Source organism: Peteryoungia ipomoeae (assembly GCF_004912165.1).
Taxonomy (GTDB): Bacteria; Pseudomonadota; Alphaproteobacteria; order Rhizobiales; family Rhizobiaceae; genus Allorhizobium; species Allorhizobium ipomoeae.
Map to the genome: position 1 here is coordinate 281,367 of NZ_STGV01000005.1, position 57,671 is coordinate 339,037.

A 57,671-nucleotide genomic window follows, 5' to 3' on the forward strand; every position below is an offset into this window, starting at 1 on the left:
CATCAATTTCACCAGTGCCGGAAAGCGCAAGCTCGGCTTCTACGCCGAAAAATCGATCCGCCGCCTGCTCGGCGATACGACAGCGACGGAGCTTGTAAAACTGGACGAAAAGAGCTTGCCAAACCTGCAAAGCCTGTCGCCTGCAGAGACCCGCGGACCGCTGACGACGCCGCCGATTGATCTCTTCGATCCGGAACTCGATGGCGCGACCGAACTGCTCGGATCCGATGTGGCCTCTGCCCCCTCGGCCTTCAGCTCCCCGCGCCGGCAACTGATTGAGACCGGCACTCTCCCGCCGGCGCCGCCGGGACGCGTTGATTATGTTGGGATCCGGGCCAACAGCCCGGAAACGCCGGCCACCAAGCCTTGAACAACAAAAGGGCCCCTTCCGGAGCCCTTTTATTTTGGTAGGCGACATCCGTCAGCTTAGCGCGGCAGGATGCTTTCGCCCATCAGCGCCTCGTCGATCGCCCGCGCCGCCTGACGCCCCTCGCGGATCGCCCAGACCACCAGCGACTGGCCACGGCGCGCGTCACCGGCAGCCCAGACCTTGTCGACGGAGGTCTTGTAGTCCTTGTCATTGGCGACGACATTGGTCGAGCCGCGACGGTCGGTATTCAGATCCAGCTTGCCGTCCAGTTCCTTCAGCACGCTGTCGGTGAACGGACCGGAGAAGCCGATGGCGATGAAGGCGAGATCGGCCTTGATGATGAACTCGGTGCCGGCGATCGGCTTGCGGCGCTCATCCACCTGGCAGCACTTTACACCCGTCAGCACGCCGTCTTCGCCGACGAATTCGAGCGTTGCGACCTGGAATTCGCGAACCGCGCCTTCGGCCTGGGAAGACGAGGTGCGCATCTTGGTGGCCCAGAACGGCCAGACGGCGAGCTTGTCTTCCGTCTGCGGCGGGCGCGGGCGGATATCGAGCTGGGTCACCTTGACGGCTCCCTGACGGAAAGCGGTGCCGACGCAGTCAGATGCCGTATCACCGCCGCCGACCACGACGATGTGTTTGCCACCGGCGAGGATCGGATCGGCCGGCCAGCCGTTGCTGTCGATGTTTTCGCGACCGACCCGTCGGTTCTGCTGCACGAGATAGGGCATGGCATCGTGGACGCCGTGGAATTCGACACCCGGAATGCCCGCTTCGCGCGGCGTTTCCGAACCGCCGCAATAAAGCACGGCATCGTAATCGGCGCGCAGTTGCTCGACGGTGATATCGACACCGACATTGACGCCGCAATGGAAGGTGACGTTTTCACCCTTCATCTGCTCGACGCGGCGATCGATGAAGTTCTTCTCCATCTTGAAGTCCGGAATGCCGTAGCGCAGCAGGCCACCAGCCTTGGTCTCGCGCTCGTAGACATGCACTTCATGGCCAGCGCGACCGAGCTGCTGGGCAGCGGCCAGACCCGACGGGCCGGAACCGATGATCGCAACCTTCTTGCCGGTATGGATCGTTGCCGGCTGCGGCACGATGAAGCCCAGCTCATAGGCCTTGTCGGCAATCGCCTGCTCGACCGTCTTGATCGCGACCGGGGCATCCTCGAGGTTCAGCGTGCAGGCTTCCTCGCAAGGTGCGGGACAGACGCGACCGGTGAATTCCGGGAAGTTGTTGGTGGAATGGAGGTTGCGGATCGCCTCTTCCCACTTGTTGTTATAGACCAGATCGTTCCAGTCCGGGATCTGGTTATGCACCGGGCAACCGGTCGGACCATGGCAATAGGGAATACCGCAATCCATGCAGCGCGCCGCCTGCTTGGTGATCTCGGGATCCGACATCGGGATGGTGAATTCGCGGAAATGGCGAATGCGATCGGAGGCCGGCTGATACTTCGCCACCTGCCGGTCGATTTCCATGAAACCTGTAACCTTGCCCATGTCTACTTCCCTCAATCTCCGCCGCTATCGCAGCCAGTTCTCGATCTGTAATCCCGGAACCCGGGAAAACTCACTCTCATTGTTCGTCACCAGCACGGCGTCCAGCGCCAGAGCATGTGCCGCGATCCAAAGGTCGTTCGGACCGATATTCTTGCCTTGCCTCAACGCCAGCCGCACCTCGGCGTAACGCTGGTCGCTCGGCAATTGCAGAGGCGCCACATAGAGGCGCCGCGTCACCGCTGACACCTTTTGCGACAGCTCCTCGGAGCCATTCTTTCTGACGCCGTACCAGATCTCACCATGGGTGATGATGCTGATGAAGGCGTTCTCCTCTCCAACCTCCTGGAGCCGGGAGAATGTCTTGCCGCGCGGATCCCTGACGATCGCCGAAACGATGTTGGTATCGAGCATGTACCGCATCAGATCTCGACCTCACGCAGCGGTCCGAGGTCATCGTCATTTTCGACGAAATCCTCCCCACTCCAGGCTTCCGCCTGCTTGAGATATTCGATCAGTCCGGCAGTCACTGCCGTCCGCATCAGGATCGAACCATCCGGTTGTCGCACCATGACGGCGCGATCACCTTCAAGATCGAACTCCTTCGGGATGCGAACAGCCCGGCTTCGACCATTTTTGAAGATGGCAACTGCGACCTCGCCACCTTCACCCGTGTCTTTAACATGCTCGTTCATTCCAAGCTCCACCACTGCGATATGCCGGCAGCATATCACAACATTGGAACCCGTAGAACTTATTCCGCAGCCACACCCATGCGCATGCGTTCCATCTCCTCAAGCGCACGGCGGTACTCGACCGGCATGACCTTGCGGAACTTCGGACGATACTCGGCCCAGCTGTCGAGGATCTGCTTGGCACGGTTCGAGCCCGTATAGTGCAGATGGTTCGAGATCAGCTGGTAAAGGCGTTCCTCGTCGTGGCGGGTCATGTCGCCGGATACGTCGACGAGACCCTTGTGCATGATGTCGCCGCCGTGATGATGCAGCTTCTCCAGCATGTCGTCCTCTTCCGGAACCGGCTCGAGTTCGACCATGGCCATGTTGCAGCGCTTGGCAAAATCGCCGCTCTCGTCGAGCACGTAAGCCACACCGCCGGACATGCCGGCCGCGAAGTTGCGGCCCGTCTCGCCGAGCACCACGACGACACCGCCCGTCATGTATTCGCAGCCATGGTCGCCCACGCCCTCGACCACAGCGATCGCGCCGGAGTTGCGGACAGCAAACCGTTCGCCGGCCACGCCGCGGAAGTAGCACTCGCCGGAGATCGCACCGTAAAGAACGGTGTTGCCGACAATGATCGAGTTTTCCGCAACGATGCGGGCGTTTTCCGGCGGGCGTACGAGAATACGGCCACCCGACAGGCCCTTGCCGACATAGTCATTGCCGTCGCCGACGAGATCGAAGGTGATGCCACGCGCGAGGAACGCGCCGAAAGACTGGCCGGCGGTGCCGTTCAGCGTGACATGAACAGTATCATCCTTCAGCCCCTTGTGGCCGTAGCGCTTGGCAACTTCGCCAGACAGCATCGCACCCGCCGAGCGGTCGACGTTCTTGATGTCGACCTCGAAAACCACGGGTTGCTTGCTCTCAAGCGCCGGCATTGCCTTCTCGATCATCTTCCGATCAAGAATGTCATCGATCGGATGCTTCTGCCGCTCGGTCCAGTAGGTCGCTTCCTTGGGCGCCTCCACCTTGTGGAAGATCTTCGAGAAATCCAGCCCCTTGGCCTTCCAGTGCGCGAGCATCTCGTCCTTTTCCAGCAGTTCGGAAGCACCGATGATCTCGTCGAGCTTGGCGACGCCGAGCGAGGCGAGAATTTCACGCACTTCTTCGGCGACGAAGAAGAAGTAGTTGATGACGTGCTCCGGCGTACCCTTGAAGCGCTTGCGGAGCACCGGATCCTGCGTCGCGACACCAACCGGACACGTATTCAGGTGGCACTTGCGCATCATGATGCAGCCGGCCGCAATCAGCGGCGCCGTCGCAAAGCCGAACTCGTCGGCGCCGAGAAGCGCACCGATGATGACATCGCGGCCGGTCTTCAACCCGCCATCGACCTGCAGCGCAATGCGCGAACGCAGACCGTTCAGCACCAGCGTCTGTTGCGTCTCGGCAAGACCGATTTCCCATGGGCTACCGGCATGCTTGAGCGAGGTGAGCGGCGACGCACCCGTGCCGCCGTCGAAGCCGGAGACAGTGATATGGTCGGCGCGCGCCTTGGCCACACCGGCCGCAACCGTGCCGACGCCGACTTCCGAGACGAGCTTGACCGAGACATCGGCCTCAGGGTTGACGTTCTTCAGGTCGTAGATCAGCTGTGCCAGATCTTCGATCGAATAGATGTCGTGATGCGGCGGCGGCGAGATGAGACCGACACCCGGGGTCGAGTGACGGGTCTTGGCAACGGTCGCATCGACCTTGTGGCCGGGCAGCTGGCCACCTTCGCCGGGCTTTGCCCCCTGCGCCACCTTGATCTGCAGCATATCGGCATTGACCAGATATTCGGTCGTCACGCCGAAGCGGCCGGAGGCGATCTGCTTGATCGCCGAACGCTCAGGGTTGGCAGAGCCATCGGGCAGCGGGTTGTAGCGATCGCTTTCCTCGCCGCCCTCGCCGGTGTTGGACTTGCCGCCGATCTTGTTCATCGCAATCGCAAGCGTCGTATGCGCCTCGCGGGAGATCGAGCCGAAGGACATGGCGCCCGTCGAGAAGCGCTTGACGATATCGACCGCCGGCTCGACCTCGGCCAAGGAGATCGCCTTGCGTCCGAGCGCCTCTGCCGACTTGATCTTGAACAGACCGCGGATGGTGTTCATCCGGAGATTGCTGTCATTCACCATCTCGGCGAATTCGCGGTAACGATCCTGGCTGTTGCCACGAACCGCATGCTGCAGCGAGGCGATCGAGTCCGGGCTCCAGGCGTGGTTTTCACCCCGCATGCGGTAGGCGTATTCGCCGCCGATTTCGAGCGTGTTGGCGAGAACCGGATCCTTGCCGAAGGCCGAGGTGTGGCGGGCGACGGTCTCCTCGGCGATTTCCGACAGGCCGATGCCTTCGATGGTGGTGGCCGTTCCGAAGAAATACTTGTCCACAAGTCCGGACGAGAGGCCGACGGCATCGAAGATCTGCGCGCCGCAATAGGACTGATAGGTCGAAATGCCCATCTTGGACATGACCTTGAGGATGCCCTTGCCGACCGCCTTGATGTAGCGATAGACGACCTCATCCTCGGAAACCTCCGGCGGGAATTCGCCATGCTTGTGCATGTCCGTCAGTGTATCGAAGGCGAGGTACGGGTTGATCGCCTCGGCGCCGAAGCCGGCGAGACAGCAGAAGTGGTGCACTTCGCGCGGTTCGCCCGATTCCACGACCAGGCCGACCGAGGTGCGAAGACCCTTGCGGATCAGATGGTGGTGCACGGCAGCGGTCGCGAGCAGTGCCGGGATCGCGATGCGATCGGGGCCGATCTGGCGGTCGGAGAGCACGATAATGTTGTACCCGCCACGAACCGCAGCCTCCGCCCGCTCGCAGAGACGGTCGAGCATTTCCGGCATGCCTTCGGCACCGCGGCTGACATCATAGGTAAAGTCGAGCGTCTTGGTGTCGAAGTGATCCTCGACATGACCGATCGAACGGATCTTTTCGAGATCGCCATTGGTCAGGATCGGCTGGCGCACTTCCATGCGCTTGGCCTTCGCCATGCCTTCATGATCGAGAATGTTCGGGCGCGGACCGATGAACGAGACGAGGCTCATGACGAGCTCTTCGCGGATCGGGTCGATCGGCGGATTGGTGACCTGGGCGAAGTTCTGCTTGAAATAGGTGTAGAGCAGCTTCGACTTCTCAGACATCGCCGAGATCGGCGTGTCCGTGCCCATGGAACCGATCGCTTCCTGGCCGGTGGTTGCCATCGGCGACATCAGAAGCTTGGTGTCTTCCCGGGTGTAGCCGAAGGCCTGCTGGCGATCGAGCAGCGACACATCGCGACGCAGCGCCCGCGGTTCGACCGGCTTCAGGTCTTCGAGAATGAGCTGCGTACGGTCCAGCCATTCGCGATAGGGATGGCTGCCTGCGAGCTTCGACTTCACTTCCTCGTCGGAAATGATGCGGCCCTCTTCCATGTCGATGAGCAGCATCTTGCCCGGCTGCAGGCGCCACTTCTTAACGATCTTCTCTTCCGGTACCGGCAGCGTCCCGGCTTCGGAGGCCAGGATGACGCGATCGTCGTCGGTGACCAGGTAACGCGCCGGACGCAGACCGTTGCGGTCGAGCGTGGCGCCGATCTGACGGCCGTCGGTGAAGCAAACGGCGGCCGGGCCATCCCAAGGCTCCATCATCGCGGCATGATATTCGTAAAACGCCTTGCGCTCTGCCGCCATCAGCTGGTTGCCAGCCCAGGCTTCAGGGATCAGCATCATGACGGCGTGCGCAAGCGGATAGCCGCCGCGCTGCAGGAATTCGAGTGCGTTGTCGAAGCAGGCGGTATCCGACTGCCCCTCGTAGGAAATCGGCCAGAGCTTGGAAATGTCATCACCGAAGAGCGGCGAGGAAACGGACGCCTGACGCGCAGCCATCCAGTTGACGTTGCCGCGCAGCGTGTTGATTTCGCCGTTATGGGCGACCATGCGATACGGGTGCGCGAGCTTCCAGGATGGGAAAGTATTGGTCGAGAAGCGCTGGTGCACGAGGGCGACAGCCGACTCGAAGCGCGGATCGGCGAGATCCTTGTAATAGGCGCCCACCTGATAGGCGAGGAACATGCCCTTGTAGACGATGGTCGAGGAGGACAGCGACACCGGATAGAAGCCGGTTTCCTGGCCACCATACTGGTCGTAAATGCGGTTGGAGATGACCTTGCGCAGCAGGAACAGGCGACGCTCGAAAGCATCCTGCGTCGCGGCATCGCGGCCGGCGCCGATGAAGACCTGGATCTGGCGCGGCTCGGTGGCGGCGATCTCCGGTGCCTTCGACAGCGAGGAATTGTCGACCGGCACATCGCGGTAGCCGATCAGATGCTGGCCTTCGGCGGAACAGACTTCCGCAATGACCTTCTTGAAATGGGTGATCTGCTCTTCATCCTGCGGGAAGAAGAAGTGGCCGACGGCATATTCGCCAGCCTTCGGCAGGGTGATACCCTGGGCTGCCATTTCCTCGCGGAAGAAGCGGTCCGGGATCTGCACCAGAATGCCGGCACCATCGCCCATCAGGGGATCGGCGCCGACGGCGCCGCGATGGGTCAGGTTTTCCAGAATGAACAAGCCGTCCTTGACGATCTGATGCGACTTCTGACCCTTCATATGGGCGATGAAGCCGACGCCGCACGCATCGTGCTCGTTCTTCGGATCATAGAGACCCTGCTTCGGAGGCAGGCCCGCGCGCGCAATCGCCGGTGTGGCGATCGCTTCCGCCTGTGCGGACCGCATGACCTTCTCGGATGACGTCATCTTCGTCATTGCCTTTTCCTCCGTCGAAACCGGGCTTGACCGGTGCGTTGAACAGATCCGACGCGAAGGCGCGCCGAAACCAGAGACTGATCCTTTCTGCGGATCATGCCACTGTCTGATGGCGCGCGAAACTCACCTCGCTCGAAAAATTAAGTCAGTTATTCTGACCTAATTTCGAGAAATCCTATGACAGAAAGTAAATCCTCATGCAAGGGTGAGCCTCGAAAATTAACGGGCCGAGCGACGCTTCCTTGCGGCCCGCACTCCGCGCAGGAAATTTCCTGTCTCAAACCCGGTCATTTCGAGCGCCTTATTGCGGACTGGGCTCTCAAGCGATCAGACCAAACCGAAACCATTGAAGCGGGCGCGGAAATGCCTAAGCTCCCGGCATCCTCCCCTATTAGGAATAGCAACCCATGTTTTTCGCATCCGACAACTGGTCCGGCGCCCATCCCAAGATCGCCGAAAGCCTGACCCGTTTTGCTTCCGGCTTCGCCGCCGCCTATGGCACCAGCGACCACGACAAGCTGATCGAGGCCAAGTTCAACGACATGTTCGAGCGCGAGGTGGCAGTCTTCTTCGTGGCGACCGGCACGGCAGCCAATTCGCTGGCGCTGGCGAGCGTGGCAAAGGCCGGCGGCGTGACCTTCTGCCATTCCGATGCGCATGTGAATTCCGACGAGGGCGGCGCGCCAGAATTCCTCACCGGCTCCACGCGACTCTTCCCGGTCGAGGGCGATAACGGCAAGATCAACCCGGAGGCGCTCGATATCGCGGTATCCCGCTTTGATGTGCCTTCGGTTCACCATGGCCGCCCCATGGCCATCACAGTGACGCAGGCAACGGAAGCCGGCACCATCTACTCCCTGGACGAGCTGGACGCGATCGCGGCGATCGCCAAGAACAAGAACCTGCCGCTGCATATGGATGGCGCACGCTTCGCCAACGCGCTTGTTGGGCTTGGCGCAAGCCCGGCGGAGATGACCTGGAAGCGCGGCGTCGACATCCTGTCCTTCGGCGGTACGAAAAATGGATGCTGGTGCGCCGAAGCGATCATCTTCTTCAAGCCTGAGATGGCCGAGGAAATGCCCTATATCCGCAAACGTTCTGCCCAGCTCTTCTCCAAAACCCGCTTCATTTCCGCCCAGCTGGAAGCCTATCTGGAGGGGGATCTCTGGCTGGACCTCGCAGCCCACTCAAACGACATGGCAAGCCGCCTGCGGGCGGGGCTGACGGAAAAGAACAGCACGCGCCTTGCCTGGGACACCCAGGCCAACGAAGTCTTCGCCGTCATCGACCGCCAGGCGGCGGAGCGCGCGCGGGAACAAGGCGCCACCTTTTACGACTGGCTGCCGCCCCGTGAAATGCCGCACCTCCTCAACGAAAACGAAACCTTGATCCGCCTGGTTACCAGCTTTGCGACCACCAGCGACGAAGTCGATCAGTTCCTGAAAGTCGTCTGAGAGAGCATACCGCGTCCGCTGGGCCGGAAACGAAAAAGGCGGAGGTTGGACCCCTCCGCCTTGCAGCTTGAAGCTTTGCGCAGCCGTCAGACGACATGCGCCTCAATCGCCTTCGGGGCCGTGCCCGCAGGCTCGGCGGCAATGGCGATGCGACGGGGCTTCATGGCTTCGGGAATGTTGCGCAGAAGGTCGATGTGCAACAGGCCGTTCTTCAGCGAGGCGGCAGTGACTTCGACATGGTCGGCAAGCTGGAAGCGGCGCTCGAAAGCGCGCTTGGCAATGCCGCGATAGAGAAACTCGGTCTGCTCGACCTTGTCATCCTCGACCTTTTCGCCTTTCACGGTCAATACATGGGCATGGGCTTCGATGGAAAGCTCACTTTCATCGAAGCCGGCAACCGCCATGGTGATGCGGTACAGGTTCTCGCCCGTGCGCTCGATGTTGTAAGGGGGATAGCTCTGGGCCTGTTCGGGCTGACCAAGACTGTCCAGCATGGTGAACAGGCGGTCGAAGCCGACGGTGGAACGGTAGAGCGGGGAAAAATCGACGTGGCGCATGGATGTCCTCCTGAGAAGCGACGTTGGCATATCCGACCGCCCGGCATCCCTTTCTGGCAATGCACAGTGCGGCTCTGACGGACCCTTCCGGCATCCGTGAACCCGATGTGGGAAAGCGCATCGAAGAATTCAAGAACAGGGATGAGCCGCAGACAAAACGGCGATGAACTCCACGTGAACGAGAGCTTCAGTTGCCGTTCAAGTCGCGGATGGGAAAACACGCCATCGGTTTTCTTCAACCGGACTGCCGGGGTCGGTCCCCTCCCCTCCGGCCTATCATTCGCCGGGACCGCATCCGAGGATGGGTTCCGGCGCTTTTTCTTTGACCTTTCCGGGCCTGCGCCCTATCCCGTCTGCGAGACAGGCAATGTCAGGCACAGGCACGATCCAGATGGCAGACGAGACCCAAGACGGCGTTCTTCATTCCACCGCAGACAACCCGGCACCCGGAAATTCGTTCACCGGTTTTTTTGAAGGTGTCGGTGGCGTAAGGCTTCGCTACGCCGTCTTTCGCTCCGATGTATCGCTCGCCAAAGGCACCGTGGTGCTCTTGCACGGCCGCAACGAATTCATCGAAAAATACTATGAGACGATCAACGAGCTGACGGCTCAGGGCCTGTGGGTCGCAACTTTTGACTATCGCGGCCAGGGCGGCTCCGAACGCCTTCTCACCAAGCATCCGCGCAAGGGGCATGTCGGTCGTTTCGATCATTATGTCCGGGATCTCGAACTCTTTCTGGAGCGGGTGGTTCTGCCGGACACACGGCTGCCATTCTACATGCTGGCGCATTCAACCGGCGGCCTGATTGCGCTGAAAGCTGCCCCACGCCTTGCCAACCGGATTGAACGCATGGTGCTGACGGCCCCCTTTGTCGGCCTGGGTCCGCAGCGGATTTCCATCGACAACCTGAAGCGGCTTACGCGCCTGATGAGCTGGACGGGCTTCGGCGCGCGCTGCCTCACCGAAGACGAAGGCGAGCGGCCATTTGAGGGCAACGCCTTGACGACAGACCCCAAGCGGTATCAGCGCAATCAGAAACTGATGCGCGATTACCGGCAACTGACCGTCGGACCGCCGACCGCCCGATGGCTGCATGAAGCCTTCAAGACGATGGAAGAGGTACGCGATCCCCGTCACCTGGCCTCGATTGCCGTTCCGACCGTCATCGTCGCACCCGGCAACGACCCGATCGTGCCCTACGGCTTCCAGGAAAGCCTTGCGCAATATTTCCGGGCGGCACAGCTCGTGCCCGTGCCGGGCGCCCGCCACGAGATCCTGCAGGAAGCGGATCGCTACCGAAACCAGGCCATTGCCGCGTTCAAGGCCTTCATTCCAGGCGGCGATCCGGAAGGTGACGCATAGTCACCTCCCTGCCTTAACGCTGACGCAGCATGTCCATCGCCTCGGCATGCACCTCGCGTGAGCCAGCGGCGATGATCGATCCGCCGGCTTCCGGCCTCCCGCCGTCCCAGGTGGTGATGATCCCGCCTGCCTGTTCGATGATCGGGATCAGCGCACCCACATCATAGGGCTTGAGCACCGTTTCGATGACCATATCGACATGGCCCGCCGCCAGCAGGCAGTAGGCATAACAATCCACACCGTAGCGGAAGAGCTTCACCCTCTCCTGCACGGCAGCGAAACGCTCGACTTCCCAGCCCTGGAAGAGATGCGGCGAGGTGGTGAAGAGGATCGCATTCTCCAGCCCGCAGCAATCGCGCACCTTGATCTCTCGCTCGCCGTCGGGACCGAAATACCAGCTGCGCTCACCATCAGCAAAATAGCGTTCGCCGGTAAACGGCTGTTCCATCAAGCCCATGACCGAGCGACCGCGCTCCTGAAAGCCGATCAGCGTGCCCCAGACCGGCACGCCGGAGATGAAGGCACGCGTGCCGTCGATCGGATCGATCACCCAGACCTCATCGCTGTCGATGCGGATATTCTCGTGCTCCTCGCCGAAAATGCCGTGCTCGGGAAAGCGCGCTTCGATCAGCGTTCGGATCGCGGCCTCCGCCGCCTGATCGCCTTCGGTCACCGGATCGAAACCGCCCGCATCCTTGTTGACGACAGACAGACCCGAGCGAAAGCGCGGCAGCGTTTCGGCCTTCGCAGCATCGGCAAGGGAGAAGAAGAAGTCGCGGTCTGGGCGCATGGATCGATCCAATCTTGTAAAGACAATTCCTCTTAGCTTCCTGACGCCGGAAAGCAAACGGGACAATCGAATTCCCGGCAGGAGCGGCTGCAAAACGAGCTGATTGCACATTTTTTCATCGCGCTTAATTTATGAACAAATGGCTTGACAATGGTGCGCTGCAACATGTAGGTTTCATCTACAGTCTCTGACTGTAAATACCCTCCTTGGGTGTTTCCTCCCTAGACTTGACCCCGCCACCCGCGGGGTTTTTTTTGGCCAAACGGCAGCGACGCGCCGGCCACGAGGGACGGCGCCAAAGATGCGCGGGTGATCGTTTGAATTTATTCGGCGGCTAGCGGACGCTCACCGGCATAATCGGCGACAAAGTCGGCCATCTGTTGCATGAAAACACCGATCGAGCCGGCCAATTGATCGAAATCCGACCGCTTTTCCAGCGTCACCTCGTCGATGTAGAGTGACCTGTTGATCTCGATCTGCAGGGCGTGCAGACCCCGGGCAGGACGACCGTAATGCTCGGTGATGAAGCCGCCCGCATAAGGCTTGTTGCGGACCGCCGTAAACCCGAGTTCCTCGAGAAACTGCAAGGCTGCCTGCGAAAGCTCGCCGGAAGCGCTGGTTCCATAGCGGTCTCCGATAATAAAATCGGGCCGCACACCGCTGCCGCTGACCCGGATATTGCCAGGCATGGAATGGCAATCGATCAGCACGCTGAAACCGAAGCGCGTATGCGTGCGAGCGACCAGACGACGCAAGCAGGCATGATAGGGCTTGTAGCAACTGTCGATGCGCGCCATGGCGACAGACAGCGGGATACGCCCCTGATAAATCTCCATGTTTTCCGCAACGATGCGCGGCACGGTGCCAAGCCCGCCCGCCACGCGGGCCGAATTGCTGTTGGCGTAAGGCGGCAAGGGATCGGAGAACATTCGCGGATCGAGCTCATAGGGCTCGCGATTCACATCGACATAGGCGCGTGGAAAATGCGCCAGAAGCATCGGCGCGCCCATGGCCGGAGCCGCCGAAAACAACTCGTCGACGAAATGATCTTCTGACCGGCGGATCGACAGGCCATCGAGACGGGACTGGTTGAGAAACGACACGGGGTATCGACGCCCGCTATGAGGCGAATTATACACGAAGGGTATGGATTGGACCGCCGGCTCGATAACCTCGAACAGTTCGGTATCGATGCTCATCAGCCCCCCGCGGTTCTTCTTTACCAAGTCACAATCTTGTCGTCTGCTCATGTTGCCAGTTGGCCGGTCGGAAGTCCATACTGGCAAAAACGGGTAATAAGGTACAGTGTCCTTGTTCACCGGTTCTTTACTGAGGTGGCCCTAATTTAAGCGGCTGCCAGTCCCAGATGCATTAAAATCGAACAGCGGTTCCTCCATGACACAGAAAATTCTCCTCGCCGAAGACGACAACGATATGCGCCGCTTCCTCGTCAAGGCCCTGGAAAAGGCCGGCTACAAGGTCTCGTCCTTCGACAATGGTGCAAGCGCCTATGACCGTCTGCGCGAAGAGCCCTTCTCGCTTCTCCTGACCGATATCGTCATGCCCGAAATGGACGGCATCGAGCTTGCCCGCCGCGCCACCGAACTCGATCCGGATCTCAAGGTGATGTTCATCACAGGCTTTGCGGCTGTCGCCCTGAACGCCGATTCGCAGGCGCCGAAGGATGCCAAGGTCCTGTCCAAGCCGTTCCACCTTCGCGACCTGGTCGACGAAGTGAACAAACTCCTTGCCGCATAAGGCCTTCCACAGGGGCTTGGAAATTCTCTTCACAAAACTGCAAAATGCCTATTGACGGGCGATCAGGTTTTGTGGTCTTAAGCCGCCATCGGATGGGCGTGTAGCTCAGCGGGAGAGCACTACGTTGACATCGTAGGGGTCACAGGTTCAATCCCTGTCACGCCCACCATCTGAATTCTTTCAAGGGCTTGCCGGAAACGGCGAGCCCTTTTCCATTGGTTCTCCAAAAGCTCGCCTGTGATGGATGCCCCTGCGAATCAACGTGAGGCGGAACGAAGCATTCACACCTGCGTTTTGGCGTGCATCAGCAAAGGAGAGCACCCCATGGAAACACTCGCAGATTTGTTCGAACACACCCTGAAGGACGTCTATTACGCTGAAAACGCCATCGCCAAGGCGCTGCCGAAGGTGTCGAAGGCGGTCAAGAACGCCGAACTGAAAAAGGCGGTCGACAGCCACCTCGAAGAGACCAAGGACCAGATCAAGACGCTGGAAAAGGTCTTCAAGACCATCAAGGTCAAGCCGGAAGGCGAAAAGTGCGATGCCACAGACGGCCTCCTCAAGGAAGCAGAAGGCCTGATGGAAGAAGGTAAGGGCGTGGCACTGGACGCCGGCCTGCTCGCCGCCTGCCAGGCCGTCGAACATTATGAAATTGCCCGCTACGGCTCGCTGCGCGAATGGGCGAAGGTTCTCGGCAACGAGGAAGCCCACGTGCTTCTCAGCGAGATCCTCGACCAGGAAAAGGCGGCAAACGGCAAGCTGACCAATCTCGCCGTGACCGCCATCAACAAATAAGACATTCGACAGTTGATGCAGGGGGACAGGCCGCAACGCGTGCCTGCCCCCTTTTGCATTGCCAGGTCGGACACCAGCCCTGGATTCAGATCACCCCTTGAAAACCGACACCTCATCGCCCCGATAGATCACCAGGTAGCCGCCACGAGACGTCAGCATCTCGGCACGCCTTGAAAGCTCCGCCCGATACCGATCCTCCCGCCAGGGCTCGCCAACATCGGGACTGACCAGCAAGGTCAGCTGCGCGCCCTGCGCGTAGAGCATCATTCCGGACTGCGAGGGGTCCCACGCGTCCGGCAGGCTCTCGTCGGTCCGCCAGAGACAGTAAAAGTCGCGACAGGTCGCCGGACGATCCGCATAGGCCGTACAGCCGCCGCCACTCGCGCAATGACGGCATGGCTCATTGGCAGGCTTGTCGAAAACCTCGATCTCCGGGAGGACACAGCACAGGGAGCAACTGCCGCAGCTGCGCCCGGGCACCAGCGCTTTCGGCACAGACTGCATCATGGCCGATTACGCCGCTGGTCCGATCGTAACCTCGATAGACCCAAGCCCCTCGACCATGCCCTTGAGCCGATCACCCGGCTGCAAGGCGCCGACGCCGGCCGGCGTGCCGGTGTAGATCAGATCGCCTGGCGTCAGATGGTAATAGCGGGAGAGATCGCTGATCAGTTCGGCGATCGACCAGACCATCTCATCAAGGCGTCCCGTCTGGCGCTGCTCGTCGTTGACGCTGAGCGCGATGGTCTGGGCTGCGGGCGCAAAGTTGGCCGCCGGCGTGATTTCGCCAATCACAGCGGATTGCTCGAAGGCCTTGCCAAGATCCCAGGGGCGCTGCTTGTCTTTTGCGATCTGCTGCAGGTCGCGACGGGTCATGTCTAGGCCGACGGCGTAACCATAGACGCAGTCCATGGCCTGCTCTGCCGGGATGCGGAAGGCGGGCGCACCGAGTGCGACCACAAGTTCGATTTCGTGATGATAATCCTTGGTACCCGGCGGATAGGCAATCGTATCGCCTGCCAGCACCAGCCCGGTCGGCGGCTTGGTGAAATAAAACGGTGCGGCGCGATCGATGGTATTGCCCATCTCAGCGGCATGCGCCGCGTAATTGCGGCCAACACAAAAAATGCGGTGCACGGGAAAGCCCGATGCAAGACCAACAATCGGGATCAGCGGGGCGGAAGGAACAGCAAAAACGGGGGATAGGGCGGCCACGGGAAAAACCTTTGGTGCGATAGGAAAGGGCGAAGAATTGCGCCGGAACGCGAATGGATCACAGCGTATCGTCGATCGCAACCGACACCGCCTGGAATAAGAGCAGGAAATGACCACCTGCCATTGGAACAATTTGAGGCTGACTGTAACAAATTTCACTTCTTGGCGTTAGGGCTATAGGGTGAGCGCCCCGAACCCGGAGGCACAGCCTGAACTCTTGAAAACCCTTTGCCGCGGCACCGCGGCGAAAACACACGAATGAGAGGCCGAACGAATGAGCGTCAAGATCGTACCCGTCATCATGGCAGGCGGAAAGGGAACCCGACTGTGGCCACTGTCGCGGGCAGCGGCTGCCAAACAATTCATCCGGTTCCTCGGCGATGAGACGCTTTTGCAGAAAACCCTGTCACGCGTGTCGGATGCTTCGCTTTACGATGCGCCGATGGTCGTGACCAACGAAGAGTTTCGCTTCCTCGTCGCCGAACAGGCGCGCGAAATGGACGTGAAGCTTGATGGCATCATCCTTGAACCGGTGGCGCGCAACACGGCGGCCGCCGTCGCCGCCGCAGCCCTGATGGTGCGCGAGAGCCATGGCAGCGACGCCCTCGTGCAGATCCTGCCCTCCGACCACGAGATCGAGGTGGACGAAACCTATCGCGATTGCGTCAAGCGCGCTGCCAAGGCCGCGCGCGGTGGCAAGATCGTCACCTTCGGCATCACGCCGACTGAGCCGTCCACCGGTTACGGCTATATCGAAACCGGCATGGACCTCGGCGATGGCGTTTATACGGTGGCCCGCTTTGTCGAGAAGCCGAATGCCGACGTCGCCCAGGAGATGCTGGACAGCGGCCGCTATTCTTGGAACTCCGGCATGTTCGTCTTTTCCGCCGGACAGATGATCTCGGAGCTGGAGGCGCTGGCCCCTGACGTGCTTACCGCCGTCCAGAAGTCGATTGAAACCGCAAAGGGCGATCTCGACTTCACCCGCCTCGATGCGGAAAGCTTTGCCAGGGCTCCGAGCATCTCCATCGACTACGCCGTGATGGAAAAAACCCCGAACGCCGCCGTCGTCCCCTCCCCGATCACCTGGTCGGACCTCGGCAGCTGGGATGCCATCTGGAAACTCGCGGGCGGCGACGAAGACGGCAACGTGGTCGACGGCAATGCGACGCTGAACGATACGAAGAACTCGCTGGTCATGTCGCGCCACGCGCATCTGGCCGTTCAGGGCATGGAGGGCGTCGCCGTCATCGCGTCTGAAGACGCCGTCTATGTCGGACGGCTCGACCGCAGCCAGGATGTCGGCAATCTCGTGAAAATGCTGGCCGCCGACGAAAAGACCGAGGCGCTGACGGAAAACCATCCGACGGCGCTCCGCCCCTGGGGTGGCTATACGTCCATCCTCAACGGCGACCGCTTCCAGGTGAAGCGCCTCTTCGTGCATCCGGAAAAGAAGCTGTCGCTGCAGAAACACCACCACCGCGCCGAGCACTGGGTCTGCGTCAAGGGAACAGCCGAGGTGACCATCGACGACAAGGTCACCGTGCTGCACGAAAACCAGTCGATCTACATTCCGCAAGGGTCGGTGCATCGCCTGGCCAATCCGGGCAAGATCCGCCTTGAGGTGATCGAAGTGCAGACGGGCTCCTATCTCGGTGAAGACGACATCATTCGCCTGGTGGACGAATTCGGTCGCAGCTGACCGCATCAAGCCCTGGAAGACTTCGGCAGGTCCGGCGATCCTTATCGCCGGACCTGCTTGCTTTATGACGCTGCATTGCACAAGATCGTCTTAAGCCGGGAAAACGGCACGGGCGAACAGCGAAACGGTCAGGCATGGCGATCAAAGCGAGCATCTACCACCGCACCCACTACATCTACGACAAACCGGTCCGCCTTGGACCCCAGATCATCCGCCTGAAGCCGGCCGCCCATTCCCGCACCAAGGTGCTGAGCCACGCCCTCAAGGTCACGCCGGACAGGCACTTCGTCAACCTGCAGCAGGACCCCTACGGCAACTACCTCGCCCGCTTCGTCTTCCCCGATCCGGTGAGCGAACTGAAGATCGAGGTCGACCTCGTTGCCGACATGACGGTCTACAATCCCTTCGATTTCTTCACCGAGGAAGAGGCCGCCGAATGGCCCTTCGACTATCCGCCCGAGATCCGCGAGGATCTGGCCATCTACCTGAAGCCGGAGCCGTCGATGCCACGTCTGGCGGCCTTCATGGACAGTCTCGACCAGACTCCAGGCCAGGGCACGGTCGACATGGTGGTGGGCATCAATGCCCGGCTGCAGCAGGAGATCGGCTACGTCATCCGCATGGAACCGGGCGTGCAGACGCCCGAGGAAACGCTGACGAGCCGGCGCGGCTCCTGCCGCGACACGAGCTGGCTTCTCGTCCAGATCCTGCGGCGGCTCGGTCTCGCCGCGCGTTTCGTCTCCGGCTACCTCATCCAGCTCGCTCCCGACCTCAAGGCGCTCGATGGTCCTTCCGGCACGGATGTCGATTTCACCGATCTGCATGCCTGGGCCGAGGTCTATATTCCCGGCGCTGGCTGGATCGGGCTTGACCCGACCTCGGGCCTGTTGACAGGCGAAAGCCATATCCCGCTCGCGGCAACCCCGCACTACCGCAATGCCGCGCCAATTTCCGGCGGCTATTTCGGCGAGGCCAATACCGAGTTCGACTTCGACATGCAGGTGAAGCGTGTGGCTGAGCACCCGCGCATCACCAAACCCTTCTCGGAGGAGAGCTGGGATGCGCTGAACCGCCTGGGACGCCGGGTGGATGCGGATTTGAAGGCGCGCGATATCAGGCTCACCATGGGCGGCGAACCGACCTTCGTGTCGATCGACGACTTCCAGTCCGAGGAATGGAACACGGCTGCCGTCGGCCCCACCAAGCGCGACAAGGCCGACCGCCTGATCCGCCGGCTGCGCGAGCGCTTCGCGCCCGGCGGCTTCCTGCATTACGGTCAGGGCAAGTGGTATCCGGGCGAAAGCCTGCCGCGCTGGACTTTCTCGCTCTACTGGCGCCGCGACGGCAAGCCGGTCTGGAACGATCCGAACCTGATCGCGGTGGAAAGCCGCGATCACAAGGTAGGCCATGACGACGCTGCACGTCTCCTGCAGGCGATTGCAGCGGAACTCGACATTCCCACGGAAAACGTCGCCCCCGCTTTCGAAGACCCTGCCGAATGGATCGTCAAGGAAGCAAACCTGCCCGAAAATGTCGATCCGGCCAATTCGAAGCTGAAAGATCCCGAGGAACGCAACCGGATCGCCAAGGTCTTCGGCAACGGCCTCACCAATCCCGCCGGCTACGTGTTGCCCGTGCAGGCCTGGCAGGGCCTGGCCTCGGGTCGGAAATGGGTCAGCGAAAAGTGGCGCACGCGCCGGGGAAGGCTGTATCTCGTTCCCGGCGACAGCCCTGTCGGGTTCCGCCTGCCGCTGAATTCCCTGCCCTATATCCAGCCTTCGATGTATCCCTACATCAACCCCGTCGATCCGACCGTGGAAAAGCCTGATCTGCCGGACTTTGCCGCCGCCGACAAAGGCCGCGCGATGCCCGAACACTCGGTGAAGACGGATCTCGGCCAGCAAATGCAGATGGGCCAGTCCTACGAGGAAATCGGCGGCCGCGTGCGCACCGCGATCTCCGTCGAGGTGCGCGATGGCCGCGTTTGCGTCTTCATGCCACCGACGGAAGCGCTTGAAGACTATCTCGATCTGATCGCCTCGGCCGAACGCGCTGCCGCGGCCTTGAGCCTGCCTGTCCATATCGAGGGGTACACGCCCCCGCACGACGAGCGGCTGAACGTGATCCGCGTCGCGCCCGATCCCGGCGTCATCGAGGTCAACATCCACCCGGCCTATAACTGGGAGGATTGCGTCGCGACCACCACGGCGATCTACGAGGAGGCGCGCCTCTGCCGGCTTGGTGCCGACAAGTTCATGATCGATGGCCGCCATTGCGGCACCGGTGGCGGCAACCATGTCGTGGTCGGCGGCGCAACGCCGAACGACAGCCCCTTCCTGCGCCGTCCCGATCTTCTGAAGAGCCTGGTCCTGCATTGGCAGCGCCACCCTTCCCTCTCCTACCTCTTCTCAGGCCTCTTCATCGGCCCGACAAGCCAGGCACCGCGCATCGACGAAGCGCGCCATGACCAACTCTATGAACTCGAAATCGCCCTGGCGCAGATCCCCATGCCCAACGAGGGCCTCGACGCTCCACTGCCCTGGCTCGTCGACCGGCTGTTCCGCAACCTCCTGGTCGATGTCACCGGCAACACGCACCGTTCGGAAATCTGCATCGACAAACTGTTCTCGCCGGATGGACCGACGGGCCGCCTCGGTCTCGTCGAATTCCGCGGCTTCGAGATGCCGCCCAATGCCCGCATGTCGCTCGCCCAGCAGCTTCTGATCCGCGCCCTGATCGCCCGCTTCTGGAAGGATCCGCTCGGCGGAAGTTTTGTCCGCTGGGGCACGAGCCTGCACGACCGCTTCATGCTGCCGCATTACATCTGGCAGGATTTCCTCGAAGTCCTCGCCGATCTGCGTGAGCATGGCTTCGATTTCAGGCCGGAATGGTTCGCAGCCCAGCTCGAATTCCGTTTCCCCTTCTTCGGTGAGGTGGAATACGAAGGCGCAAGGCTTGAGCTGCGCAGTGCACTCGAACCCTGGCATGTCATGGGTGAGCAGGGTGCGATCGGCGGCACGGTCCGTTATGTCGACAGCTCCGTGGAACGGCTGCAGGTGCGCCTGGAGACGGCGAGTGCTGATCGCTACACCGTCGCCTGCAACGGGCGGCAGGTGCCGCTTCGGGCAACCGGCATCAATGGCGTCGCCGTTGCCGGTGTCCGATACAAGGCCTGGCAGCCGGCGTCAGGTTTGCACCCGGTTCTGCCTGTAAACACACCGCTAATATTCGATGTCTATGATCGATGGTCCAACCGATCCATTGGTGGGTGCGTCTATCACGTCGCCCATCCTGGCGGTCGAAACTATGACACTTTCCCTGTGAATGGGAATGAAGCGGAAGCGCGCCGACTTGCACGGTTCGAGCCTTGGGGCCATACAGCCGGTTCCTATAACCTATGGCCCGAAACCGTATCGCCGGAGTTCCCGCACACCCTGGACTTAAGGCGACCGCAAGGTATCTGAGCAGATGACACCAAATCCGGCAGCGGGCATGGCCCCGCCCATCGACCGAGAAAGCGAAGCCCGCTCGGCTCGCTATCGGGCCCTGCCGGGTATCGCCGATGAAATGCTGGATAACAAGGGCAATGTCCGCCCTGTCTGGCAACCGCTGCTGTCAGCCATCGAGACCATGTCGGACGAGGAACTGCACGAGCGTTTTGCCCGCGCCGACCGCTATCTGCGCGATGCCGGCGTGTTTTATCGGGCCTATGGATCGAGCGGATCGAGCGAGCGCGCCTGGCCCTTTTCCCATGTGCCGGTTCTGATTTCCGAAGCCGAATGGAAAACGGTGACCGAAGGGCTGATCCAGCGCGCCAACCTTCTCGAAGCTGTCGTTTCCGACATCTACTCCGAAAACCGGCTGGTGCAGGAAGGCTTTCTGCCGCCGCAACTGATCGCCGCCAACCCGGAATTCCTGCGGCCGCTGGTCGGCATCAAGCCGGCAGGTGGGCATTATCTGCATTTCTGTTCCTTCGAGATCGGCCGCGGCCCGGATGGCAACTGGTGGGTGCTCGCCGACCGCACCCAGGCCCCCTCGGGTGCCGGTTTTGCGCTGGAAAACCGCGTGGCGACGACACGCGCCTTTTCCGATCTCTACGCGGAAACGCATGTCCATCGTCTGGCCTCCTTCTTTGGCAATTTCCGCAAGGCCCTGCAGAGCCGCACGCGCAGCAACGACGAGCGCATCGCCGTTCTCTCCCCCGGCCCCGCCAACGAGACCTATTTCGAACACGCCTATATCGCCCGCTATCTTGGCATCATGCTTCTGGAAGGCGAGGATCTGACGGTTGTCGACGGCAAGGTCATGGTGCGCACGGTCGCCGGCCTCAAACCCGTCAGCGTGCTGTGGCGCCGTCTCGATGCTGCCTTCGCCGATCCGCTCGAACTGGACCAGACCTCTTATATCGGCACGCCCGGCATGGTCGAGGCGCTGCGCAACGGCTCCGTCACCTTCGTCAACGCACTCGGCTCCGGCATTCTCGAGACGCGCGCCATGCTCGCGTTCATGCCAACACTCTCGCGTCATCTTTTGAATGAGGAGCTGAAGCTTCCCTCCATTGCCACCTGGTGGTGCGGCCAGAAAGCCGAACGCGAGCATGTTGCGCGCAATCTCGACAAGATGGTGATCGGCTCGGCCTTCTCGCGGCTGCCCTTCTTCGATGATAACGGCTATTCCGTTCTGGGGTCACGATACGAGGACCCTCACCACCGCAGCGCCAGCGAATGGCTGGATATCGAGGCAGGCAATCTCGTCGGCCAGGAAGTCGTGACCTTGTCGACCACACCCGCGATGGTCAATGGTCGGCTGACCCCGCGGCCGATGAGCCTTCGGGTATACGCTGCCCGCACGCGCGACGGCTGGGAAATCATGCCGGGCGGCTTTGCCCGCATCGGCAGCGGAGACGATGCCTCGGCAATCGCCATGCAGGCGGGCGGCAATGCAGCAGACGTCTGGATCGTCTCCGACCGCCCGGTCGAGCGCACGTCGCTGCTGCCGGCGGAAGAGACCTTCACCCGCAACATGCCCGGCAACCTGCCGAGCCGCGCCGCCGACAACCTCTTCTGGCTCGGACGCTACATCGAGCGGGCCGAAGGCGTCTTGCGCATTCTGCGCGCCTGGCACGCCCGCTTCGCCGAGACCGCAGACAAGAACCAGCCGCTGCTCGCCTTCGTCGCGGCCTATCTCGAATCTATCGACGTCGACCCGATCGAGGGCACGCCGGACAGCCTGCTGCGCAGCTTCGACAGCGCCGTCTATTCCGCCAGCAACATCCGCGACCGCTTTTCGCCTGATGGGTGGCTGGCGCTGAACGATCTGTCGAAAACCGCCAAACGCTTCCACGAGCATGTCAAACCGGGCGACGATGTCGCCCATGCCATGACGGTGCTACTGCGCAAGCTCGCGGGCTTTGCCGGCCTCGTGCACGAGAACATGTATCGCTTCACCGGCTGGCGCTTCCTGACGCTTGGCCGCATGATCGAACGCGGCCTGCACATGACGCGGCTTCTGGGCCACATGAGCGGACCCGACGCGCCCGATGGTGCGCTCGACATGCTGCTCGAAATCGGCGACAACGTCATGACCCACCGCCGCCGCTACAATGTCTCGACGGCCCGTCTCACAGTCACCGACCTTCTCGCGCTCGACCAGCTCAATCCGCGCTCCATCCTGTTCCAGCTGAACGAAATCAGGGTCGAGATCGAGCAATTGCCCAATGCCATGGTGAATGGACAGATGTCGAACCTGATGCGTGAGGCCGTCAAGCTGCATTCGGGTCTCGCCGTTCGGACACCCGAGGCGATGTCCAGCGACGTCTATGTCGATCTGGAGCGCGAACTGGAAAAGCTGTCCGACATTCTTGCACGCACCTATCTGAGCTGATCCATGCTCTACGACATATCCCTCTCGATCGGTTATGAATACGAGGTTCCGGCGACAGGCGCGCATCACATGCTTCGCCTCTTGCCACTCTCCCTGCCCGAGCGGCAGAGACTGGTGGCGGGCTCGATCTCGATATCACCCAATCCGGACGAGCTCATGGCCTTTGACGATTTCTTCGGCCACCAGACCAGCCATGCCATTTTGCGCGCGCCGCATGAGCGGCTGGATGTGAAGATGCAGGCTCGCGTGGCCGTGCAACACCAGACGACGGGTGCCGACTTTTCCCCGCTTCTCGACCGGTTGGCGATGGATATCGCGGAGACCTGGTCGCTTGAACCGCACTCGCCACATCACTTCATCGGTCCAAGCCCGCGGCTCGCTCGCGATGCTCGGATCGAGGCCTATGCGAGGGAAAGCGCCAAACCAAGCCTTACGGTGCGCCAGATCGCCGAAGAACTCTGCACTCGCATTCACCGCGACTTCACCTATGATAGCGAGGCAACGACGGTCGACACCACGCCGGGCGAAGCCTTTTCTTCAAAGCGTGGCGTTTGTCAGGATTTCGCCCATGTCATGATCGTGGCGCTGCGCAGCCTCGGCATTCCCGCCGGCTATGTCAGCGGCTTCCTGCGCACCATACCGCCGCCGGGCAAGGAGCGGCTGGAGGGTGCGGATGCCATGCATGCCTGGGTCAGGGTCTGGTGTGGCACGCTCACAGGCTGGTTGGAATATGATCCGACCAATGATATACCGGCCGGCACAGACCATATTGTCGTCGGTTATGGCCGGGATTATGCCGATGTCGCGCCTGTCATCGGCGTCCTGAAAAGCTACGGCTCACACACGACCGTCCAGGCCGTAGACGTAATACCAATAGCTTTATAAGGCTTTCCTTCGCGTTTGCTCAAATTTTAAGCTTTTGCTTAAGCGCGATGAAATCTCTGTCTGTCATAAAGCCTCCAAACCCTGCCTTTGGATGGACAAAATGACTGGACGCAAGACTGACAAGCGGTTTTCGTTTCGCCGACTGATCGAAGATCGGGGCGGCAACTTCGCCATGATGACGGCGATCTTGCTACCCGTCACTTTGGGCACCGTTGGCGTTGCCATGGATTACAACAACCTGATCCAGGTGAAGAGCGCGCTTCAGGACGCAGCCGACTCGGCAGCCCTCGCAGCCGCCTCGGCAATGGCCCACAAGGGCATGTCGGACACTGAGGCCATGGAGCTTGCCAAGAACTTCTATGCCGCCCAGTACAAAAACCTGCGCGGCACCGCCGATGCCGTCCCCGGCCAGGAAGACGAGTTCGCGATGGACCTTGGCAAAAATGCCGTGGCATCGGTGAACAAGGTCAGCGGGAAGAACCTCGACGAATATGATGTCACCGTGAAGGGCACTGTGGACGTCCCCACAAACGCCTTCACGTCGCTACTCGGCTTCAAGTCTGTCAAGGTTTCGGTCGTATCGACCGCAAAATCTCAGAAAGAAGAAAAGAGCGCATTGTCGATGTACCTGGTGCTCGATGAGTCCGGATCGATGGCCTTCGCCACGAATACTATCCTATCCGCCACCAAGGCGTGCAAAAACTATTACTCTACCAATTGGGGCAACAAAGATAAGGTCAAAGCCTCAACGCCTTGCTTCGTGACAAAGATGTCGGCACTGAAAACAGCAGCTGGCGTGATGTTCTCCACGCTTGAAGCGGAAGCGGTTAAAGGGACATTTGTCCGGCTCGGTGCGGCCTCTTACAATGCGGGGCAAATGGGCAAAACCGACATTGGGCCAGGTACAGCCACCGCGTCGAAATACGTAACGGCCCTGCCAGTGGAGCCGTCAGGTGGCACTGATGCGCTCGCCGCCCTGGACACCGCTATCAAAGCAATAATGGACAAGAAGGAAGCAGACGAGCACGAAAAAAATGGTGTGTCCCAGTTTTCGCGCTACATCGTCCTGATGACCGACGGCGAAATGACCGGCAACAGTGCCTCCTGGAACAGCACGATCGACAACAATGTCCGCAAAAAATGCGCTGAGGCTAAAAAGGCTGATATCCGCATTTTCACCGTCGCCTTCATGGCTCCACAGAGGGGCAAAGATCTGCTCGAAGCATGTGCCTCAAGCCTCACCGACGCCAAAACGCCTGACGACATGTCGGGCCTCGTGAGTGCCTTCCAAGACATCGCCAAGGAAGCAACCAAGGCCACGACGCGCCTCGTAAACTGAGCGCACGACACCTGCCATCCGAAAACCGCGCCCCTCCGGCGCGGTTTTTTGTTTCGGCACCAGACCTGCCGCGCACTGCAGCCCGCGCCCTTTGCAGGAACAATCCCAACTCGCATGTTGCAAGCCGCTCAGATCAATGCGTAAACTCGTCTGACAGCGGGCGGCGCCGAACCTTGTTGCGGCGGCGGCCTGCACCCACACTTCGTCAGGCGGCCCATGATCAAGACCCCCCACAAAGTCGATCTTCCCCTTCCAAAGCGCGAGGTCTCCGATCCCGCCTCGCTCGCCGCGGAGATCATGGAGAAGCTGACCTATGCGATCGGCAAGGATGCCAAGGTCGCAACCCCGCATGACTGGCTGACCGCGACCATTCTCGTGGTGCGTGACCGGGTGATCGACACCTGGATGGAATCGACCCGCACCACCTATCAGAACAACGGCAAGCGGGTTTACTACCTGTCGCTGGAATTTCTCATCGGCCGGCTTTTGCGCGACGCCATGTCCAATCTCGGCTTGATGGATGACATCCGCTCGGCGCTGCAGTCGCTTTCCGTCGAATTCGACGTCATCGCCGGGCTTGAGCCGGACGCAGCCCTTGGCAATGGCGGTCTGGGACGGCTTGCCGCCTGCTTCATGGAGAGCATGGCGACCGTCAACATTCCTGCGTATGGTTATGGCATCCGTTATGTACACGGCCTTTTCCGCCAGCAGATGGCCGAGGGCTGGCAGGTGGAACTGCCCGAGACATGGCTTGCCCACGGCAACCCTTGGGAATTCGAGCGGCGCGAAAGCTCCTATGAAGTCGGCTTCGGCGGCGCCGTGGAGACCGTCGACGGACCGGATGGCGAACCGCACTATGTCTGGAAGCAGGCGGAGCGGGTGATCGCCACGGCCTACGATACGCCAGCCGTCGGCTGGCGCGGCGAGCGCGTCAACACGCTGCGCCTCTGGTCCGCCCAGCCGATAGACCCGATCCTGCTGGCCGCCTTCAATGCCGGCGACCATATCGGCGCGCTTCGCGAAAGCAACAAGGCGGAATCGCTGACCCGCGTGCTCTACCCGGCAGACGCCACGCCGGCGGGTCAGGAACTTCGGCTGCGCCAGGAGTTCTTCTTCTGCTCGGCCTCATTGCAGGACATCGTGCGCCGCCATCTGCAACAGGGCAACTCGCTTGCGCAACTGCCGGAAAAGGTGGCGATCCAGCTCAATGACACGCATCCCGCCGTTTCGGTCGTCGAGCTGATGCGCCTCTTGATCGATGTGCATGGCGTGGCCTTTGAAGAAGCCTTTGAGATCACCTCGAAGACATTTTCCTACACCAATCACACGCTCTTGCCGGAAGCCTTGGAAAGCTGGCCGGTTCCGCTGTTCGAGCGCCTCCTGCCGCGCCACATGCAGTTGGTCTATGCCATCAACGCCAAGATCCTGCTTGATGCCCGCAAGAAGCGCGGCTTCACCGATCACGAGATCCGCCAGATCTCGCTGATCGAGGAAAGCGGCGAACGTCGCGTGCGCATGGGCAATCTCGCCTTCATGGGCTCGCATTCGGTCAACGGCGTTTCGGCGCTCCATACCGAGCTGATGAAGGAAACGGTGTTTGCCGACCTGCACAAACTCTATCCGACCCGCATCAACAACAAGACCAACGGCATCACACCCCGTCGCTGGCTGATGCAGTGCAATCCGGGGCTGACCGATCTGATCACCGAGGCAATCGGCCCGGCATTCCTCGACGACACCTCTAAGCTCACCGAACTTGATGCCTTTGCAGACGATGCAAGCTTTCAGGAGAAGTTCGCGGCAATCAAACGCGCCAACAAGCAGCAGCTTGCGAGCCTGGTGTCGGGTCGCATGGGCATCCGTCTCGATCCCTCGGCGATGTTCGACATCCAGATCAAGCGCATCCACGAATACAAACGCCAGCTTCTCAATATTATCGAGACGGTGGCGCTGTTCGATCAGATCCGCTCGCATCCCGAGCGCGACTGGGTTCCGCGCGTCAAGCTCTTTGCCGGCAAGGCGGCACCCAGCTACCACAATGCCAAGCTGATCATCAAACTGGCCAATGATGTGGCCCGCGTGATCAACAACGATCCCTCGGTTCGCGGCCTGCTCAAGGTCGTCTTCGTGCCCAACTACAATGTCTCGCTGGCCGAGGTCATGGTGCCGGCCGCCGACCTCTCCGAACAAATTTCGACCGCCGGCATGGAAGCCTCTGGAACCGGCAACATGAAGTTCGCGTTGAACGGGGCATTGACCATCGGAACGCTCGATGGCGCCAATGTCGAAATGCGCGACCATGTGGGAGAGGACAACATCGTGATCTTTGGAATGACGGCTGACCAAGTCGGCCGGGTGCGCGCTGAGGGCCATAACCCTCAAGCCGCGATCGAGGCATCTCCCGAATTGCAGCAGGCCCTTTCGGCCATTGCGTCCGGCGTCTTCTCGCCTGACGATCGTGACCGCTATACCGGCCTTGTCGACGGCCTGTATCACCATGACTGGTTCATGGTAGCCGCAGATTTTGACGCCTATGCCCGCGCCCAGCGCCAGGTCGACGCGATCTGGACAGACGAGGCCGCCTGGTATTCCAAGACCATCCGCAACACCGCCCGCATGGGCTGGTTCTCCTCGGATCGCACCATCCGCCAATACAACGAAGACATCTGGAGAGCATGATGGCGAAATCGCCGAAGACGATCGGTGAAGACGCCAGGCCGGACATGCCGCCGGCAGCCGAAATCGAGGCCATCATTCAGGGAACGCATGGCGATCCCTTTGGCTTTCTCGGCCCGCACGAAAGAGATGACGGCATTTATGTCGCCCGTTGCTTCATTCCGGGCGCCGAAACGGTGAGCGCCCACAGTCTCGCCGGCGACAAGCTTGGCGAACTCACGCATCACCACGATGCCGGTTTCTTTTCCGGCCCTGTCAGCCTCGACGGCATTTATCCGCTGCGCTACCGCGCCACGCGCGGCGATGCCGAGTGGATGGTGACAGACCCCTACAGCTTCTGGCCCGTGCTGGGGCCGATGGATGACTACTTCATCCGCGAAGGCTCGCACCTGCGCCTCTTCGACAAGATGGGCGCCCATCCGATCAAGCATCAGGGCGTCGACGGCTTCCATTTCGCCGTCTGGGCACCGAATGCCCGCCGCGTTTCCGTCGTCGGCGACTTCAACGATTGGGATGGTCGCCGCCATGTCATGCGCCTGCGCCGCGATACCGGTATTTGGGAGATTTTCGCGCCTGATATTCGCGCCGGCACGCCTTACAAGTTCGAGATCGTCGGCCCGCATGGCGAACTCCTGCCCCTGAAGGCAGACCCCTTTGCCCGACGCGCCGAACTGAGGCCGAAGAACGCCTCGGTGACGACAAGCGAACTGCATCAGGACTGGGATGACGAAGCGCATCGCAAGCACTGGGCAAACGTCGACCAGCGCCGCCAGCCGATTTCCATCTACGAGGTGCATGCCGGTTCGTGGCAGCGCCGCGACGATGGCTCCATGCTGTCTTGGGATGAGATGGCCGAGCGCCTGATCCCCTACTGTGTCGACATGGGCTTCACCCATATCGAATTCCTGCCCGTGACCGAACACCCCTATGATCCGTCCTGGGGCTACCAGACGACGGGCCTTTACGCCCCGACTGCACGCTTCGGCGAACCTGAAGGTTTTGCCCGCTTCGTCAATGGCTGTCACAAGGTCGGCTTGAGCGTCATTCTCGACTGGGTACCCGCGCATTTTCCGGTGGATGCGCACGGGCTTCGCCATTTCGACGGCACCGCCCTTTATGAGCATGCAGACCCGCGTCAGGGCTTCCACCCGGACTGGAACACCGCGATCTACAACTTCGGTCGCCAGGAAGTTCTCTCCTACCTCATCAACAACGCACTCTATTGGGCGGAGAAGTTCCACCTCGACGGTTTGCGCGTCGATGCGGTCGCCTCGATGCTCTATCTCGATTACTCCCGCAAGGAAGGCGAGTGGATCCCCAACGAATATGGCGGGCGGGAAAACCTGGAAGCGGTGCGGTTCCTCCAGCAGATGAACCATCATGCCTATGGAAGCCATCCCGGCATCATGACGATTGCGGAAGAATCGACCTCATGGCCCAAGGTCTCGCAGCCGGTGCATGAGGGCGGCCTCGGCTTCGGCTTCAAGTGGAACATGGGCTTCATGCATGACACGCTGAGCTATTTCGCCCGCGATCCGATCTACCGCAAGCACCACCACAGCGAGATCACCTTCGGCCTGCTCTACGCCTTCTCGGAGAATTTCGTCCTGCCGATCAGCCATGACGAGGTGGTGCATGGCAAGGGCTCGATGCTCGCCAAGATGCCCGGCGACGACTGGCAGAAGTTCGCCAATCTCCGAGCCTATTACGGCCTGATGTGGGGACATCCAGGCAAGAAACTGCTGTTCATGGGCCAGGAATTCGCACAGTGGAGCGAATGGTCGGAAGAGCATTCGCTGGACTGGAATCTTCTGAACTTCGCGCCGCATGAAGGCATGCGCCGTCTGATCCGCGATCTGAACTTCACCTACCGCGCAAAACCGGCGCTGCATGCCCGTGATTGCGAAGGCGAAGGCTTCGAATGGATCGTCGGCGACGACCAAGACAACTCGGTCTATGCCTGGCTGCGCAAGGCGCCCGGCGAAAAGACGGTGGCCGTGATCTGCAATCTGACGCCGAGCTATCACGAACGTTACGAATTGAGCTTGCCAGCGGCAGGCCGTTGGCGCGAAATACTGAACACGGACGCTGAAATCTATGGTGGCAGCGGCAAGGGCAATGGCGGGCGCGTGGAGGCGTATGCCACCGAGGGGGGCTGGGCGAAAGCCGGGGTCACGCTTCCACCACTCGCCGTCATCATGCTGGAATGGGAACACTAAGGGGAGGATTACATGACGGAAAAATCGGCAAAAAGCCTGTCACGCGATGCCATGGCCTACGTTCTGGCGGGCGGTCGAGGCAGCCGTCTAAAGGAGTTGACGGATCGGCGCGCCAAGCCCGCGGTCTATTTCGGCGGCAAGGCCCGCATCATCGACTTTGCCCTGTCCAATGCGCTGAATTCCGGCATTCGCCGCATCGGCGTTGCCACCCAGTACAAGGCCCACTCCCTGATCCGCCACCTGCAGCTGGGCTGGAACTTCTTCCGCCCCGAACGCAATGAGAGCTTCGACGTTCTCCCCGCCTCGCAGCGTGTCTCCGAAACGCAGTGGTATGAAGGCACCGCCGACGCCGTCTACCAGAATGCCGACATCATCGAGTCCTACGCGCCGGAATACATGGTCATCCTCGCCGGCGACCACATCTACAAGATGGACTACGAGATGATGCTGCAGCAGCACGTCAATTCCGGCGCCGATGTCACCATCGGCTGCCTGGAAGTGCCGCGCATGGAAGCAACCGGCTTCGGCGTCATGCATGTCGATCCGACCGACCGCATCATCGATTTCGTCGAGAAGCCGGCCGATCCGCCGGGCATTCCCGGCAACGAGGATTTTGCCCTCGCCTCCATGGGGATCTACGTCTTCCACACCAAGTTCCTGATGGAGCTTCTGCGCCGCGACGCCGCCGATCCGGAGTCCAGCCGCGACTTCGGCAAGGATATCATTCCTTACGTCGTCAAGAGCGGCAAGGCGGTGGCCCATCGCTTCGCCCGCTCCTGCGTCCGCTCCGATTTCGAACGCGAGCCTTACTGGCGCGACGTGGGCACGATCGACGCCTACTGGCAGGCCAATATCGACCTCACCGACATCGCGCCCGAGCTCGACCTCTATGACAAGTCCTGGCCGATCTGGACCTATTCGGAAAACACGCCGCCGGCCAAGTTCGTGCATGACGACGAGGGCCGACGCGGTTCGGCCATCTATTCTCTCGTCTCGGGCGATTGCATCATCTCGGGCTCGGCACTCTACAAGAGCCTGCTGTTCACCGGTGTGCGCGCCAATTCCTATTCCCGCCTTGAAGGCGCGGTGATCCTGCCCAAGGTGCAGATCGGCCGCCATGCCCGCCTGACCAATGTCGTCATCGACCACGGCGTCGTCATTCCGGAGGGCCTGATCGTTGGCGAGGACCCGGAGATGGATGCCAAGCGCTTCCGCCGCTCGGAAAACGGTATCTGCCTGATTACCCAGGCGATGATCGACAAGCTGGGTTAACCAAGGCCATGAAGGTCCTTTCGGTTGCCTCCGAACTCTATCCGTTGATCAAGACCGGAGGCCTCGCCGATGTGGCCGGCGCCCTGCCGCTGGCGCTTGGCGCGCAGGGTATCCAGATGACGACGCTGGTGCCGGGTTATCCGGCGGTCACCCGCGTCGTCAAGAAAACCAAGAAGGTGCATGAATTCCCTGATCTTCTCGGGGAACATGCGACGCTTCTGGAGGCCCATCACGAGGGCCTCGACCTTTTGATCCTCGACTGCCCCCCGCTCTTTCTGCGCACGGGCGGGCCTTACCTCGACAGCCTTGGCCGCGACTATCCGGACAACTGGAAACGCTTTGCCGCACTGTCTAAGGCCGGGGCCGAGATCGCTGCCGGCGCGATGGCCGGCTATCAGCCTGACCTTGTCCATGTGCACGACTGGCAGGCCGCGCTGACGCCTGTCTACATGCGCTATGCCGAAGCACCTGAAATCCCGAGCCTGATCACGATCCACAACATTGCCTTCCAGGGACAGTTCGGCGGCAACCTCTTTGCAAGCCTCGGTCTGCCCGCCCATGCCTGGCACGAAGCGCTCGAATACTGGGGCACACTGAGCTATCTGAAAGCCGGGCTGACCACGGCGCACGCCGTATCGACGGTCAGCCCTTCCTATGCGGAAGAAATCCTCACCCCCGAATTCGGCATGGGGCTTGAAGGCGTGATCGCCAGCCGTCATGCCGATCTCTACGGCATTGTGAACGGCATCGACACCAAGGTCTGGAACCCCGCCACGGATTCGCTTCTGCCGGCCACCTATTCCGCCGCACAGTTGAAAAAGCGTCGCCGCAATCGCGCAGCCATGATCGAACGGTTCGGCCTGCATGACGACGACGGTCCGATCTTCTGCGTCATCTCGCGTCTCACCTGGCAGAAGGGCCTCGACCTCTTGCCGGACGTGGTCCACGACATCGTGCGTGCTGGCGGGAAGCTCGCAATCCTTGGCTCCGGCGATGGCGGCATCGAGGCCACCTTGCAGGCGGCCGCCACCCACAATCCCGGCCGGGTGGCGATGGTGCTGGGCTATGACGAGAACCTGTCGCACCTGATGCAAGCGGGCTCGGACGTCATCCTGGTCCCGTCGCGCTTCGAGCCCTGCGGCCTCACCCAGCTCTACGCGCTGCGCTATGGCTGCGTGCCGCTGGTCGCACGCACCGGCGGCCTTGCCGATACCATCATCGACGCCAATGAGGCAGCACTCAGTTCCGGCGTTGCCACCGGCGTGCAGTTCTCCCCGGTGACCTCGGAGGCGCTGAGGCGCGCCATTCAGCGCACCATCCGCCTCTACCGTGACGAGCGGCTCTGGCCGCTTCTCCAGAAGCAGGGCATGAAAGCCGACGTCTCCTGGACCAGGAGTGCTGCGACCTATGCCGATCTTTATCAACGCCTCCTCTCGAAAGGCCAGTAATCCATGATTTCCACCGTCTCCACGAAACCCTATGCGGATCAGAAGCCGGGCACATCCGGCCTGCGCAAGAAGGTGCCGGTGTTCCAGCAGGAAAATTACGCGGAAAACTTCGTTCAGGCGATCTTCGACAGCCTTGAAGGCTTTGAGGGCAAAACCCTGGTGATCGGCGGCGATGGCCGCTACTACAACCGCGAAGTCATTCAGGTGGCGCTGAAGATGGCGGCCGCAAATGGCTTCGGCAGGGTCCTGGTCGGCCGCGGCGGCATCCTCTCCACGCCGGCCGCTTCGCATGTCATCCGCAAATACGGCGCCTTTGGCGGCATCGTGCTTTCGGCCAGCCACAACCCCGGTGGCCCGACGGAAGATTTTGGCATCAAATACAATATCGGCAATGGCGGCCCGGCCCCGGAAAAGATCACCGATGCCATCTTCGCCCGCACACGCAACATCGAGAGTTACAAGACGGTCGATGCCGCGGATGTCGATCTCGACCGGATCGGCAGTGTTGATCTCGCGGGCATGGTGGTCGAGGTCATCGACCCCGTAACCGACTACGCCGATCTGATGGAAAGCCTCTTCGATTTTGACGCCATCCGCACCCTGATCGCCTCAGGCTTCCGCGTCGTGATCGATTCGATGAGCGCCGTGACCGGCCCCTATGCGGTGGAAATTCTGGAGAAGCGCCTCGGCGCGCCGTCGGGCTCCGTTCGCAACGAGGTGCCCCTGCCCGACTTCGGCCATCACCACCCGGATCCGAACCTCGTGCACGCCAAGGAGCTCTACGACGATGTCATGAGCGTGCTCGGCCCGGACTTGGGCGCCGCCTCTGACGGTGATGGCGACCGCAATATGGTTGTCGGAAAAGGCATGTTCGTCACCCCGTCGGACAGCCTCGCCGTGATCGCGGCCAATGCCACCTGTGCACCCGGCTACAAGCAGGGCATTGCCGGCATTGCCCGCTCGATGCCAACAAGCGCTGCCGCCGACCGCGTGGCCGAGAAGCTCGGTATCGGCATGTACGAGACCCCGACCGGCTGGAAATTCTTCGGCAACCTGATGGATGCCGGCAAGGTCACCGTCTGCGGCGAGGAAAGCTTCGGCACCGGCTCCGATCATGTGCGCGAAAAGGATGGCCTCTGGGCGGTGCTCTTCTGGCTCAACATCGTTGCCGCCCGCGGCCAGAGCGTCAAAGATATCGTTGAAGCACACTGGGCCGAATATGGCCGCAACTACTATTCGCGCCATGACTATGAAGGCGTCGACACCGACCAGGCGAATGCCCTCGTGACAGCCCTGCGGTCCAAGCTCGAGAGCCTGCCCGGCACCAAGATCAACGGCCTGACCGTGACCGCCGCCGACGATTTTGCCTATCACGACCCGATCGACGGTTCTGTCTCGAAAAATCAAGGCATCCGCATCCTCTTCGAGGGCGGCAGCCGCATCGTCTTCCGCCTCTCCGGCACCGGCACCTCGGGCGCCACGCTGCGCCTCTACGTCGAGCGCTACGAGCCCGATGTCAGCCGCCACGGCATCGAGACGCAGGAGGCGTTGACCGATCTGATCGCAGCAGCGGAAGAGATCGCCGAGATCAAGCGCTACACGGGCATGAACGAGCCGACGGTTATTACGTGAGCGCCAGAGATGTTTCCTGTGCTTTATCGTGCTAGAATTGTTTCAGGTAGTACGAGATGGAACGACAATGAATACACCGATGAAAAGCGCCAGCGCTTTCGATGATTTCGTAAAGCGCCTTCAGCCAACCGCTGATGACCGCACAATGCCGGACTGGACGAGGGAGAGAGACGAATGGCTTGATCTCCTGTCCGCGTTGTATGGTGTGATCGAGGAATTCCTGAATCCCTACATTGAGAATGGCACGATCGCTATAAGCTACGAGGATATTGTCCTGATTGAAGAAGACCTAGGCGAATATCACGCCAAGGAGATGGTCCTTCAGATCGGTCGGCAGAAAGTAATCTTTAAGCCCGTCGGCACGATGTTGATCGGCACAAAAGGCCGCGTTGACGTCGAAGGAACAGCCGGTCGTGCGCGTCTCCTGCTGACGGATCGATATGCCACCAAACCCATGCTGACGGTTTCGAAACGTAAACACTTGGGAAACCTTCAATCGAGGAGCCAGGTCCAACCTCCAGTCGAATGGACTTGGAAAATCGCGACAATGCCACCGCAGGTTACCTACCTCGATCTCACTAGGGACTCTCTATTCGAGATGGTAATGGAAGTCGCGAATGCTTAAGCGGGTCACCTTTTCAGGTGACAATCAGCTTATCTCGCAAATTGCGTTGCATCATCGGGATCTGGAAGACGCTTTGAGACAATATTTCAGCTTGGAATCAGGTACTATTCCAGGCCGTTACGTCGGATATACACGTTCGGAACTGGCGGCAGAACTGCAGCGTCGCTTGGCTGAAATTGAATTGACGTCCTCAATGGCGGTCTTGGCCGCGTTCGAAGCATCCCTGCGGGTGGACTACCTCAAGCGATGCTACGAAAAAAGAAAAGACCCTCTCTCGCGCGACTTTCGGGAAGTCTATGCTCAAAGAGGTTCCAGAGCCGGGCTTGAGGACGAGATCTTGGCAGCGTGGTGTCGGGCTCTGCCAAGATCGAAGCCATTGATTGATAATTTGATCGCGGCTTTCAAATTTCGCCATTGGCTCGCACACGGTCGATATTGGACCCCAAAATGGGGAGCCAAACCAATCGACTTCCAAGAGGTCTACATGCTTGTGGATTGGGCCGGACGGCAATTCGACCTGAAGGTCTGAATGTAGCAAGCTAAACATCAAGAGCGCTCTTGACTGCCTCATCACTTCCATTATTCTGGATATATGGATGCAAAATCGACGATCGCGGCGCTTGCCGCCTTGGCCCAGCCAACACGGCTGCAGACATTCCGCCTGCTGGTGGCACATGAACCCGAGGGCATTCCCGCTGGCGAGCTAGCGCGCCTGATTGGTGTGCCGCAGAACACGATGTCGGCGCATCTGTCGACCCTGTCGCAGGCCGGCCTAGTGACCGGTGAACGCCAGAGCCGCTCGATTATCTACCGCGCCGATCTGAACCAGTTTCGTGCCGTCGCCCTCTACCTGCTCAAGGATTGCTGCGGCGGTAATGTGAGCCTCTGTCAGCCGCTGATCGAAGACCTCGCCTGCTGCACACCCACCCCCTCATTGACACGCCCCAACTGAGAGCCCGGCCATGTCCGACAAGATCTACAACGTTCTCTTCCTTTGCACCGGCAACTCCGCCCGCTCGATCATCGCCGAAGCGATCCTCAACCGGCTCGGCCAGGGCAAGTTCAGGGCCTTCTCGGCCGGATCCCAGCCGAAGGGTGAAGTCCACCCCTATACCCTGCAGCTTCTGAGGGGCATGAATTACGACACAAGCTTTGCCCGCTCGAAGACCTGGGACGAGTTCACCATAGCGAGCGCGCCGCAACTCGATTTCGTCTTTACCGTCTGCGACAATGCTGCGGCGGAAGCCTGCCCGGTTTGGCCCGGCCAGCCGATGACCGCCCATTGGGGCGTTCCGGACCCGGCAGCGGCCGAGGGCAATGACTCCGAGAAGCACTTTGCCTTTGCGGAGGCCTACCGGATGCTCAACCACCGCATCTCCATCTTTGTCAGCCTGCCGATGGCAAGCCTCGACAAGCTCTCGCTGCAGACGCGCCTGCAGGAGATCGGCACGACGACCGACGCCGCCAAGTCCGAGGTTGCCTGATCCATGTCGACCTTTGAACGTTATCTGACCCTCTGGGTCGCGCTGGCGATTGCCGCCGGCATCGCGCTCGGTTCGGTTTTCCCTGGCCTCTTCCAGCTCATCGGCTCCGCCGAGATCGCCAAGGTCAACCTGCCGGTCGCCGTGCTCATCTGGCTGATGATCGTTCCGATGCTGATGAAGATCGATTTCGCCGCCATCCGCGAAGTCGGCACCCATTGGCGCGGCATGAGCGTCACCCTTTTTGCCAATTGGGCGGTCAAACCCTTCTCCATGGCCGTGCTTGGCTGGATCTTCATCGGCTGGCTTTTCGCACCACTCCTGCCGGCCGACCAGATCGACAGCTATATCGCGGGCCTCATCCTGCTCGGGGCCGCGCCGTGCACCGCCATGGTCTTCGTCTGGTCGAACCTCACCCGCGGCGATGCGCCTTTCACGCTCACCCAGGTCGCCCTCAACGATGCCGTCATGGTGGTTGCCTTCGCACCCATCGTTGCCATCCTGCTTGGCGTTTCCTCGATCATCGTGCCCTGGGATACGCTTCTGATCTCCGTCGCGCTCTTCATCGTCGTGCCCGTCATCGTGGCGCAGATCCTGCGCCGGGCGCTCGGCACAGGTGACGGTCGCGCCCTGCAACGCTTCCAGGACAATATCCAGCCCCTGTCGATCGGCGCGCTGCTCCTGACTGTCGTGCTGCTCTTTGCCTTCCAGGGCAACCAGATCCTCGCCCAGCCGATCGTGATTGCCATCCTCGCCGTGCCGATCTTCCTGCAGACGATCTTCATCTTCGGCATATCCTATCTGGCAAACCGCATGACCGGCGAAGCCCATTGCATTGCAGGCCCGTCTGCCCTGATCGGTGCCTCCAACTTCTTCGAGCTTGCGGTCGCAACCGCCATCAGCCTCTTCGGTTTCAACTCGGGGGCCGCCCTTGCCACCGTCGTTGGCGTGCTGATCGAAGTGCCCGTGATGCTGGCGCTGGTCGCCGTCGTCAATCGCAGCAAGGGCTGGTACGAGGCCGGCAATGCCGTTTCCGCCAGATCCGCCAATCAAGCAAAGGCCTGAGCCATGACTGTCACCATCTATCACAACCCGGCCTGCGGCACCTCGCGCAACACGCTTGAACTCATCCGTCATGCCGGCATCGAGCCTACCGTGATCGAATATCTGAAGACACCGCCGAACAAGGAAGAGCTGGCGAAAATGATCGCCGCTTCAGGTCTTTCGGTGCGCGAGGCGATCCGCGAAAAGGGCACGCCCTACGAGGAACTTGGTCTTGCTGATCCCGCCCTCTCCGACGACCAGCTGCTCGAGGCCATGATCGCGACCCCCATCCTGATAAACCGCCCCCTCGTCGTCACCGACATGGGCACCCGCCTCTGCCGTCCGTCCGAAGCGGTACTCGACATCTTGGCCCCCGACGCCTTCACCTCCGCCTTCGTCAAGGAAGACGGCGAGGCCGTGCTCGATGCGGAGGGCAAGCGCATTGTCTGATGTGAAGAGCGACCTGCCCGCCGCCGATCTCGATCATCTGCGCCTGCCAGATCTGGAGGCGCTGCGGCGCCCCTTTTCCACCCACAGGCCACGCATCCTGATCCTCTACGGCTCCCTGCGCCAGGTCTCCTACAGTCGGCTGCTGGCCATGGAAGCCAAGCGCCTGCTCGAACATTTCGGCGCCGAGGTGAAGGTCTTCGACCCCTCCGGCTTGCCGCTGCCCGACGATGCGCCGGTGAGCCACCCGAAGGTGCAGGAACTGCGTGACCTCTCCGCCTGGTCCGAAGGTCAGGTCTGGGTGAGCCCGGAGCGCCATGGCACGCTGACCGGCATCATGAAGGCGCAGATCGACTGGATCCCGCTCTCGGTTGGCGCTGTCCGGCCGACACAGGGCAAGACGCTTGCCGTGATGCAGGTCTCCGGCGGCTCGCAATCGTTCAACGCGGTCAACGCCATGCGACTTCTCGGCCGCTGGATGCGGATGATCACCATTCCCAACCAGTCCTCCGTCGCCAAGGCCTGGCAGGAATTCGATGCCGATGGCCGGATGAAGCCTTCGTCCTATTACGAGCGCGTCGTCGATGTCTGCGAGGAACTGGTGAAGTTCACCTATCTCACCCGCGACATCTCCGATCACCTGACCGATCGCTACAGCGAGCGCAAGGAAGCGGCCGTCAAGGGCGTGAACCTCAAGGCCATGTGAGGCGGCGGAAATTCCCGCAGGCCCTGTTTGCGAAAGCGGCGGGGCTGCTACTCTTGCCGCAAGTGCCAGAATCAGCACCAGCGCGAGAGGCCCGCATGACGCAGACGACACCTGGAGCAATCCTTCGACCGAACGGGACCGATTTCCGACTCTGGTCTCATCATTGCAGCCATGTCGAGCTCTGCCTGTTTGATGACGCGGGACAGCGGGAAACGGCGCGGCACCGGATGACGCGCGGCGACGGTGATATGCACCACGCTTTTGTTGCGGGCATCGGTGAGGGCGCGCGCTACGGCTTCCGCGTCCACGGGCCCTATGCTCCCCATGAGGGACATTGGTACGACGCGTCCAAACTCCTCGTCGATCCCTATGCCACAGAGCTCGATCGTCCCTTTGTCCATGATCCGAGGCTTGGCCAATATGGCGTCGACACCGCCGAACTGATGCCAAAGGCCATTATCCGGCAACATGAGGCTCTCTCGGCCATGAAGCGACTGGGGGATCGCGCAGGCTTCATCTACGAGGTCAATGTCAAGGCGCTGACCATGCTGCATCCGGATGTCCCGGACGCACAAAGGGGCACGCTTGCGGCCCTTGCGCATCCTTCGATCCTGGCGCATCTGCGCCGTATCGGCGTCGGCATGGTCGAACTGATGCCGATCACGGCCTGGATCGACGAACGGCATCTGCCGCCCCTCGGTCTCACAAACAGCTGGGGCTACAACCCTGTCGCCATGATGGCGCTCGATCCACGCATCGTGCCGGGTGGCGTGCAGGAACTGCGCGAAACCGTGGCCGCCCTTCATGCCGAAGGCATCGGTGTCATTCTCGACCTCGTCTTCAACCATACCGGCGAAAGCGATGTGCATGGCACCACGCTGTCCCTGCGCGGCATAGACAACCGCTCCCTCTTTCGCCATGTGGCAGACGATCCGGGCACACTGGTCAACGACACCGGCTGCGGCAATACGCTGGCCTGTGACCATCCCTTCGTCCGGCAACTGATCGTCGACACGCTGCGCCACTTCGTCTTGCAGGCGGGCATTGACGGCTTTCGCTTCGACCTTGCGCCTGTCATGGCCCGCCACTGGGATGGTTTTCATCCGGATGCAAGAACGTTAAAGGCCATCCTCGAAGACGAGCTGCTCAAAGACCGCATCCTGATAGCCGAACCCTGGGACATCGGTCCTGGCGGCTATCAGCTTGGGCATTTCCCGGGCGCCTTTCTTGAGTGGAACGACAGGGCACGCGATACCTATCGACGCTATTGGCGCGGCGATCGCGGCACGACCGGCGACCTTGCCACCGCCCTTGCCGGCTCAGCCGACATTTTCGCCACTGGCAAACACTCGGAGACCCGGAGCGTCAATTTCATCGCCGCCCATGACGGCTTCTCCGTGATGGATCTCGTCTCGCACACCCACAAGCACAATGAGGCCAATGGCGAGGAAAATCGCGACGGCCACAACGACAATCACTCCTGGAACAATGGCGCTGAAGGCGAGACCCGCGACCCCACCATCCTGAGGCAGCGGCGCCAGGATGTGGAGGCCCTGCTCGCCACGCTGTTTGCCAGCCGCGGCGCCGTCATGCTGACCGCCGGCGACGAGTTTGGCCGCAGCCAGAAGGGCAACAACAACGCCTATTGCCAGGACAATGCCCTGACCTGGCTGGATTGGGCAAAAGCCGATCAGGAACTGATCGAGACGACCGCACGCCTTGCCGCCATGCGCCAGCGTTTTACCTGTTTCACCGATCCCGGTGTCCTGACCGGCAATGGAGACGTGGAATGGATTGCACCCGGCGGCCGCGCCATGGTGGGGGATGACTGGGAGAACCCTGATCTTCCGGGCTTTGCAATGGTGCTTCAGTCTCTCGATCGCGAAACGGGGGATGCCTGCCGTATCGCGGCACTTTTCAACCGCACCGATCATGCGGTGGACTTTGTCCTGCCGACGACATCGGAACGCAAATGGCGAGCGCTTGCAACCGGACCCGATGCGGTGACGATCAGGTCCGGGCCCCGCAGCGTTGATTTCTGGATTGAAACCTGATTTTTTTGCACTGCGGTGATGGCGGCCTATTCCGCTTGCCACAATGCCCCTGTAGCGTCTTGTCATCGTTGATAAATCAGGTTGCTTGAATGCCGCATGAAATTTCGCTGGCAGATGTGCCGGGCCTTGTGGGAACTGTCGTCGGCGTTTCGGACTGGATCACCGTTGACCAGCCGATGATCGACGCTTTTGCCGGCGCCACCATGGATCACCAGTTCATTCACACAGACCCGGTGCGCGCAGCTGCCGAAACCCCATTCGGCGGCACCATTGCCCATGGCTTCCTGACGCTCTCGCTGCTTTCCGCCATGAACTACAATTGCCTGCCGGTCATCCGCGAGCAGACTATGGGCATCAATTACGGATTTGAGAAAGTCCGCTTCATGTCGCCTGTGCGCACGGGCAAGCGCATTCGCGGCTCCTTCAAACTTGCCGAGGCTCGTTTCCGCGGCGCGGGCATGCTGATGAACCACTACGAGGTGACGGTCGAAATCGAGGATGAGCGCAAGCCCGCACTCACCGCCGACTGGATCACCATTTCCCAGTTCGATCCGAAGGATCGCCCGGAAGGCGTCTGACACACGAGAGGATCTCCATGACTGTTGAGCGTGCCAGCGAGATCCGCCAGAGTTTCCTCCGTCAAGCCAAGGCCTGCACGGATCTCGGCTCGCCCTTCACGGCGCGTCTTTGCACGCTGGCAGCAAGCCGCCTGACAGAGGACGGCCCCGTCGGGCGGATGATCCTCAATTGGCCCGGCAATCCCGATGGCACGGGCGACGCGCTCGCACTGCGGTTCGCCGGTACGCTGCACGCGCTGGTTCGCTCCGAACGCGATACCGCCCTTGCCGCCGTCTATCCGCCCCATGCCGTCGATGACGACACGCTCTGGGCCGCGATTGACGCCGCCCTACGACGCGACGAAGCCTTCATGCTCGACCGGATGAAATCGGCGCCACAGACCAACGAAGTCCGCCGCTCCTCCGCCCTCCTGCCAGGCTTCCTGACAATCGCTGCACGAACAGGAAAACCATTGATCCTGTCCGAAGTCGGTGCCAGCGCCGGACTCAATCTGCAGTGGGATCGCTATCGATACCGGCTCGCGGACGCCACTTGGGGTCAGGCCTCCACCGTCGAACTCACACCGCAATGGCAAGGCGCATTGCCGCCCGAGGCTGAGATTAAGATCGCAGAGCGCGCCGGCTGCGATCTCAACCCGCTCGATCCATCTTCAGATGATGACCGCCTGCGGCTCTATTCCTACATCTGGGCCGACCAGCAGGATCGCCTGGATCGTACCGCGGCCGCGCTCGCGATGGCTGCTGAAAGCGGCCTCAAGGTCGAGAAGGCCGATGCCATAGACTGGTTGCGAAAGCGCCTGGCGACACCCCGCCCCGGCATGACCCACGTGATCTACCACACCATCGCCTGGCAGTACCTGCCAGCCAGCCTGAAGGCAGAGGGTGAAGCACTGATCGCAGATGCCGGTGCGAAGGCGACGAATGAGGCGCCGCTTGCCCGCCTGCAACTGGAAGCCGACGGCAAGCCTGACGGCGCCGCGATCCTGTTGACGCTCTGGCCCTCAGGTGAAACCCGCGAAGTGGGCCGCGCCGATTTCCATGGCCGCTGGGTGAAATGGGCGGGCTGGACCGCCTGACCCGAGGAAAACGTGCAGACGTCACCCGTCGAACCGCGGCGCACGTCTCCTGTGACTGTCACCACTTCCAAATTTTGGACCCGCTCACCATAGATGCCGCCTGCCGGCAATGGGCCAAGCCGCGTTCCCATGACTGCTGCCTCTGCAGCGATGGCTGCGAACGCGGGATAAGACGCTCTCATCGGCAAAACAGGCGAAGAGAACGGGATTTTGGCGATGACAGTTTTCAAGGCGGCATATCTTGCCGCATACCTTACCTTGGCTTCATCAGGCGCGGCCATGGCCGTTGTCATGGTCGAGCAAGGCGATCCCATCATGGCCGAGGCCTTCGAAAAAGCGAAGGCTGGCCTCGATCACTTCCTCTCGCGGGCCGAAAATCCGCCGGAGGGAAGCTACAACTACACGGTCAAGATCGGCATCGTTGACGATGGCGACAGCTACCGGATCAACAGCTTTTCGGAAGGCTCCCTATCCTCCGAGTTCTTCTGGCTGAGCGATATCGAAAAGACCGAGAACGGCTACACCGGCCGGATCAGCAACGAGCCTGAGATGGTCGAGCACATCGAGATGGGCCAGACCATTGCCTTCACAAAGGACGATGTCGCCGACTGGTTCTACATGGACGAGAAAGGCATGACCGGCAATTTTACCGGCTGCGCGATTGCCAGGATCACGCCCTCTGCCGAGATCGACGAACTCTTCCGCTCGATGGGCCTGGTCTGCGACAAGCAGGACATCACGCATTGAAAAAGGCCGGGAGCGACCCGGCCTTCCTGTATCTCAGGATCGAGATCGCACGCCTCAGAGCGAAGCATCCTGAGCGCCCTCGACCAGCGTGCCGAAGGCATAGTCTGCGAACGACCGCCAGCATTCAACCCGGAAGGTCTCCTGCTCGACCCGGTAGAGGATGATCTCGATCTTGCCGAAGACCGTGCGCGTGACAGCCCCCACCGGGAAGGCTGTCAGCGAGAGGTCCAGCGGGCAGGCCGCATTCAATGTATCCGCAGCCGCCGGTCCCGAGACGATGATCCCGGTATTGCGGTGGGAAATGTCGGTCGCCGAGTGAACAACGCCGGAAGCCGCGCAATCGGCCATCAGCGCGTCGCCCTTCTCGTCGATCAGGAACCACTCGTCCGGCCCGATCCAGAATGCCGTGCGCCCCTTGGCCGAAACGGATGTCTTCGGCTTTGTCGGCAGCTTCAGACCGAGTGCTTTGGAGAGGCCGGCGACCGCTTCCTCGCCAGCCCGCAGCGAGACGCGTGTCGCGGGAACTGCGGGCGTCAGTCGAACCCGGGCGCTGCCGCCTTGGAAGCCTGAAAGAACGGTCTTGCGTTCTGCTACAGTCAGATCAGCCATGGATGCGGCCCCCTTCCTTGTCAAAGAATACCATGTCGGTCACTTCGACCGCGATGGTCTTGTCCTTCATCGGCACGTAAAGCGTCTGCCCCATGCGGGCGCGGCCACCTGATACCATGGCGATCGCGATCGAGCGGCCGATGTTTTCCGACCAGTAGGACGAGGTCACATGGCCGAGCATGGTCATCGGCTTCGGCTGGTTCGGATCGGCCACGATCTGGCCGCCCTCTTCCAGCACCTCATTCGGGTTCTTGGTCAGAAGGCCGACCAGCTGCTTGCGGCCATCCTTGACCAGATCCGGCCGCTTCATGCCGCGAATACCGACAAAGTCCGTCTTCTTCTTCGACACGGCCCAGGAGAGGCCCGCATCATCGGCAGTCAGCGTACCATCGGTGTCCTGGCCGACGATGATATAGCCCTTCTCGGCGCGCAGGACGTGCATGGTCTCGGTGCCGTAGAGGCAGGCGCCCATCGACTGCGCCCGTTCCCAGATCGCCTGGAAGACGGATGCGCCGAAATCGGCGGGAACATTGACTTCGAAGCCCAGTTCACCGGTAAACGACACGCGGAAGAGGCGCGTCGGCACACCGCAGAACTTGCCCTCGGCCACGCTCATATGCGGGAAGGCCTCGTTCGAAATGTCGATGCCCTCGACGAAGGGCGCGATGATGTCGCGTGCCTTCGGACCCTGGACCGCGATGACAGCCCACTGTTCGGTGGTCGAGGTCAGCCAGACCTTCAGATGCGGGAATTCGGTCTGCAGATAGTCTTCCATGTGGTGCATCACGCGCGGCGCACCGCCGGTCGTGGTGGTCACGTGGAAGCGATCCTCGGCGAGACGCCCGACAACGCCGTCGTCATAGATGAAGCCGTCTTCGCGCGTCATGATGCCATAGCGCGCCTTGCCGGGCTTCAGCGTGTCCCAGGCATTGGTATACATCAGGTTGAGGAACTCGGCCGCGTCCGGACCGACCACCTCGATCTTGCCGAGCGTCGAGGCGTTGAACACGCCGGCAACGTCACGGGCCGTCTTGCATTCGCGGTTGACGGCCGCATGCATGTCTTCGCCGGCTTTCGGATAGTACCAGGCGCGCTTCCAGTTGCCGACGTCTTCATAGACGGCGCCCTGGGAGACTTCATAGGCATGCATCGGCGTCTTGCGCGTCGGATCGAAGAGTTCGCCACGCGAATGGTTGATCAGCGTGCCGAAGGTGACCGGCGTGTAAGGCGCGCGGAAGGTGGTGAGACCGACCTGCGGGATTTCCTTGCCGAGCACTTCCGCAGCAATCGCAAGGCCATGCATGTTGGACAGCTTGCCCTGATCGGACGCCATGCCATTCGTGGTGAAGCGCTTGATATGCTCGATCGAATGCATGCCTTCACGCACGGCGAGACGAATGTCCTTGGCGCAGACATCGTGCTGGAAGTCGACGAACGCCTTCACATTGTCGTCGCGCCCTGCCCCTTCGGCAGCGCCGATCATGCCGCCTGTCCAGGCATGGGCATTCGCGCCGGTGAAGGAAAGGCTCGCCGCATCCGCTGCACCTGTAGCCTTGGCCATGGAAAGCCCGGCGGAGGTCGCCTCGTCGAGCAGGGCCTGCAGATCGTCGGTACCGTTGCAGGCGCCGACCGAGATGCAATCATGCGCATAGACATCCGGCAGAAAGCGCTGGTTGGCCGCATCAAACTTGAGCTTGCCGCGCGACTGCGAGAACATGTGCACGGAAGGCGTCCAGCCACCGCACATCAGGAGCGCATCGACCTCGAACTTGCGCGCCTGCCCGCCGCCATTGCGACGTACGGTAATCGAGCGAACCCGCAGACGACCCGCCGTATCGACGACGCCATGACCGGTCAGGACCTCGATCCCCAGCGCCCGCGCTTCCGCCAGCACCATCGCGCCCGGCTTTTCGCGGGCATCAACGATGACAGGCACGGAAACGCCAGCCTTCTTCAGGTCGATCGCTGCCTCATAAGCCGAATCGTGGGCCGTGTAGACGCCGACCTCGGCACCGACGGCGACACCGAAATGGTTGAGATAGGTGCGGGCCGCCGAAGCCAGCATGATGCCGGGGCGGTCGTTATTGGCGAACACCATGTGGCGCTCGATGGCACCACTGGCGATCACGACGCGCTTGGCCCGTACCTGCCACAGACGCTCACGCGGCAGGGCCTTGGAAGGATTGGCGAGATGATCGGTCACCCGCTCGGCAAGTGCCACATAATTGTGCGCGTGATAGCCGAAGGCCGTGGTGCGGCTCAGCACCGTCACGTTCGGCATGGCCTTCAGCTTGGCAACGATGCCCTGTGCCCAGTCATAACCGTTCTGGCCGTCGATCGTGGCACCGGTATCGAAGTGGAAGGCGCCGCCCATCTCGGGCTGCTCATCGGCGATCATCACGCGAACGCCGGTCTGCGCGGCAGCCAGTGCTGCACTGAGGCCGGCGGCACCGCCACCGATGACCAGCACGTCGCAATGCGCATAGCGGTTGGCATAATGATCCGGATCCGCTTCCTTCGGCGCGTGGCCGAGACCGGCGGCGCGACGGATGAAGGGCTCGTAGACATGGTGCCATGCAGCCTTCGGCCACATGAAGGTCTTGTAGTAGAAGCCGGCCGCAAAGAACGGCGACAGCAGGTTGTTGACCTCGCCGATATCGAGCGACAGCGACGGCCAGCGGTTCTGCGTCTCGACCTTCATGCCGTCGAAGACTTCCTGCACCGTTGCACGGACGTTCGGCTGGCGGCGCGCAGCATCACGCGACACGTCGAGCAGCGCATTCGGCTCTTCCGGACCGGCCGTCAGAATGCCGCGCGGGCGGTGATACTTGAAGGAACGGCCGGCGAGATGCATGCCGTTGGCGATCATCGCGGAGGCCACGGTATCGCCTTCATAGGCCGTCAGCGTCCGGCCATCGATGGTGAAGCGGGCAGTCAGCGCCGGCGTCAGGCGACCCTTGCCGGGAATACGGTTGGCGCCACTCATGCCGTCTCTCCCTTGGATGCGGTTGCAGGCTTCAGCGTTGCGGGGTCAGGCATGGGCTCGCCGGCCTTGTAGGTCAGCAGGATCTTGTCGGACACCGTGTCGCGGGCGGCATTGAAGAACCGGCCACAGCCATGGATATGGCGCCAGCGTTCGAAAATGATGCCCTTCGGATTGTCGCGCAGGAAGAAATAGTCGGCGAACTCCTCATCGGTGATCGCAGCGATATTGGCGGGACGCGCGATATGCGCTTCGCCGGCGGCGCGAAACTCGAGTTCGGCGCGCTCTTCTTCGCAATAGGGGCACTTGATGATCAGCATGTTGGGCGATCCCTAAAATCAGTGAGCGACGGCAGCAGCTGCTGCCTCGTCGATCAGGCGGCCGGTGCGGAAGCGGTCGAGCGTCAGGCCCTGGGCCAGACGATGCGGCTCGCCCTTGGCGATCAGATGCGCAAACAGGTTGGCCGAGCCCGGTGTCGCCTTGAAGCCGCCGGTTCCCCAGCCGGCATTGACGAAAAGGTTCTGCACGGGTGTCACGCTCTGGATCGGCGAACGGTCGGCCGTGTTGTCGGTGATACCACCCCACTGGCGCATCATCTTCACACGACGGAACATCGGGAACAGTTCGCAGATCGCGTCGAGCGTATGCGTGATGATCTGCATGCCGCCGGTCTGGCTATAGGAATTGTACTGGTCGGTGCCTGCACCGATGACCAGCTCGCCCTTGTCCGACTGCGAGATATAGGCATGCACGGTGTTCGACATGACCACGCAGGGGAAGATCGGCTTCAGCGGCTCGGAGACGAGCGCCTGCAGCGGCGTCGAGTGAACCGGCAAGCGCACGCCTGCCATGCCCATGACGACGGAGGAGTGGCCAGCTGCAGAAACGCCAATCTTCTTCGCGCCGATGAAGCCCTTGGTCGTGTCGACGCCGGTGACTTCACCATTCGGCCCGCGACGGATACCCGTCACCTCGCAGTTCTGGATGATGTGCACACCGCGATCAGACGCGGCGCGCGCATAGCCCCAGGCAACCGCATCGTGACGGGCCGTGCCGCCACGACGCTGCAGCGCCGCACCATTGATCGGATAACGAGCCGTCTTGGAAATATCCAGCGGCGGGCAAAACGCCTTGGCCTGCTCCGGCGTCAACCACTCATTGTCGATGCCATAGAGGTTGTTGGCATTCACATGGCGCTTGAAGGACTGCTGGTCATGCACATTGTGCGACAGCATCATCACGCCGCGCGGCGAATACATGACATTGTAGTTGAGGTCCTGGCTCAGGCCCTCCCAGAGCTTCAGCGAATGCTCGTAGATGTCCATGCTCTCTTCATAGAGATAGTTGGACCGGATGATGGTGGTGTTGCGGCCGGTATTGCCGCCGCCGAGCCAGCCCTTTTCGATGACCGCGACATTGGTGATGCCGTGCTCCTTGGCGAGATAATAGGCGGCTCCCAGACCATGGCCACCGGCGCCGATGATGATGACGTCGTAGGACGACCGGGGCTCGGGAGAAACCCACTGGGCCTCCCAGCCTTTGTGGGCACGCATCGCCTCACGGACAACGGCAAAGACCGAATATTTGCGCATTCGCCTTAAACTCCTGTGGTTCAGGCATTTGGGTAGGGCCTTAGCTGTCGCAAATCAATATGCGTCATGACGTGCATTTTGCGACACGCAAGCACCCGGCTTTCGACACGGTCGCAATCTGGATGAAGCCCGTGCAAAATTATAGACGAGAACGCCTGTGGCATATGGACTTCGGCCAGACCATCTGTTATCTGCCATCGTCAATCGCCGGACTCAACCAGGCCGGGCGAACCATTATGCTGTTTCCGTTGATGCGACGTTCGTCGGCGGAAGGACCAACCTAAAGAACCAAAGGAACGGGATAAACGTGCAGGTACTAGTCCGCGACAACAACGTTGACCAGGCGCTCCGCGCTCTTAAGAAGAAAATGCAGCGCGAAGGCATCTTCCGTGAAATGAAGATGCGCGACTACTTCGAGAAGCCGTCTGAGAAGCGTGCACGCGAAAAGGCTGAAGCCGTTCGTCGCGTTCGCAAGCTGGCGCGCAAGAAGATGCAGCGCGAAGGCCTGCTGCCGGCTGCTCGCGGTCGCTGATCAGCCCCGATTTAGACGTTTTCCTATGAAATGAGGGCGGGGGCGATTCGAATCGCCGCCGCTCTTTTGATTTGAAACACGAATTGACGCTGTTCCCGCGGCTTTGGCACGCTGGCAGCGGCCGGGTGATGCGACCGATGAACAAAACTTCCATCCTCACGACCGTCCTCCCAGCAACCCGCAAGAAACGCCTGGCATCCGCCATGGCCCTGACCGCCGTTCTGGCGCTTGCCGGCTGCGCGACGACGAACGAGACGACGGACGTCATTCGCCTCGATCGCGCACAGGGCTCCGATGAGAACATTGCGTCGCTGACCTCCGTCATTCAGGCCAACCCGCGCAATCCGGAAGGCTACAACGTGCGTGGTTCCGCCTATGGCCGCGCCGGCGACTTCAAGCGCGCCATCGACGATTTCAACACCGCGCTGCAGCTCAATCCGCAATTCTATCAGGCCTATGCCAACCGCGCGCTTGTCTATCGCAACATGGGCAAGCCGGTCGAAGCCGCTGCCGACTACAACACGGCCCTCAAGCTGAACGCCAATTATGACGTCGCCTATATCGGTCGCGGCAACATCTATCGCCAGGCCGGCCGAATCGACGAGGCCTTCGGTGATTTCAACCGTGCCATCCAGCTCAACACGACCGATGGCCGTGCCTATCACAATCGCGGCCTGATCTATCAGCTGCGCGGCGACCACCCGAAGGCAATCGAGGACTTCTCCAAGGCCATCTCGCTCTCGGGCCGCGCGCCGGAACCGTATAACGGTCGTGGTGTCTCCTATCTCGCCCTCAATGACGACGAAAACGCCTTTGCCGACTTCAATCACGCCATCGAGCTGAACAATGGCATCGCCGAGAGCTGGGCAAACCAGGCGATTGTCTATGAACGTCGCGGCGAAAAGGCACGGGCGGCGAAATCCTTCAGCCACGCCCTGAGCCTGGATCCAAAATATGAGCCGGCCAAGCAGGGCCTTGCCCGCACGCGCGGCTCGAGCTGAGCCGACATCAGAGCAGAGATCTTGTGAGCGGCGGGGAAACCCGCCGCTTTCTTTTTTTTGGCGAAAGCCGACAGACAAGCCGCTGAAGGATCAAAGAAAAAGGCGGCCCGCCATGCGGACCGCCTTCCAATCGATCAATTGTTCAGAGCGCTCAGCGCATCATGAACATGCCGGCGACGCTCAGGATGATCCAGACGAGCAGTCCGCCGATGAGGCCAGCGCCACCGAAAAAGCCAGCAGCCATGGCAAGCATCAGGGCAACAAGAATAACCGTGCCGTATTTCGTGCCGGCGATGAAAAGATCATAGGTCTTTTCATGCTCCTTGTAGTCCATCGAAGCACCGGTTTCGACCGGACCGGAATGATGTTCGCTCATGTTCGATCTCCCACGTCATCGTCTTGTGCCGTCAGGGCAAGAATCGCTTCTCGCAAGACGGCCAGGTAAAAGGCTGATTTCCGCATACACAAAGCCCGCGCACAGTGCAATCACTGACGCATGGAGTGCGCAAGAATGACGCGCCACGAAAGCCACACAATCAGGAACGCTGCAGAAAACAAACAAAAACCACCCAGGATTGCAGCGATCTGGTGACGTTGAGCAACATCAAAGACTTTGGTTGGAGCAAAGGGCAGAAGTGATGACGCGACCATTGCGCGCCGCCGGACCATCCTCTAATCACCGATATATAAGGGGAGAAGATTAAACATGGGAATTCTACTGGCACTTTCCCGCCTGATCGATGCCGTCAACGCCTTCATTGGTCGGTCGGTTTCATGGCTGCTTCTGGCCGCGGTGCTGATCAGCGCCGGCAACGCCGTCATGCGCAAAAGCTTCGACATGTCGTCAAATGCCTGGCTTGAACTCCAGTGGTATCTGTTCGGCGCCGTCTTCATGCTGGCCGCCGCCTATACACTTTTGAAGAACGAGCACATTCGCATCGACGTCTTGTCCAGCACCTGGAGCAAACGCACCCGCGACTGGATCGACCTCATCCTGCACATCATCTTTCTCGTGCCCTTCTCCACCCTGATGGCCTATCTGGCCTGGCCCTGGTTCTGGCGGTCGTTTGTGTCGGGCGAAATTTCGTCGAGCGCGGGCGGCCTGATCATATGGCCGGCAAAAGCGGCCGTTCTGGTCGGCTTCATCCTTCTGACGGCGCAGGCTTTTTCCGAGATCATCAAGCGCTTTGCCATTCTGACCGGCAGAATGCAGGATCCTGTTCTCGCTGACACTGCAACAGAAAACACGGAGCGCTGAGATGATCGACCTGATCGCACATAACCTCGCGCCGATCATGTTCACGACCGTGATGCTGCTGCTTCTGCTCGGCTATCCGGTCGCCTTCACACTGGCCGCTGGTGGCCTGATTTATTTCGTGATCGGCGTCGAACTGTCGATCTTTTCCTCCGAAATCCGTCTGTTCTGGCCGCTTCTGCAGTCCCATCCCGAGCGCTTTTACGGGATCATGTCGAACGAGACACTGCTCTCGATTCCGTTCTTCACATTGATGGGGATCATTCTCGAGCGCTCGCGCATGGCAGAAGACCTGCTCGACACGATCGGCCAACTGTTCGGTCCGATCCGCGGTGGCCTCGCCTATGCGGTCATCCTTGTTGGCGCGCTTCTCGGCGCCACCACCGGCGTCGTTGCCGCCTCGGTCATGGCGATGGGCCTGATCTCGCTGCCGATCATGCTGCGCTATAATTATAATGCACCGCTCGTCTCCGGCACGATTGCTGCTTCGGGCACGCTGGCGCAGATCGTACCGCCATCCCTGGTTCTGATTGTCATGGCCGATCAGCTAGGACGATCGGTCGGCGACATGTATGTCGGCGCACTTTACCCGGCGCTTTTGATTATTGCGGCTTACTGCGCCTATATCTTCGCAATCAGCCTGTTCAAGCCGGAATGGGTCCCTGCCCTGCCGAAGGAAGCCCGCACGCTGGGCGATGGGGTAACCTCGCTCCTGGTGATGATCGCGATCGGCACTGCGCTCTATTTCCTCGGGCATGAAGTGCTGTTCACCGGCATCCAGAGCGCTGAGTGGCGCCTTGTCGCAGCGCTCGCCTTGGGCGTCATCGCCGTCTACGCCTTCGCACTTCTCAACCGCGGCATGAATCTCAACCTCATCTCGCGGTTGGCGCAAGAGGTGATCATCGTCATGGTACCGCCATTGGCGCTGATCTTCCTCGTGCTCGGCACCATCTTCCTCGGCATTGCCACGCCGACGGAAGGCGGCGCCATGGGCGCAACGGGTGCGCTGATCATCGCCGCCGCCAAGGGTCGTCTGTCGCTTGCCGTGCTGAAGAATGCGCTGGATGCATCGACGCGTCTCTCCGCCTTCGTCATGATGATCCTGATGGGTGCCCGCGTCTTCGGCCTCACCTTCTACGGCATCAATGGCAATGTCTGGATCGAGGATCTGATGCTGGCGCTGCCCGGCGGCGAATATGGCTTCCTGATCGTCGTCACGATCATCGTCTTCATTCTCGGCTGCTTCCTCGACTTCTTCGAGATCGCCTTCATCATGGTGCCGCTCCTCGTACCCGTGGCGCAGAGCCATGGCATCGATCTGGTCTGGTTCGGCATCATTCTCGGCATCAACCTGCAGACCTCCTTCCTGACGCCCCCCTTCGGCTTCTCGCTCTTCTATCTGCGCTCTGTTGCGCCCGAAGGCCAATGGAAGGACAAGGTGACAGGGCAGATGCGGGCGGGTGTGAAAACCCTCGACATCTACAAGGGTGTTCTCCCGTTCATCATCATCCAGTTCGTGATGATCATGGTCGTCATCGCCTTCCCTGGCCTCGTGACACACTACAAGGGAACGGCGCCGGTGCAGGATCCGAGCACCATCCAGATCCAGGTACCAAGCTCCGGCGGCCTTTCGCTGCCGCCGATGGGCTCTGGCGCCACGCCACCGCCCTCCTTCGGCCAGCCAACGCCGGGCGGCGCGGCACCGGCCCCCTCGTTCGGACTGCCGCCACCGAGTTTCGGCCAGACACCGCCCGCAGGCGGCGCCAGCGCACCCGCAGCCCCTGCGGCACCGCCTGCCCCGTCGCTTGGCCTTCCGCCACCAGACTTTGGCGGCGGAAACGCCCCGGCGGCTCAACCGGCAGCGCCCACACCATCAGCGCCGGATCTGAGCCAGCCGCCCAAGTTCAATTGAGCACCTCGACAAAAGCCCCCTCACGGGGGCTTTTTTTTGCCGATGGGCGGCTGGAGCCACCCTCCAGACACGAAAAAGCCGGCCCCTTTGCGAGGAGCCGGCCATGTTCAGGAACCAGACAGTGCTTAAAGCTTGCCGGCGCGCTGCTGCATCATCATGAAGGTGTCGTAGGTGTATTCCGACAGCTGCATCCAGAGATAGGCGTCGCGTTTGAACGCCACCTGATCATCATAGATCTTCTTGAAGGTCGGGTTCGAGGCGCTGATTTCCGCATAGAGTTCCATCGCCGCGTTGAAGCAGGCTTCAAGGATCTCCTGGCTATAGGGCCGCAACTGCGTGCCGGCAGCCACCAGCTCGCGGATGGCGACCGGGTTCTTGCGGTCATACTTTGCCATCATGCTGCTGTTGGCAAAGGCGCACGCGTCACGCAGAGCTGCCTGATAGCTTGCCGGAAGCCCTTCGAACTTTTCCTTGTTGGCGAAGGCATGAATGACCGGGCCGCCTTCCCAGAAAGCCGGGTAATAGTAATAGGGCGCGACCTTGTTGAAGCCGAGCTTCTGGTCGTCATAGGGACCGACCCATTCTGCCGCATCGATGGTGCCCTTTTCCAGCGCCGGATAGATGTCGCCGCCCGGGATCTGCTGCGGCACGACGCCAAGCTTCTCGACCACGCGGCCGGCAAGACCGGCAATGCGCATCTTGACGCCCTTGAAGTCGTCGACGGTGTTGATCTCCTTGCGGAACCAGCCACCCATCTGGACACCGGTATTGCCGGCGATGAAGCCGACCATGCCATGGGTGGCGTAGAACTCGTTGAGCAGCGTATTGCCGTTGCCGTCATAGAACCAGGAATTGGTCAGACGCGCGTTAAGGCCGAAGGGAATGGCCGTGCCGATCGCGAAAGTCGGATCCTTGCCGACATAGTAGTAGGAGCAGGTATGGCACATTTCGACCGTACCGGCGGACACGGCATCAGCCGCCTGCAGACCGGGAACGATTTCGCCGGCTGCAAAAACCTGAATCTGGAAATTGCCGTCCGTTGCCTCTGACACGTGCTTGGCCAGATCCTCAGCGCCGCCATAGATGGTGTCGAGCGACTTCGGGAATGACGACGTCAGGCGCCATGTCACCTTGGGTGCGCCTTGCGCGATCGCCGGTGCTGCCAGCACTGTCGAGGCCGCGGCTCCGGCACCGGCAACGCCGGCTTTCTTGATAAATGAACGACGATCCATGTAGTTACCTCCCGTTATGGATGCTCGACAAAAGGCGACACGAGGCCTCCCCCCAATATCGATTGGAACGAGCTAACCATTTTGCCGGGAGGCTTTCAAGATATCGCGCATGCACCTTTAGGATTAGACTTTTGTTGCATGTCTGAACGGCGACAGATGGGTCGCCAAGGCGCGCAGGCTGCCCGCGCTGACCTCGCCAAGACGGCCGCTGTTCCTAAGGCAGCATCAGGAGTGCCAGGTCGGGGCCGCCCGGCCTTGAGAGTTGGTAGGCGAAATTGCGTCCCCGCACCAGGCTCAAGACCGCGCGACCATCCGCATCCAGCAAGTGGACTTCGCCACTCTCCGTTTCGGCCCAGGCGGTCGCAAGCGGAAGGCCGGGCCATACCGCTTCGCACTCTGCCGGGGCATAGAAGTTGCGGTTTCCGGCGGCCAGGCGCCCGCCTCTTTCGACGAGGCAGACGCTTCTCGTGGTGAAATTGGACAACGAAAAGATGGCCGGAGGCGAAGCTGCCAGGGCCGCAAGGTCGGTTACCGCCGCAGGGCCGGCGCCGGCCGGCCTCGGAATGGCCCCGGAGATCAGAGGGTCGGTGGCGGGAGCGGCAATCACCCCGTTTGCTGACAGGCTGGCACCGAAGATCGACAGACCGACCGCCGCAAAACAGGCAGCTCCGGCTGACACCGACAGAACCACTCGAATGGCTTTCATCGAAGCACCCCTTCCCCCTTGCCCAGGCAGGTCTCAGAAGGATGCGCGCCCTAGCTTGCCGAAGGCTGGAGAGATCGCGAAAAACCTATGGTTCCCTTGGCGGACAGCCTTTATTTGCGGAAGGGCGTCTCGGGCACTGGGGTCAAAGGCTCTCCCTTGGCAAACCAGGTGAGGAGGTTATCGACCACCAGATCGGCCATGGCATCGCGCGTTGCCACTGAGCCAGAGCCGACATGCGGCAGAAGCGATGCATTTTGCAGCTCAAGCAGGCCAGAGGATACCCTCGGCTCATCGGCATAGACATCGAGACCCGCCGCAGCGATGGTCCCGTCGGTCAGGGCCTTGACCAGATCGTCCTCGTTGACCGTCGCACCGCGCCCGACATTGATCAGCACACCCGTGGGACCAAGCGCCTTCAGGATCTCCGCGTCGATGGCACCGACCGTCTCAGGTGTCGACGGCACGATCGAAATCAGCGTGTCGACCGCCGTTGCAAGCGCCTTCAGGCTGTCATGATAAACGTAAGGCACGCCATCCCGCTTGTGTCGGGAGAAGTAATGGATCTCGACCTTGAACGGCAGAAGGCGTGCGGCGATTTCAAGGCCGATGCGCCCAAGGCCATGGATGCCGACACGCCGCCCCTTCAGCGACAGCGGCGACAGCGGAAAGGCACCCTCGCCCTCCCAGCGGCCCACACGCAGATACGCCTCGGCCTGCGGAAAGCGCCTGACAGTGTTCAAAAGAAGGGCGACGGCCGTATCCGCGACCTCATCGTTCAGCACATCCGGCGTATGGGTCACGATCACGCCGCGCCGAGCAGCCTCTGCCACATCGACGCCGTCATATCCCACACCGAAACTGCCGATGATCTCCAGATTGGGCAAGACCGCCATCAAGCTTGCCGGGAACCGCCCGGACACCGCCGCGCCGCGCACACGCGCAAGCGTTTCCGCATCGAGCCCTGGCTCGTCAGCCGACGCGACCGTGATGATTTCGCACGTCTCGGCGAGGCGCGTCTCGACCCGCGGATGAATGCGGCCGGGAATGAGGATAGCGGGCTTCGTCATGACATCTCCTTCAACGAGGCGTGTTCCTGGGGGCTTTGCGGCGATCATCGAGAGATCGGGCTGGTGGATTGGCGAATCCGCATTTCCGGCTTGATGAGATGGATGCCGTCAGGTTCGTGACTGCCTGCAAGCTTGTCGAGAAGCGCGCGCGCTGCAAGCCGCCCGACTTCCGCCTGGCCGTTCCACACCGTCGTCAGAGCAGGCGTCGCGATCGACGCCTCCTCCAGATCGTCATAACCGGTGACAGAAATATCCTTGCCCGGCACGAGACCCGCACGCGCAATACCGTTCATCAACCCGATGGCCACCAGATCGTTCCAGCAGACGGCCGCTGTCGGCTTTTGCGGAAGCGAGAGGAAATGCACCGCCGCCTCAAAGCCGCCCTGCTTGGTACGCGGGCCTGGAATGCGAAGCCCAGGATCGACCTCGATACCGGCCTTGCGAAGCGCGTTGACATAGCCCTGATAGCGGTCGCGGCCGGTCGAGGTCTGGTCCGTGCCGCCGATCATCGCAATCGACCGATGGCCAAGGCCGATCAGATGGTTGGTGGCAAGCGAAATGCCATAGGTGTCGTCGCCCCGATAGATCGGCACATCGAGTCCATCCATTGAGCGGGCGATGAAGATCGCGGGCATGCCGTTGTTTTCGGCGAGCATGACATCTTCGGGCGGCGTGCCGATCGCCGGCGACATGATGACCCCGTCGCCGCCAAGCTGCAGCAGCGTTTCCACGAACATGCGCTGCTTTTCGACCGAGTCGTAATGGTTCGACAGAATGAAGGTGTGGCGGCTGCGATCGAGTTCCGTCTCGATCGCCTTCAGGATTTCCCCGTAGAAGGGGTTCATGATGTCGTGCACGACGACGCCGATGATGCCGGATCGCGAGGTTCGAAGGCTGGCCGCGCGGCGATTGTAGATATATCCCAGCGCCCGCGCCTGCTCCTTGATTTTTTCCCGCGTATCGACGGCAACGAGCGGACTGTCGCGCAGTGCAAGTGAGATGGTTGCCGTGGAAAGACCGAGCGATTCTGCAATCGTCGACAGCTTGACCTTTTGTGCCACGTGACCTCCCTCGCAGCAGATTTGGGGCGCCTCACGCCACCATTAAACGGTTTAATTAAACAATTTAATCGCGCCTATCAATCGTCTTCGTCACTGTCGATGACGTCGCGAACAGAAGAGGGTCGGTCGGAGAGATTTTCATCGATGATCGAGAGCAGCTTGATCAGCTGGCGCGCCTCCTTGCCGGACAATCCGCGGATCGCCTGCATTTCGCAGGCGGCCATGGCGGCATTGATCTGGGCGAGGCTTCGACGGCCCTCATCGGTCAGGTAGACCTTGGTCAGCCGCTGATCCCTGTCATCCGTGTGCCGGGTGACGAAACCTTGCACCTCCATCCGACCGATCGTACGCGTCATGGTCGGCGCCTTGACGCCAAGCCGCTGGGCCAGCGCGCCCGGCGTCATCCCGTCCTCCGTCGCCAGCAATTGCACCACGCCGTCCTGGCCGGGATAGAGGCCGCTTGTCGCCAATCCGTGAGATAGCCGCGTTCTCAAGGCCCGCGCAACCTGCGTGAGCGCACTCGACACCATACCGCTGCCGGCAAGATCCTTGCGTTTCAGCTTGTCAGGCTTGTCGGCTTTCTCGGCCTTGTCACCCTTCGGTGCCTTGTCGGCCTTATCCTTT

General features: G+C 61.1%; 49 protein-coding genes and 1 tRNA gene (2 of these 50 cut by a window edge). 31 read left to right on the plus strand and 19 right to left on the minus strand.

The genetic code is table 11. The features are described from left to right. Window positions 1–370, plus strand: partial view of an SGNH/GDSL hydrolase family protein gene (locus FAA97_RS16120; RefSeq protein ID WP_136599584.1) — the 3' end only. 842 nt of this gene lie to the left of the window's left edge; 370 of the gene's 1,212 nt are visible here — the last part of the coding sequence; the start codon falls outside the window, past its left edge; it ends in the stop codon at window positions 368–370. A gap of 56 nt (window positions 371–426) precedes the next feature. Here FAA97_RS16120 and FAA97_RS16125 read toward each other — a convergent pair whose 3' ends face one another. The 4 genes from FAA97_RS16125 to gltB are packed head-to-tail and all read right to left on the minus strand — an operon-like array spanning window position 427 to window position 7,321. Then, a complete protein-coding gene (locus tag FAA97_RS16125; protein ID WP_136599585.1) occupies window positions 427–1,881 on the minus strand; it encodes a glutamate synthase subunit beta in 1,455 nt (484 codons plus the stop codon). A 24-nt stretch (window positions 1,882–1,905) separates the two neighbouring features. Further along, on the minus strand, window positions 1,906–2,301 hold the full coding sequence (locus FAA97_RS16130; protein ID WP_136599586.1) for a type II toxin-antitoxin system VapC family toxin: 396 nt from the start codon (window positions 2,299–2,301) through the stop codon (window positions 1,906–1,908). After that, window positions 2,301–2,573, minus strand: a complete 273-nt coding sequence (locus FAA97_RS16135; protein WP_136599587.1) for an antitoxin — start codon at window positions 2,571–2,573, stop codon at window positions 2,301–2,303. The genes FAA97_RS16130 and FAA97_RS16135 overlap by 1 nt, the downstream gene beginning before the upstream one ends. A gap of 59 nt (window positions 2,574–2,632) precedes the next feature. Beyond that, window positions 2,633–7,321 (minus strand): glutamate synthase large subunit, encoded by a 4,689-nt coding sequence (gltB, locus tag FAA97_RS16140; RefSeq protein WP_246041524.1) that lies wholly within the window; start codon window positions 7,319–7,321, stop codon window positions 2,633–2,635. A gap of 437 nt (window positions 7,322–7,758) precedes the next feature. Here gltB and FAA97_RS16145 point away from each other — a divergent pair, with 437 nt between their 5' ends. Beyond that, window positions 7,759–8,805 (plus strand): threonine aldolase family protein, encoded by a 1,047-nt coding sequence (locus FAA97_RS16145; protein ID WP_136599589.1) that lies wholly within the window; start codon window positions 7,759–7,761, stop codon window positions 8,803–8,805. Window positions 8,806–8,891: 86 nt separating this feature from the next. On the opposite strand, the gene FAA97_RS16150 is transcribed toward FAA97_RS16145, so the two are convergent. Then, a complete protein-coding gene (locus tag FAA97_RS16150; protein ID WP_136599590.1) occupies window positions 8,892–9,362 on the minus strand; it encodes an Hsp20 family protein in 471 nt (156 codons plus the stop codon). Between the two features lie 367 nt (window positions 9,363–9,729). Here FAA97_RS16150 and FAA97_RS16155 point away from each other — a divergent pair, with 367 nt between their 5' ends. Further along, entirely contained in the window at window positions 9,730–10,725 is a 996-nt protein-coding gene (locus tag FAA97_RS16155) for an alpha/beta fold hydrolase (RefSeq protein WP_246041517.1), read from the plus strand. A gap of 13 nt (window positions 10,726–10,738) precedes the next feature. Here FAA97_RS16155 and hisN read toward each other — a convergent pair whose 3' ends face one another. After that, window positions 10,739–11,515 (minus strand): histidinol-phosphatase, encoded by a 777-nt coding sequence (hisN, locus tag FAA97_RS16160; protein ID WP_136599591.1) that lies wholly within the window; start codon window positions 11,513–11,515, stop codon window positions 10,739–10,741. A gap of 323 nt (window positions 11,516–11,838) precedes the next feature. Continuing rightward, window positions 11,839–12,714, minus strand: coding sequence for an N-formylglutamate amidohydrolase (locus FAA97_RS16165; protein ID WP_136599592.1), 876 nt, complete (start codon window positions 12,712–12,714; stop codon window positions 11,839–11,841). Window positions 12,715–12,910: 196 nt separating this feature from the next. Here FAA97_RS16165 and cpdR1 point away from each other — a divergent pair, with 196 nt between their 5' ends. The 3 genes from cpdR1 (at window position 12,911) to FAA97_RS16180 (ending at window position 14,068) form a co-directional block, all read left to right on the plus strand. After that, entirely contained in the window at window positions 12,911–13,273 is a 363-nt protein-coding gene (cpdR1, locus tag FAA97_RS16170) for a response regulator CpdR1 (protein WP_054157104.1), read from the plus strand. A 94-nt stretch (window positions 13,274–13,367) separates the two neighbouring features. Next, window positions 13,368–13,442, plus strand: a tRNA-Val gene (locus FAA97_RS16175). Between the two features lie 155 nt (window positions 13,443–13,597). Then, the gene (locus FAA97_RS16180) at window positions 13,598–14,068 is read left to right on the plus strand and encodes a YciE/YciF ferroxidase family protein (protein WP_136599593.1); all 471 of its coding nucleotides are present in this window, start codon (window positions 13,598–13,600) and stop codon (window positions 14,066–14,068) included. A gap of 90 nt (window positions 14,069–14,158) precedes the next feature. Here the strand turns inward: FAA97_RS16180 and FAA97_RS16185 are convergent, their stop codons facing one another. Beyond that, window positions 14,159–14,575, minus strand: coding sequence for a hypothetical protein (locus FAA97_RS16185; protein WP_136599594.1), 417 nt, complete (start codon window positions 14,573–14,575; stop codon window positions 14,159–14,161). Between the two features lie 6 nt (window positions 14,576–14,581). Further along, the gene (locus FAA97_RS16190; RefSeq protein WP_136599595.1) at window positions 14,582–15,283 is read right to left on the minus strand and encodes a fumarylacetoacetate hydrolase family protein; all 702 of its coding nucleotides are present in this window, start codon (window positions 15,281–15,283) and stop codon (window positions 14,582–14,584) included. A gap of 274 nt (window positions 15,284–15,557) precedes the next feature. Here FAA97_RS16190 and FAA97_RS16195 point away from each other — a divergent pair, with 274 nt between their 5' ends. From FAA97_RS16195 to FAA97_RS16295, 21 genes are all read left to right on the plus strand, one after another. Beyond that, a complete protein-coding gene (locus tag FAA97_RS16195; RefSeq protein WP_136599596.1) occupies window positions 15,558–16,985 on the plus strand; it encodes a mannose-1-phosphate guanylyltransferase/mannose-6-phosphate isomerase in 1,428 nt (475 codons plus the stop codon). 134 nt (window positions 16,986–17,119) lie between these two features. Next, window positions 17,120–20,449: a transglutaminase family protein gene (locus FAA97_RS16200; protein WP_136599597.1), complete on the plus strand. Its 3,330-nt coding sequence runs from the start codon at window positions 17,120–17,122 to the stop codon at window positions 20,447–20,449. 28 nt (window positions 20,450–20,477) lie between these two features. After that, window positions 20,478–22,868, plus strand: coding sequence for a circularly permuted type 2 ATP-grasp protein (locus FAA97_RS16205; protein ID WP_136599598.1), 2,391 nt, complete (start codon window positions 20,478–20,480; stop codon window positions 22,866–22,868). Window positions 22,869–22,871: 3 nt separating this feature from the next. Next, entirely contained in the window at window positions 22,872–23,753 is an 882-nt protein-coding gene (locus FAA97_RS16210) for a transglutaminase family protein (RefSeq protein ID WP_136599599.1), read from the plus strand. 100 nt (window positions 23,754–23,853) lie between these two features. Further along, window positions 23,854–25,092 (plus strand): TadE/TadG family type IV pilus assembly protein, encoded by a 1,239-nt coding sequence (locus tag FAA97_RS16215; RefSeq protein ID WP_168801020.1) that lies wholly within the window; start codon window positions 23,854–23,856, stop codon window positions 25,090–25,092. A 216-nt stretch (window positions 25,093–25,308) separates the two neighbouring features. Continuing rightward, window positions 25,309–27,771, plus strand: a complete 2,463-nt coding sequence (locus FAA97_RS16220) for a glycogen/starch/alpha-glucan phosphorylase (protein ID WP_136599601.1) — start codon at window positions 25,309–25,311, stop codon at window positions 27,769–27,771. Further along, on the plus strand, window positions 27,771–29,987 hold the full coding sequence (gene glgB, locus FAA97_RS16225; protein ID WP_136599602.1) for a 1,4-alpha-glucan branching protein GlgB: 2,217 nt from the start codon (window positions 27,771–27,773) through the stop codon (window positions 29,985–29,987). The genes FAA97_RS16220 and glgB overlap by 1 nt, the downstream gene beginning before the upstream one ends. Before the next feature lie 12 nt (window positions 29,988–29,999). Beyond that, on the plus strand, window positions 30,000–31,259 hold the full coding sequence (gene glgC, locus FAA97_RS16230; protein ID WP_136599603.1) for a glucose-1-phosphate adenylyltransferase: 1,260 nt from the start codon (window positions 30,000–30,002) through the stop codon (window positions 31,257–31,259). 8 nt (window positions 31,260–31,267) lie between these two features. Beyond that, the gene (gene glgA / locus FAA97_RS16235) at window positions 31,268–32,707 is read left to right on the plus strand and encodes a glycogen synthase GlgA (protein WP_136599604.1); all 1,440 of its coding nucleotides are present in this window, start codon (window positions 31,268–31,270) and stop codon (window positions 32,705–32,707) included. 3 nt (window positions 32,708–32,710) lie between these two features. Next, window positions 32,711–34,339: an alpha-D-glucose phosphate-specific phosphoglucomutase gene (locus tag FAA97_RS16240; RefSeq protein WP_136599605.1), complete on the plus strand. Its 1,629-nt coding sequence runs from the start codon at window positions 32,711–32,713 to the stop codon at window positions 34,337–34,339. 67 nt (window positions 34,340–34,406) lie between these two features. Then, window positions 34,407–34,964 carry a hypothetical protein gene (locus tag FAA97_RS16245; protein ID WP_136599606.1) on the plus strand — a complete coding sequence of 186 codons (558 nt, stop codon included), beginning with the start codon at window positions 34,407–34,409 and terminating at the stop codon, window positions 34,962–34,964. Continuing rightward, window positions 34,957–35,493 (plus strand): hypothetical protein, encoded by a 537-nt coding sequence (locus FAA97_RS16250; protein ID WP_136599607.1) that lies wholly within the window; start codon window positions 34,957–34,959, stop codon window positions 35,491–35,493. Before FAA97_RS16245 ends, FAA97_RS16250 begins: the two co-directional genes overlap by 8 nt. Before the next feature lie 63 nt (window positions 35,494–35,556). After that, the gene (locus FAA97_RS16255; RefSeq protein WP_136599608.1) at window positions 35,557–35,916 is read left to right on the plus strand and encodes an ArsR/SmtB family transcription factor; all 360 of its coding nucleotides are present in this window, start codon (window positions 35,557–35,559) and stop codon (window positions 35,914–35,916) included. 10 nt (window positions 35,917–35,926) lie between these two features. Continuing rightward, window positions 35,927–36,448 carry an arsenate reductase ArsC gene (locus FAA97_RS16260; protein WP_136599609.1) on the plus strand — a complete coding sequence of 174 codons (522 nt, stop codon included), beginning with the start codon at window positions 35,927–35,929 and terminating at the stop codon, window positions 36,446–36,448. Window positions 36,449–36,451: 3 nt separating this feature from the next. Further along, window positions 36,452–37,510, plus strand: a complete 1,059-nt coding sequence (gene arsB, locus FAA97_RS16265; RefSeq protein WP_136599610.1) for an ACR3 family arsenite efflux transporter — start codon at window positions 36,452–36,454, stop codon at window positions 37,508–37,510. Window positions 37,511–37,513: 3 nt separating this feature from the next. Further along, complete coding sequence (gene arsC / locus FAA97_RS16270; protein WP_136599611.1) at window positions 37,514–37,939, plus strand: arsenate reductase (glutaredoxin); 426 nt, start codon at window positions 37,514–37,516, stop codon at window positions 37,937–37,939. Beyond that, a complete protein-coding gene (gene arsH / locus FAA97_RS16275) occupies window positions 37,914–38,642 on the plus strand; it encodes an arsenical resistance protein ArsH (RefSeq protein ID WP_136599612.1) in 729 nt (242 codons plus the stop codon). Before arsC ends, arsH begins: the two co-directional genes overlap by 26 nt. A gap of 95 nt (window positions 38,643–38,737) precedes the next feature. After that, on the plus strand, window positions 38,738–40,696 hold the full coding sequence (glgX, locus tag FAA97_RS16280; RefSeq protein ID WP_136599613.1) for a glycogen debranching protein GlgX: 1,959 nt from the start codon (window positions 38,738–38,740) through the stop codon (window positions 40,694–40,696). An 89-nt stretch (window positions 40,697–40,785) separates the two neighbouring features. Further along, entirely contained in the window at window positions 40,786–41,274 is a 489-nt protein-coding gene (locus tag FAA97_RS16285; RefSeq protein ID WP_136599614.1) for a MaoC family dehydratase, read from the plus strand. A gap of 11 nt (window positions 41,275–41,285) precedes the next feature. After that, entirely contained in the window at window positions 41,286–42,350 is a 1,065-nt protein-coding gene (locus FAA97_RS16290) for a DUF2332 domain-containing protein (RefSeq protein WP_425467430.1), read from the plus strand. A gap of 216 nt (window positions 42,351–42,566) precedes the next feature. Continuing rightward, the gene (locus FAA97_RS16295; RefSeq protein WP_136599616.1) at window positions 42,567–43,097 is read left to right on the plus strand and encodes a DUF2314 domain-containing protein; all 531 of its coding nucleotides are present in this window, start codon (window positions 42,567–42,569) and stop codon (window positions 43,095–43,097) included. Between the two features lie 54 nt (window positions 43,098–43,151). On the opposite strand, the gene FAA97_RS16300 is transcribed toward FAA97_RS16295, so the two are convergent. From FAA97_RS16300 to FAA97_RS16315, 4 genes are read right to left on the minus strand one after another with little or no spacing between them, the layout of a single operon-like run. Next, window positions 43,152–43,706, minus strand: a complete 555-nt coding sequence (locus tag FAA97_RS16300; protein WP_136599617.1) for a sarcosine oxidase subunit gamma — start codon at window positions 43,704–43,706, stop codon at window positions 43,152–43,154. Next, the gene (locus FAA97_RS16305; RefSeq protein WP_136599618.1) at window positions 43,699–46,692 is read right to left on the minus strand and encodes a sarcosine oxidase subunit alpha; all 2,994 of its coding nucleotides are present in this window, start codon (window positions 46,690–46,692) and stop codon (window positions 43,699–43,701) included. Before FAA97_RS16305 ends, FAA97_RS16300 begins: the two co-directional genes overlap by 8 nt. Continuing rightward, complete coding sequence (locus FAA97_RS16310) at window positions 46,689–47,009, minus strand: sarcosine oxidase subunit delta (protein WP_136599619.1); 321 nt, start codon at window positions 47,007–47,009, stop codon at window positions 46,689–46,691. Before FAA97_RS16310 ends, FAA97_RS16305 begins: the two co-directional genes overlap by 4 nt. An 18-nt stretch (window positions 47,010–47,027) precedes the next feature. Then, window positions 47,028–48,281 carry a sarcosine oxidase subunit beta family protein gene (locus tag FAA97_RS16315; protein WP_136599620.1) on the minus strand — a complete coding sequence of 418 codons (1,254 nt, stop codon included), beginning with the start codon at window positions 48,279–48,281 and terminating at the stop codon, window positions 47,028–47,030. A gap of 307 nt (window positions 48,282–48,588) precedes the next feature. Between FAA97_RS16315 and rpsU the strand changes: the two genes are divergently transcribed. Together rpsU and FAA97_RS16325 are read left to right on the plus strand one after the other, a co-directional pair. Then, entirely contained in the window at window positions 48,589–48,813 is a 225-nt protein-coding gene (gene rpsU / locus FAA97_RS16320; protein ID WP_113376407.1) for a 30S ribosomal protein S21, read from the plus strand. 203 nt (window positions 48,814–49,016) lie between these two features. Beyond that, window positions 49,017–49,814 (plus strand): tetratricopeptide repeat protein, encoded by a 798-nt coding sequence (locus tag FAA97_RS16325; protein WP_425467431.1) that lies wholly within the window; start codon window positions 49,017–49,019, stop codon window positions 49,812–49,814. Window positions 49,815–49,965: 151 nt separating this feature from the next. On the opposite strand, the gene FAA97_RS16330 is transcribed toward FAA97_RS16325, so the two are convergent. After that, a complete protein-coding gene (locus FAA97_RS16330) occupies window positions 49,966–50,190 on the minus strand; it encodes an aa3-type cytochrome c oxidase subunit IV (RefSeq protein WP_136599622.1) in 225 nt (74 codons plus the stop codon). A 330-nt stretch (window positions 50,191–50,520) separates the two neighbouring features. Between FAA97_RS16330 and FAA97_RS16335 the strand changes: the two genes are divergently transcribed. Together FAA97_RS16335 and FAA97_RS16340 are read left to right on the plus strand one after the other, a co-directional pair. Beyond that, window positions 50,521–51,072, plus strand: a complete 552-nt coding sequence (locus FAA97_RS16335) for a TRAP transporter small permease subunit (RefSeq protein WP_136599623.1) — start codon at window positions 50,521–50,523, stop codon at window positions 51,070–51,072. A 1-nt stretch (window position 51,073) separates the two neighbouring features. Next, window positions 51,074–52,981: a TRAP transporter large permease gene (locus tag FAA97_RS16340; RefSeq protein ID WP_136599624.1), complete on the plus strand. Its 1,908-nt coding sequence runs from the start codon at window positions 51,074–51,076 to the stop codon at window positions 52,979–52,981. 125 nt (window positions 52,982–53,106) lie between these two features. Here the strand turns inward: FAA97_RS16340 and FAA97_RS16345 are convergent, their stop codons facing one another. From FAA97_RS16345 to FAA97_RS16365, 5 genes are all read right to left on the minus strand, one after another. Next, window positions 53,107–54,213 carry a TRAP transporter substrate-binding protein gene (locus FAA97_RS16345; RefSeq protein WP_136599625.1) on the minus strand — a complete coding sequence of 369 codons (1,107 nt, stop codon included), beginning with the start codon at window positions 54,211–54,213 and terminating at the stop codon, window positions 53,107–53,109. Between the two features lie 214 nt (window positions 54,214–54,427). Continuing rightward, a complete protein-coding gene (locus FAA97_RS16350; RefSeq protein WP_136599626.1) occupies window positions 54,428–54,919 on the minus strand; it encodes a hypothetical protein in 492 nt (163 codons plus the stop codon). 110 nt (window positions 54,920–55,029) lie between these two features. After that, window positions 55,030–55,986, minus strand: a complete 957-nt coding sequence (locus FAA97_RS16355; protein WP_136599627.1) for a 2-hydroxyacid dehydrogenase — start codon at window positions 55,984–55,986, stop codon at window positions 55,030–55,032. A 44-nt stretch (window positions 55,987–56,030) separates the two neighbouring features. Then, on the minus strand, window positions 56,031–57,047 hold the full coding sequence (locus FAA97_RS16360) for a LacI family DNA-binding transcriptional regulator (RefSeq protein ID WP_136599628.1): 1,017 nt from the start codon (window positions 57,045–57,047) through the stop codon (window positions 56,031–56,033). A gap of 77 nt (window positions 57,048–57,124) precedes the next feature. Next, window positions 57,125–57,671, minus strand: the 3' portion of a protein-coding gene (locus FAA97_RS16365; protein ID WP_136599629.1) for a MarR family winged helix-turn-helix transcriptional regulator. 8 nt of this gene lie beyond the right edge of the window; 547 of the gene's 555 nt are visible here — the last part of the coding sequence; its start codon lies beyond the right edge, outside the window; the stop codon is at window positions 57,125–57,127.

Coding starts and splice junctions, on each gene's coding strand:
- FAA97_RS16315 (WP_136599620.1), bottom strand. CDS start 48,281: ATGCGCAAATATTCGGTCTTTGCCGTTGTCCGTGAGGCGATGCGTGCC.
- FAA97_RS16205 (WP_136599598.1), top strand. CDS start 20,478: ATGGCCCCGCCCATCGACCGAGAAAGCGAAGCCCGCTCGGCTCGCTAT.
- FAA97_RS16145 (WP_136599589.1), top strand. CDS start 7,759: ATGTTTTTCGCATCCGACAACTGGTCCGGCGCCCATCCCAAGATCGCC.
- cpdR1 (WP_054157104.1), top strand. CDS start 12,911: ATGACACAGAAAATTCTCCTCGCCGAAGACGACAACGATATGCGCCGC.
- FAA97_RS16150 (WP_136599590.1), bottom strand. CDS start 9,362: ATGCGCCACGTCGATTTTTCCCCGCTCTACCGTTCCACCGTCGGCTTC.
- hisN (WP_136599591.1), bottom strand. CDS start 11,515: ATGCGCCCAGACCGCGACTTCTTCTTCTCCCTTGCCGATGCTGCGAAG.
- FAA97_RS16305 (WP_136599618.1), bottom strand. CDS start 46,692: ATGAGTGGCGCCAACCGTATTCCCGGCAAGGGTCGCCTGACGCCGGCG.
- FAA97_RS16180 (WP_136599593.1), top strand. CDS start 13,598: ATGGAAACACTCGCAGATTTGTTCGAACACACCCTGAAGGACGTCTAT.
- glgA (WP_136599604.1), top strand. CDS start 31,268: ATGAAGGTCCTTTCGGTTGCCTCCGAACTCTATCCGTTGATCAAGACC.
- FAA97_RS16215 (WP_168801020.1), top strand. CDS start 23,854: ATGACTGGACGCAAGACTGACAAGCGGTTTTCGTTTCGCCGACTGATC.
- FAA97_RS16345 (WP_136599625.1), bottom strand. CDS start 54,213: ATGGATCGTCGTTCATTTATCAAGAAAGCCGGCGTTGCCGGTGCCGGA.
- FAA97_RS16350 (WP_136599626.1), bottom strand. CDS start 54,919: ATGAAAGCCATTCGAGTGGTTCTGTCGGTGTCAGCCGGAGCTGCCTGT.
- FAA97_RS16220 (WP_136599601.1), top strand. CDS start 25,309: ATGATCAAGACCCCCCACAAAGTCGATCTTCCCCTTCCAAAGCGCGAG.
- FAA97_RS16295 (WP_136599616.1), top strand. CDS start 42,567: ATGACAGTTTTCAAGGCGGCATATCTTGCCGCATACCTTACCTTGGCT.
- FAA97_RS16330 (WP_136599622.1), bottom strand. CDS start 50,190: ATGAGCGAACATCATTCCGGTCCGGTCGAAACCGGTGCTTCGATGGAC.
- FAA97_RS16195 (WP_136599596.1), top strand. CDS start 15,558: ATGAGCGTCAAGATCGTACCCGTCATCATGGCAGGCGGAAAGGGAACC.
- FAA97_RS16340 (WP_136599624.1), top strand. CDS start 51,074: ATGATCGACCTGATCGCACATAACCTCGCGCCGATCATGTTCACGACC.
- arsB (WP_136599610.1), top strand. CDS start 36,452: ATGTCGACCTTTGAACGTTATCTGACCCTCTGGGTCGCGCTGGCGATT.
- gltB (WP_246041524.1), bottom strand. CDS start 7,321: ATGCGGTCCGCACAGGCGGAAGCGATCGCCACACCGGCGATTGCGCGC.
- FAA97_RS16125 (WP_136599585.1), bottom strand. CDS start 1,881: ATGGGCAAGGTTACAGGTTTCATGGAAATCGACCGGCAGGTGGCGAAG.
- glgC (WP_136599603.1), top strand. CDS start 30,000: ATGACGGAAAAATCGGCAAAAAGCCTGTCACGCGATGCCATGGCCTAC.
- FAA97_RS16335 (WP_136599623.1), top strand. CDS start 50,521: ATGGGAATTCTACTGGCACTTTCCCGCCTGATCGATGCCGTCAACGCC.
- FAA97_RS16285 (WP_136599614.1), top strand. CDS start 40,786: ATGCCGCATGAAATTTCGCTGGCAGATGTGCCGGGCCTTGTGGGAACT.
- glgB (WP_136599602.1), top strand. CDS start 27,771: ATGGCGAAATCGCCGAAGACGATCGGTGAAGACGCCAGGCCGGACATG.
- FAA97_RS16135 (WP_136599587.1), bottom strand. CDS start 2,573: ATGAACGAGCATGTTAAAGACACGGGTGAAGGTGGCGAGGTCGCAGTT.
- FAA97_RS16310 (WP_136599619.1), bottom strand. CDS start 47,009: ATGCTGATCATCAAGTGCCCCTATTGCGAAGAAGAGCGCGCCGAACTC.
- FAA97_RS16300 (WP_136599617.1), bottom strand. CDS start 43,706: ATGGCTGATCTGACTGTAGCAGAACGCAAGACCGTTCTTTCAGGCTTC.
- arsH (WP_136599612.1), top strand. CDS start 37,914: ATGCGGAGGGCAAGCGCATTGTCTGATGTGAAGAGCGACCTGCCCGCC.
- FAA97_RS16185 (WP_136599594.1), bottom strand. CDS start 14,575: ATGATGCAGTCTGTGCCGAAAGCGCTGGTGCCCGGGCGCAGCTGCGGC.
- FAA97_RS16240 (WP_136599605.1), top strand. CDS start 32,711: ATGATTTCCACCGTCTCCACGAAACCCTATGCGGATCAGAAGCCGGGC.
- FAA97_RS16250 (WP_136599607.1), top strand. CDS start 34,957: ATGCTTAAGCGGGTCACCTTTTCAGGTGACAATCAGCTTATCTCGCAA.
- FAA97_RS16245 (WP_136599606.1), top strand. CDS start 34,407: ATGAATACACCGATGAAAAGCGCCAGCGCTTTCGATGATTTCGTAAAG.
- FAA97_RS16260 (WP_136599609.1), top strand. CDS start 35,927: ATGTCCGACAAGATCTACAACGTTCTCTTCCTTTGCACCGGCAACTCC.
- glgX (WP_136599613.1), top strand. CDS start 38,738: ATGACGCAGACGACACCTGGAGCAATCCTTCGACCGAACGGGACCGAT.
- FAA97_RS16165 (WP_136599592.1), bottom strand. CDS start 12,714: ATGAGCATCGATACCGAACTGTTCGAGGTTATCGAGCCGGCGGTCCAA.
- FAA97_RS16200 (WP_136599597.1), top strand. CDS start 17,120: ATGGCGATCAAAGCGAGCATCTACCACCGCACCCACTACATCTACGAC.
- FAA97_RS16255 (WP_136599608.1), top strand. CDS start 35,557: ATGGATGCAAAATCGACGATCGCGGCGCTTGCCGCCTTGGCCCAGCCA.
- FAA97_RS16210 (WP_136599599.1), top strand. CDS start 22,872: ATGCTCTACGACATATCCCTCTCGATCGGTTATGAATACGAGGTTCCG.
- FAA97_RS16325 (WP_425467431.1), top strand. CDS start 49,017: ATGGCCCTGACCGCCGTTCTGGCGCTTGCCGGCTGCGCGACGACGAAC.
- FAA97_RS16155 (WP_246041517.1), top strand. CDS start 9,730: ATGTCAGGCACAGGCACGATCCAGATGGCAGACGAGACCCAAGACGGC.
- FAA97_RS16355 (WP_136599627.1), bottom strand. CDS start 55,986: ATGACGAAGCCCGCTATCCTCATTCCCGGCCGCATTCATCCGCGGGTC.
- arsC (WP_136599611.1), top strand. CDS start 37,514: ATGACTGTCACCATCTATCACAACCCGGCCTGCGGCACCTCGCGCAAC.
- FAA97_RS16130 (WP_136599586.1), bottom strand. CDS start 2,301: ATGCGGTACATGCTCGATACCAACATCGTTTCGGCGATCGTCAGGGAT.